At 43.6% G+C, this 50,111-nt stretch carries 46 protein-coding genes and 1 tRNA gene; 31 read left to right on the forward strand and 16 right to left on the reverse strand.

The annotated features are described in order from the left end of the window. Positions 1–190 precede the first annotated feature (190 nt). On the reverse strand, positions 191–652 hold the full coding sequence (locus tag HOO90_RS01440) for a DUF1924 domain-containing protein (protein WP_292838725.1): 462 nt from the start codon (positions 650–652) through the stop codon (positions 191–193). 311 nt (positions 653–963) lie between these two features. Here HOO90_RS01440 and mnmG point away from each other — a divergent pair, with 311 nt between their 5' ends. From mnmG to HOO90_RS01520, 16 genes are all read left to right on the forward strand, one after another. Then, a complete protein-coding gene (gene mnmG / locus HOO90_RS01445) occupies positions 964–2,877 on the forward strand; it encodes a tRNA uridine-5-carboxymethylaminomethyl(34) synthesis enzyme MnmG (RefSeq protein ID WP_292838727.1) in 1,914 nt (637 codons plus the stop codon). Then, a complete protein-coding gene (rsmG, locus tag HOO90_RS01450) occupies positions 2,874–3,530 on the forward strand; it encodes a 16S rRNA (guanine(527)-N(7))-methyltransferase RsmG (protein WP_292838729.1) in 657 nt (218 codons plus the stop codon). Before mnmG ends, rsmG begins: the two co-directional genes overlap by 4 nt. Before the next feature lie 26 nt (positions 3,531–3,556). Then, positions 3,557–4,342, forward strand: coding sequence for an AAA family ATPase (locus tag HOO90_RS01455; protein WP_292838731.1), 786 nt, complete (start codon positions 3,557–3,559; stop codon positions 4,340–4,342). After that, a complete protein-coding gene (locus HOO90_RS01460) occupies positions 4,335–5,210 on the forward strand; it encodes a ParB/RepB/Spo0J family partition protein (protein WP_292838733.1) in 876 nt (291 codons plus the stop codon). The genes HOO90_RS01455 and HOO90_RS01460 overlap by 8 nt, the downstream gene beginning before the upstream one ends. 178 nt (positions 5,211–5,388) lie before the next feature. Next, the gene (locus HOO90_RS01465) at positions 5,389–5,763 is read left to right on the forward strand and encodes an ATP synthase subunit I (RefSeq protein WP_292838735.1); all 375 of its coding nucleotides are present in this window, start codon (positions 5,389–5,391) and stop codon (positions 5,761–5,763) included. A 46-nt stretch (positions 5,764–5,809) separates the two neighbouring features. Continuing rightward, positions 5,810–6,643: a F0F1 ATP synthase subunit A gene (atpB, locus tag HOO90_RS01470; protein WP_292838737.1), complete on the forward strand. Its 834-nt coding sequence runs from the start codon at positions 5,810–5,812 to the stop codon at positions 6,641–6,643. Between the two features lie 78 nt (positions 6,644–6,721). Beyond that, positions 6,722–6,988, forward strand: a complete 267-nt coding sequence (gene atpE / locus HOO90_RS01475) for a F0F1 ATP synthase subunit C (RefSeq protein WP_292838740.1) — start codon at positions 6,722–6,724, stop codon at positions 6,986–6,988. 78 nt (positions 6,989–7,066) lie between these two features. Further along, entirely contained in the window at positions 7,067–7,537 is a 471-nt protein-coding gene (locus HOO90_RS01480; protein ID WP_292838742.1) for a F0F1 ATP synthase subunit B, read from the forward strand. Positions 7,538–7,559: 22 nt separating this feature from the next. Next, on the forward strand, positions 7,560–8,096 hold the full coding sequence (locus HOO90_RS01485; protein WP_292838744.1) for a F0F1 ATP synthase subunit delta: 537 nt from the start codon (positions 7,560–7,562) through the stop codon (positions 8,094–8,096). Between the two features lie 47 nt (positions 8,097–8,143). After that, positions 8,144–9,685, forward strand: coding sequence for a F0F1 ATP synthase subunit alpha (gene atpA, locus HOO90_RS01490; RefSeq protein ID WP_292838746.1), 1,542 nt, complete (start codon positions 8,144–8,146; stop codon positions 9,683–9,685). Between the two features lie 39 nt (positions 9,686–9,724). Further along, a complete protein-coding gene (gene atpG / locus HOO90_RS01495; protein WP_292838748.1) occupies positions 9,725–10,663 on the forward strand; it encodes a F0F1 ATP synthase subunit gamma in 939 nt (312 codons plus the stop codon). Between the two features lie 62 nt (positions 10,664–10,725). After that, entirely contained in the window at positions 10,726–12,153 is a 1,428-nt protein-coding gene (atpD, locus tag HOO90_RS01500; protein WP_292838750.1) for a F0F1 ATP synthase subunit beta, read from the forward strand. Between the two features lie 41 nt (positions 12,154–12,194). After that, the gene (locus HOO90_RS01505; RefSeq protein ID WP_292838752.1) at positions 12,195–12,620 is read left to right on the forward strand and encodes a F0F1 ATP synthase subunit epsilon; all 426 of its coding nucleotides are present in this window, start codon (positions 12,195–12,197) and stop codon (positions 12,618–12,620) included. A gap of 91 nt (positions 12,621–12,711) precedes the next feature. After that, positions 12,712–14,082 (forward strand): bifunctional UDP-N-acetylglucosamine diphosphorylase/glucosamine-1-phosphate N-acetyltransferase GlmU, encoded by a 1,371-nt coding sequence (gene glmU, locus HOO90_RS01510; protein WP_292838754.1) that lies wholly within the window; start codon positions 12,712–12,714, stop codon positions 14,080–14,082. Positions 14,083–14,102: 20 nt separating this feature from the next. Beyond that, positions 14,103–15,932 (forward strand): glutamine--fructose-6-phosphate transaminase (isomerizing), encoded by a 1,830-nt coding sequence (gene glmS / locus HOO90_RS01515; RefSeq protein ID WP_292838756.1) that lies wholly within the window; start codon positions 14,103–14,105, stop codon positions 15,930–15,932. Between the two features lie 58 nt (positions 15,933–15,990). Next, entirely contained in the window at positions 15,991–16,617 is a 627-nt protein-coding gene (locus HOO90_RS01520; protein ID WP_292838758.1) for an adenylate/guanylate cyclase domain-containing protein, read from the forward strand. Positions 16,618–16,636: 19 nt separating this feature from the next. Here the strand turns inward: HOO90_RS01520 and HOO90_RS01525 are convergent, their stop codons facing one another. After that, positions 16,637–17,182: a YaeQ family protein gene (locus HOO90_RS01525; RefSeq protein WP_292838759.1), complete on the reverse strand. Its 546-nt coding sequence runs from the start codon at positions 17,180–17,182 to the stop codon at positions 16,637–16,639. Between the two features lie 136 nt (positions 17,183–17,318). Here HOO90_RS01525 and ettA point away from each other — a divergent pair, with 136 nt between their 5' ends. After that, positions 17,319–18,983, forward strand: coding sequence for an energy-dependent translational throttle protein EttA (ettA, locus tag HOO90_RS01530; protein WP_292838760.1), 1,665 nt, complete (start codon positions 17,319–17,321; stop codon positions 18,981–18,983). 72 nt (positions 18,984–19,055) lie between these two features. Here ettA and HOO90_RS01535 read toward each other — a convergent pair whose 3' ends face one another. From HOO90_RS01535 to argS, 4 genes are all read right to left on the reverse strand, one after another. Further along, a complete protein-coding gene (locus HOO90_RS01535) occupies positions 19,056–19,847 on the reverse strand; it encodes an SDR family oxidoreductase (protein WP_292838762.1) in 792 nt (263 codons plus the stop codon). 182 nt (positions 19,848–20,029) lie between these two features. Beyond that, positions 20,030–20,674 (reverse strand): thiol:disulfide interchange protein DsbA/DsbL, encoded by a 645-nt coding sequence (locus HOO90_RS01540; RefSeq protein ID WP_292838764.1) that lies wholly within the window; start codon positions 20,672–20,674, stop codon positions 20,030–20,032. Between the two features lie 126 nt (positions 20,675–20,800). Next, positions 20,801–21,427 carry an SPOR domain-containing protein gene (locus tag HOO90_RS01545; RefSeq protein ID WP_292838766.1) on the reverse strand — a complete coding sequence of 209 codons (627 nt, stop codon included), beginning with the start codon at positions 21,425–21,427 and terminating at the stop codon, positions 20,801–20,803. Next, positions 21,424–23,097 (reverse strand): arginine--tRNA ligase, encoded by a 1,674-nt coding sequence (gene argS, locus HOO90_RS01550; RefSeq protein ID WP_292838768.1) that lies wholly within the window; start codon positions 23,095–23,097, stop codon positions 21,424–21,426. The genes HOO90_RS01545 and argS overlap by 4 nt, the downstream gene beginning before the upstream one ends. 187 nt (positions 23,098–23,284) lie before the next feature. Between argS and HOO90_RS01555 the strand changes: the two genes are divergently transcribed. The 9 genes from HOO90_RS01555 to hemE all read left to right on the forward strand — a co-directional run bounded on the left by HOO90_RS01555 (position 23,285) and on the right by hemE (position 37,151). Then, positions 23,285–25,483, forward strand: a complete 2,199-nt coding sequence (locus HOO90_RS01555; RefSeq protein ID WP_292838770.1) for a primosomal protein N' — start codon at positions 23,285–23,287, stop codon at positions 25,481–25,483. Between the two features lie 136 nt (positions 25,484–25,619). Next, positions 25,620–26,621, forward strand: coding sequence for a catalase family peroxidase (locus HOO90_RS01560; RefSeq protein WP_292838772.1), 1,002 nt, complete (start codon positions 25,620–25,622; stop codon positions 26,619–26,621). 125 nt (positions 26,622–26,746) lie between these two features. Next, positions 26,747–26,820, forward strand: a tRNA-Gly gene (locus HOO90_RS01565). A gap of 35 nt (positions 26,821–26,855) precedes the next feature. After that, positions 26,856–27,716, forward strand: a complete 861-nt coding sequence (gene thiD, locus HOO90_RS01570; protein ID WP_292838774.1) for a bifunctional hydroxymethylpyrimidine kinase/phosphomethylpyrimidine kinase — start codon at positions 26,856–26,858, stop codon at positions 27,714–27,716. Positions 27,717–27,788: 72 nt separating this feature from the next. Then, on the forward strand, positions 27,789–28,421 hold the full coding sequence (gene thiE, locus HOO90_RS01575; protein WP_292838776.1) for a thiamine phosphate synthase: 633 nt from the start codon (positions 27,789–27,791) through the stop codon (positions 28,419–28,421). Between the two features lie 9 nt (positions 28,422–28,430). After that, entirely contained in the window at positions 28,431–29,720 is a 1,290-nt protein-coding gene (gene hemL, locus HOO90_RS01580; RefSeq protein WP_292838778.1) for a glutamate-1-semialdehyde 2,1-aminomutase, read from the forward strand. A gap of 131 nt (positions 29,721–29,851) precedes the next feature. Next, positions 29,852–34,504, forward strand: a complete 4,653-nt coding sequence (locus HOO90_RS01585; protein ID WP_292838780.1) for a glutamate synthase-related protein — start codon at positions 29,852–29,854, stop codon at positions 34,502–34,504. Positions 34,505–34,537: 33 nt separating this feature from the next. Further along, positions 34,538–35,965 carry a glutamate synthase subunit beta gene (locus HOO90_RS01590; protein ID WP_292838782.1) on the forward strand — a complete coding sequence of 476 codons (1,428 nt, stop codon included), beginning with the start codon at positions 34,538–34,540 and terminating at the stop codon, positions 35,963–35,965. A gap of 121 nt (positions 35,966–36,086) precedes the next feature. Then, entirely contained in the window at positions 36,087–37,151 is a 1,065-nt protein-coding gene (hemE, locus tag HOO90_RS01595) for a uroporphyrinogen decarboxylase (RefSeq protein ID WP_292838784.1), read from the forward strand. Positions 37,152–37,195: 44 nt separating this feature from the next. Here the strand turns inward: hemE and HOO90_RS01600 are convergent, their stop codons facing one another. Continuing rightward, the gene (locus HOO90_RS01600; protein ID WP_292838786.1) at positions 37,196–37,795 is read right to left on the reverse strand and encodes a cytochrome b; all 600 of its coding nucleotides are present in this window, start codon (positions 37,793–37,795) and stop codon (positions 37,196–37,198) included. Positions 37,796–37,900: 105 nt separating this feature from the next. On the opposite strand from HOO90_RS01600, the gene HOO90_RS01605 reads away from it, so the two are divergent. Continuing rightward, positions 37,901–38,863, forward strand: coding sequence for a quinoprotein relay system zinc metallohydrolase 2 (locus tag HOO90_RS01605; RefSeq protein WP_292838788.1), 963 nt, complete (start codon positions 37,901–37,903; stop codon positions 38,861–38,863). A 64-nt stretch (positions 38,864–38,927) separates the two neighbouring features. Here HOO90_RS01605 and HOO90_RS01610 read toward each other — a convergent pair whose 3' ends face one another. Continuing rightward, positions 38,928–39,308, reverse strand: a complete 381-nt coding sequence (locus tag HOO90_RS01610) for a DoxX family membrane protein (RefSeq protein ID WP_292838790.1) — start codon at positions 39,306–39,308, stop codon at positions 38,928–38,930. A 128-nt stretch (positions 39,309–39,436) separates the two neighbouring features. Here HOO90_RS01610 and HOO90_RS01615 point away from each other — a divergent pair, with 128 nt between their 5' ends. The 3 genes from HOO90_RS01615 to HOO90_RS01625 all read left to right on the forward strand — a co-directional run bounded on the left by HOO90_RS01615 (position 39,437) and on the right by HOO90_RS01625 (position 40,848). Next, positions 39,437–39,874, forward strand: a complete 438-nt coding sequence (locus tag HOO90_RS01615; RefSeq protein ID WP_292838792.1) for a GNAT family N-acetyltransferase — start codon at positions 39,437–39,439, stop codon at positions 39,872–39,874. Between the two features lie 97 nt (positions 39,875–39,971). Then, on the forward strand, positions 39,972–40,523 hold the full coding sequence (gene fae, locus HOO90_RS01620) for a formaldehyde-activating enzyme (protein ID WP_292838794.1): 552 nt from the start codon (positions 39,972–39,974) through the stop codon (positions 40,521–40,523). 94 nt (positions 40,524–40,617) lie between these two features. Further along, positions 40,618–40,848 (forward strand): hypothetical protein, encoded by a 231-nt coding sequence (locus tag HOO90_RS01625; protein WP_292838796.1) that lies wholly within the window; start codon positions 40,618–40,620, stop codon positions 40,846–40,848. A gap of 68 nt (positions 40,849–40,916) precedes the next feature. Here HOO90_RS01625 and HOO90_RS01630 read toward each other — a convergent pair whose 3' ends face one another. From HOO90_RS01630 to HOO90_RS01665, 8 genes are all read right to left on the reverse strand, one after another. After that, a complete protein-coding gene (locus HOO90_RS01630; RefSeq protein ID WP_292838798.1) occupies positions 40,917–41,210 on the reverse strand; it encodes a YqjK-like family protein in 294 nt (97 codons plus the stop codon). After that, positions 41,200–41,697, reverse strand: a complete 498-nt coding sequence (locus HOO90_RS01635; RefSeq protein ID WP_292838800.1) for a phage holin family protein — start codon at positions 41,695–41,697, stop codon at positions 41,200–41,202. The genes HOO90_RS01630 and HOO90_RS01635 overlap by 11 nt, the downstream gene beginning before the upstream one ends. Continuing rightward, positions 41,621–41,956: a DUF883 family protein gene (locus HOO90_RS01640; RefSeq protein ID WP_292838802.1), complete on the reverse strand. Its 336-nt coding sequence runs from the start codon at positions 41,954–41,956 to the stop codon at positions 41,621–41,623. Before HOO90_RS01640 ends, HOO90_RS01635 begins: the two co-directional genes overlap by 77 nt. Positions 41,957–42,155: 199 nt before the next feature. Next, the gene (gene mutY / locus HOO90_RS01645; protein WP_292838804.1) at positions 42,156–43,226 is read right to left on the reverse strand and encodes an A/G-specific adenine glycosylase; all 1,071 of its coding nucleotides are present in this window, start codon (positions 43,224–43,226) and stop codon (positions 42,156–42,158) included. An 89-nt stretch (positions 43,227–43,315) separates the two neighbouring features. Beyond that, positions 43,316–46,291: an AsmA family protein gene (locus HOO90_RS01650; RefSeq protein ID WP_292838806.1), complete on the reverse strand. Its 2,976-nt coding sequence runs from the start codon at positions 46,289–46,291 to the stop codon at positions 43,316–43,318. A 115-nt stretch (positions 46,292–46,406) separates the two neighbouring features. Continuing rightward, entirely contained in the window at positions 46,407–47,234 is an 828-nt protein-coding gene (locus HOO90_RS01655; protein WP_292838808.1) for an undecaprenyl-diphosphate phosphatase, read from the reverse strand. A 113-nt stretch (positions 47,235–47,347) separates the two neighbouring features. Then, positions 47,348–47,737 (reverse strand): YidB family protein, encoded by a 390-nt coding sequence (locus HOO90_RS01660; protein WP_292838810.1) that lies wholly within the window; start codon positions 47,735–47,737, stop codon positions 47,348–47,350. A gap of 48 nt (positions 47,738–47,785) precedes the next feature. Next, positions 47,786–49,024, reverse strand: a complete 1,239-nt coding sequence (locus HOO90_RS01665; RefSeq protein WP_292838812.1) for a pseudouridine synthase — start codon at positions 49,022–49,024, stop codon at positions 47,786–47,788. A 177-nt stretch (positions 49,025–49,201) separates the two neighbouring features. Between HOO90_RS01665 and HOO90_RS01670 the strand changes: the two genes are divergently transcribed. Continuing rightward, positions 49,202–49,867, forward strand: a complete 666-nt coding sequence (locus tag HOO90_RS01670) for a hypothetical protein (protein WP_292838814.1) — start codon at positions 49,202–49,204, stop codon at positions 49,865–49,867. Positions 49,868–50,111: the final 244 nt, after the last annotated feature.

Consider the following 50,111-nt stretch of genomic DNA (forward strand, 5'->3'; position numbering starts at 1 on the left):
AGCACTTAGCGAGAATGGTGATGCCAAGAACTGGTACAGAGCAGGTGTTATTAAAAAAACAAAAAAAGCCTCGAATTGCATATGGGCTACCGAAATTCGTAACAGTTTTGGACGTAAAAAAAGCAGTGTTTCACGTGAAACACTGCTTTAAACGGCCAACCTAAGTCAGCCGCATGGCAAAGCCTTACAATTATTTTTTAGCTGTTGGTGTTTTTTCAGTTAATAAATAAGTGATGTAGTTTGCTTTTTCAAATGCAGCACAATCGCTACCTACAACTTCGTTACAGTGTTTAACAAAGGCGGCTTCAACTTTGTCAATGTCGCTAAAGCGTTTTTTGTTGGTCACTGGTGATAATGGTTTGATTGATTTTCCAGTAATAATGTGGCGGCCTTTGTCGGCTGGGTTCGCGGTGTGGCATGATGCACAGGCTACAGGTTTGCCTTCAGTTTTTGCATCACCTTTAAATTGTTTGATTTCGCGAGTGTAAAATTCTTTACCTGCCTCAGCAGAAACGCCAGCAAATGCTGGATCTACGTTTTTAGCAATAGTTGCGTATTTTTGCGCTAGTTTTTCTGCGTTAGCAACATCTGCTTGTGCAGAAAGCGTAGCAAAGCCAAGAATAGCTGCTAAAACGATACTAATTTTTTTCATTTGAATCTCCGTCTTTTGGTTTTAATAAAATTGTTTGCGTTGCAAATTGTATTAATTATATATGCTATCGCTTAACAATTGGGGCTACTTTGATTTTTATCAAGCGAAGAATATGCCAACATTGTTAAGAAATTATGTCTATATAGCAAGCACTAACGTTTTATCGCAAAAAGAGTTGACGTAATTGTCTGAAAAAACATGCTTTTACATGACTAATAGCCGCTAATAAAGTAAAATCTCACTCTTGCTTGATTCATTGTGAATTGATCGACAATGAATCGCTAAATTTTTGAAAAAGATATGCGTTAACTATGAATTTTCTTGAAATTTTTGATGTAATTGTCGTCGGTGGCGGCCACGCAGGCACCGAAGCGGCGCTTGCCAGCGCCAGAATGGGGCAAAAAACCCTGTTGCTGACGCACAACATTGAAACTTTGGGTCAAATGTCTTGCAATCCAAGCATTGGCGGTATTGGTAAAGGCCATTTAGTTAAAGAGATTGATGCGCTTGGTGGCGCAATGGCTGCCGCAACAGATGAAGGCGGTATTCAGTTTAGAATTTTAAATTCCAGCAAAGGCCCCGCAGTGCGCGCCACGCGTGCGCAAGCTGACCGTATTTTATATAAAGCGGCGATTCGCCACCGGTTAGAAAATCAGCCCAACTTATGGCTGTTTCAACAGGCTGTTGACGACATTATTTTAGATGGCGAGCGTGCCGCAGGTGTGGTGACGCAAATTGGTTTGCGTTTTAACTCAAAAGCGGTGGTGTTAACAGCTGGCACGTTTTTAGGTGGTTTGGTGCATGTAGGCATGCAAAATTACAGCGCAGGCCGTGCGGGTGACCCGCCTGCTATTTCATTGGCAGCGCGTTTGCGTGAAATTGGCTTGCCGGCAGGCAGATTAAAAACAGGCACGCCACCACGTATTGATGGCCGTACCATTGATTATTCTGTGATGACGATTCAGCCGGGCGACGACCCTGTGCCAGTGTTCTCGTTTTTAGGCAATGCGGCACAACACCCCGCTCAACTGCCATGCTGGATTACGCATACCAACGCGCAAACGCACGACATTATTCGTAGTGGTTTAGACCGCTCGCCCATGTACACTGGCGTGATTGAGGGCGTTGGCCCGCGTTATTGCCCAAGTGTGGAAGACAAAATCCATCGCTTTGCCGATAAAGAATCGCACCAGATATTTTTAGAGCCTGAAGGCTTAAACACTAATGAAATTTACCCAAACGGCATTTCAACCAGTTTGCCGTTTGATATTCAGCTGGCCCTGGTGCGCTCGGTAAAAGGCTTGGAAAATGCACACATTCTGCGCCCGGGTTATGCCATTGAGTACGATTATTACGACCCGCGTGGTTTGAAATCAAGCTTGGAAACCAAAGCGGTAAAAGGTTTGTTTTTTGCTGGCCAGATTAATGGCACCACGGGGTATGAAGAAGCCGGTGCACAAGGTTTGCTGGCGGGCGCGAATGCGGCACTTTATGCGCAAGAAAAAGACGCTTGGTGCCCAGCGCGCGACGAGGCGTATTTGGGCGTGTTGGTGGATGATTTAATCACCCGTGGTGTAACTGAGCCGTATCGGATGTTTACAAGTCGTGCTGAATACAGACTTCAGCTTAGGGAAGACAACGCCGATATGCGCCTTACCGAAATTGGCCGCAAATTAGGCTTGGTGGACGATGTGCGTTGGGAAGCATTCAGCCGCAAGAAAGAAGCGGTAGAGCGCGAGCAAGAGCGATTGAAAAAAACCTTTGTGCAACCTGCCAATTTAGCAACAGAAAAAATGGTGGAATTATTTGGCAAACCGCTCGAGCATGAGTACAGCTTGTTTGAATTATTACGCAGACCCGAAGTGAGTTATGAAGCGGTGCTGACCTTGGGCGAAATCGGCTTGGGCGAGGTGGAACCTGCCGTGCGCGAGCAAGTGGAGATTGCCGCGAAATACCAAGGCTATATTGATCGCCAAACCGACGAAGTGGAGCGCAGTCGTGGGCAAGAAAATACCAAATTACCAAGTGATTTAGATTACCGCGAGATTCATGGTTTGCCGATTGAAGCGCAACAAAAACTTAATGCGCAAAAGCCAGAAACAATCGGCCAAGCCAGCCGCATTTCAGGCATCACGCCTGCAGCGATTTCACTATTATTGGTTTATTTAAAGCGCAAATCGCGCAGCAAGCCCTTGGATAATAAATCAGCTGATTTAGCCGCATGAGCCTACAAAGCACCTTACAAACCAAGCTGCAAGCTGGCTTGCTAGAGATGGGGTTGCAGATTGATGCAGAAAAACAGGATAAATTGCTGGCGTATGTGCTGCTGATTGATAAATGGAACAAAGTGCATAACCTGACCGCGATTCGTGATCCGCTGGAGATGGTGACTTTGCATTTGCTCGATAGCTTAAGCGTATTGCCACATGTGCAGGCTTTGGCGCCGAGTAACATGTTAGATGTGGGCGCAGGCGCAGGCTTGCCGAGTATTCCCTTGGCAATATGTTTGCCAGAACTGCAAGTGACGGCAATTGATTCAGTTAGCAAAAAAACAAGTTTTATGCGGCAGGTTAAAGGTGAATTGGGTTTGTCAAACTTTCAAGTTGAAGCAGGCCGTGTGGAATCGCTTAAGCAAGTAGCTAGATTTGAGGTGATTATTTCACGCGCGTTTTCTGAAATTGGTTTATTTGTAAAACTGACAAAACATTTGCTTGATGACCATGGGCAATGGCTGGCAATGAAGGGTGTAGTGCCAGAGCATGAGTTTGATGGCCAAGATTTTAAATCTGCGAATGTGCAAATCAACAAAATTGAAGTGTTAAAAGTGGCGAGTTTAGAGGCTGAACGCCATCTTGTATTTTTAAGTGCGATTAAATAATTTTGATAATTAATTTAAGATAAATAATGAAAATATTAGCAATCACCAATCAAAAAGGCGGCGTAGGTAAAACTACGACTTGCGTTAATCTGGCGGCGAGTTTGGCTAATTTTGGCAAGCGCGTGTTGCTAATTGATCTTGATCCGCAAGGTAATGCCAGTACAGGTAGTGGTATTGATAAAACGCATCTTAAACATAGCATTTATCATGTGTTGATTGGTGAAAAGTCACTGAAAGAAGTTATTCAGCGTAGTGAAAAAGGTGGATTTGATATCGCCCCGTCGAACCGTGATTTAGCGGGTGCGGAAGTTGAACTGGTTAACGAGCTCGCACGTGAAAATCGCCTAAAAGTGGCAATTGCCAAGTTGGTGAATGCAGAAGGTGAAAAGCCGTATGACGTGATTCTGCTGGATTGTCCCCCTGCCCTCAATTTAGTCACGGTGAATGCGTTGACGGCTTCGAATGCGGTGATGATTCCGATGCAGTGCGAATATTATGCGTTGGAAGGTTTGTCAGATTTAGTGAACACCATTAAAAAAGTGCGTGCACGTTTGAACCCAACACTTGAGATTGAGGGCTTGCTGCGTACTTTGTTTGATAACCGTAATATGCTTGCGCAACAAGTGTCGGCACAGTTGATTAGCCACTTTGGCGATAAAGTGTATAAGACGATTATTCCGCGCAATGTGCGCTTGGCCGAGGCGCCAAGTTATGGCCTGCCAGTGTTAAGTTACGATAAAAGTTCAAAAGGCGCGGTTGCCTATTTAGAGTTGGCAAAAGAAGTAATGCGGAGCGGAAAAAAACATGGCTAAATTAAAAGGCTTGAATAGAGGCTTGGGACGTGGACTGGATTCACTGCTGGCAGGTGATATGGGCAGCGTAGGTGAAGCGGATTCGCTCTTGGTGCTTAAAGTGACGCAATTACAACCAGGTAAGTATCAACCACGTAGCTATATGGACGATGCGGCTTTGCAGACCTTGGCGGCTTCAATCAAATCACAGGGCGTTATGCAGCCGATTTTGGTGCGTCACATTGACGATGAGCAATATGAAATCATTGCAGGTGAGCGCCGCTGGCGTGCCAGCCAAATAGCGGGTTTGGAAGAAGTGCCAGTATTGGTGCGCGAAATTGCCGATGAAGCTGCGTTGGCGATGGCCTTAATTGAAAATATTCAACGCGAAAATCTAAATCCGCTTGAGGAAGCTCAAGGCATTAAGCGTTTAATCGATGAATTTGCGATGACGCATGAAAAAGCTGCAGCAGCGGTCGGGCGTTCACGCGTGGCGGTATCCAATCTGTTGCGCTTGCTTTCATTGTGCGCACCCGTGCAAGATATGTTAATGCGTGGCAAATTAGACATGGGGCATGCGCGTGCGCTGGTGGTTTTAAGTGGCGCACAACAAATTATGTTGGCAGAACAAATTGTACAAAATGATTTATCGGTGCGTGATGTAGAGAATGCAGTAAAAAAACTGCACGCTGAAACCGAAAAAACGCCACAGAAATTCAGCCAGAAAATCCATAGTAATCCTGATGTATTAAGGCTGGAAGAGACGTTAAGCGATAAATTGGGTGCGACTGTGAGGATCAAGTCAGGTGCGAATGGTGCGGGTTCATTGAAAATTAGTTATGCAAATCTGGATCAGTTGGATGAAATTATTGCAAAAATTTCACGCTAAGTGTTTCATTTTGCTTAAACAAACTCGCATTCCTTGCAACTTAAGCCTTGACTAAAAAGCGGTATTAATTCAAAATCGCGGTCTTTGCTAAATGCGGTATGTAAAAAAATCGTAAAAACAGCAATTTTTTAAGCAATAAAACTAACTGGTTTTAAACAAATTAACTAGGTTTAAGCGATTGTCAACAGCCAAAACTTCAGATGTATTTAGCACAATGCTTAAAATTCAGCTAATAGCTACGTTTTCAGTTGCATTGCTAGCGCTGTTGGTTTCAGGCTTTAATGCAGGAATTTCTGCCGTATTGGGCGGTATGAGCGTGGTATTAGGCGCTTGTGCAGCCGCCGCAGTCGCCAAGCGTGGCGAAAAGAATACAGATGCTTCAGGAATTTTAGTGAATTTACTAAAAGCGGAAGCGGTAAAAATATTAGTAATAATCGTCTTATTAGTGATTATATTTAACTTATATCAGCAACTGGTACCACCAGCGTTGATTTCCGGTTTAGCCGCCGCCGCTTTGTTTTCGGGCGCAGCGCTTAGCCGACTAAAGGTTTAAGTTATATAGTTTAAATTAAACGAATTTTTAAAGTAAATATTAGATTATGGCCACAGAACACGCAAATAACTCAGAACACGCACTGACCCCCGCTGGTTATATTGAGCATCATTTAAGCTTTAATGCGCACCCGGTCACGGAAGGTGCAGGTTTTTGGACATTGCACGTCGATACGTTTGTGATGTCTGTTGCGCTAGGTTTATTGGTAATGGGTTTGGTTTGGCTGGTTGCGCGTAAAGCAACTTCAGGTGTGCCAAGCAAAGGTCAAGCCTTTGTTGAGCTGATTTTTGGCTTTGTAGATGAGCAAGTTAAAAATATATTCCACGGCAATCGCCATAGTTTTATAGCCCCAACAGCATTAACCGTGTTCTTGTGGGTATTTGCCATGAACTCGATGGACTTTTTACCAGTAGATTGGGTGGCTGGTATTGTTTCATTCTTTGGTGGTGAACATGCTAAATGGCGCGCCGTGCCAACTTCAGACATTAACACGACGTTTGCTTTGGCTTTATCCGTGTGGATTTTAATGATTTTCTTTTCTATAAAAGTTAAAGGTTTGGTCGGCTGGCTACACGAGCTTTTCTTCTCACCATTCGGTACTAAAATTTGGGTGTTACCTTTAAACTTCTTGTTTAACTTGATCGAATACGTTTCAAAACCACTGTCACATTCATTGCGACTATTCGGCAATATGTATGCTGGCGAAGTTATTTTCCTATTACTTGGTTTGTGGGCGGCTACAGGCGTTTCTGGCACAATTTTCGGTGCGATTTTAGGCGCTGGTTGGTCAATCTTCCATATTTTAATTGTTGCCTTGCAAGCTTTTATTTTCATGATGTTAACGGTGGTTTATTTAGCCATGGCGCATGAAGGTCATTAATTAGTTCAAGTTTTTTAGTAGTTTTATTTTTAGTAGTTTTAGTTTAGTTGTAAGTTTAATTTTAGAGAGGGTAATAACATGGATGCATTAGCATTGATTCAAGCCTACACAGGCGTTGGTATTGGTTTAATTATTGGTTTGGGCGCTGCTGGTGCTTGTATCGGTATTGGTATTATGTGTGCTAGCTTTCTGGAAGGCGCTGCACGTCAACCAGAAATGATTCCACAATTGCAAGGTAAAGTATTCTTGCTATTAGGTCTTATCGATGCTTCATTCATTATTGGCGTTGGTCTAGCAATGATGTTTGCATTTGCTAACCCATTATTAAGTGTAGTAGCTAAGTAATTAGCTTATAAATAATTTGGTTGCCAGGCTATTAAAAAGGCTGGCACAAATTAAACGACTTAAATATTGGAGTAAGTAATGAACATTAACTTTACACTTATCGCACAAGCTATCGCATTTGCTGTGTTGATTTGGTTCACAGTGAAATTCGTTTGGCCGCCGTTATTAACGGCGATAGAAACACGTCAAAAGGAAATTGCAGATGGTTTGGCAGCGGCGCAAGAAGGTAAAAGTGCCTTGGAAGTTGCCGCTAAGAAATCAGAAGCAGCCATCGCTGAAGCTAAACAAAAAGCGAGCGAGATTATTGGTCAGGCTGAAAAACGCGGTTCACAAATCGTAGAAGAAGCTAAAGGCAATGCTAAAACTGAAGGTGATCGTATTTTAGCTAACGCTAAAGCGGAAATTGACCAAGAGGTTAACCGTGCAAAAGAAGGCCTGCGTTCACAAGTGTCTGCCTTGGCCATTGCTGGTGCTGAAAAAATCTTGCGTAAAGAAATTGACGCAAAAGCACACAGTGAGATGTTATCTAAATTAGCAGCTGAACTTTAAGCTAAGGAACAGAGGAAATCACATGGCTGAAATATCAACCATCGCAAGACCTTACGCAGTAGCAGCTTATAAATTAGGTCGCGAACAAAAATCTTTGGCTAAGTGGTCTGACATGCTAGGTTTTGCATCTGCGGTTGCGAGTAACGCGCAAATGCAAGCCTATATTCAAGATCCAAAAGTGATTAGTAGCGAATTGCAGGCGGCTTTTTTGAAGGTGAGTGGCGACAATCTGAATGAGCAGGGTCAAAACTTGATTAAAGTACTGGTTGAGTATGGCCGCTTGTCAATTTTGTCAGCTATTACAGCGGCGTTTGAAGAACTTAAAGTCCAGGACGAAGGCACGCTGGATGCGCAAATTATTGCCGCTGCAAAACCAAGCGCTGCTGAAATAAAAGATTTGGTTAAACGCTTAGAAGCGAAGTTTGGTAAAAAGATTGAAGCCAATGTTTCTGTCGATTCAGACCTCATCGGTGGCATTAAAATTATCGTTGGCGATACTGTGATAGACGCATCCGTCAAAGGTCAGTTACAAAATTTAGCTTACACGCTTTCAGCTTAAGCCTAGCAACAAAGTAATCTAGGCAAAGAATACTATTAGGAGTCAACATGCAGTTATCTACATCAGAAATCAGTGAACTGATTAAAAGCAGATTAGAAAATTTTTCTACCACAGCTGAAGCACGTACTCAAGGTACCGTTATTTCAGTAACAGATGGTATCGTACGTATACACGGTCTTTCAAACGTGATGTCAGGCGAGATGATTGAATTTCCAGGCAACACATTCGGTTTGGCGCTTAACTTAGAGCGTGATTCAGTGGGTGCGGTTGTGTTAGGTGATTATGAGCATATTACCGAAGGTGATATCTGTAAATGTACAGGTCGTATTTTGGAAGTGCCCGTTGGCCCAGAACTAGTTGGCCGCGTAGTAAATGCTCTCGGTCAGCCGATTGATGGTAAGGGCCCAGTAAATGCTAAGTTAACTGATAAGATTGAAAAAGTAGCGCCAGGCGTTATTGCACGTAAATCTGTTTCTCAACCCGTGCAAACCGGTTTGAAATCTGTAGACTCAATGGTTCCAGTGGGCCGTGGTCAACGTGAGTTAATTATTGGTGACCGTCAAACAGGTAAAACTGCAGTTGCTGTTGATGCGATCATTAACCAAAAAGGTCAAAACATGACCTGTATCTACGTTGCGATTGGCCAAAAGGCTTCTACAGTAGCCAACGTGGTGCGTAAGCTCGAAGAAAACGGCGCATTGGCCTACACCATTGTGGTTGCGGCGACTGCTTCTGACTCAGCGGCGTTGCAATTCTTAGCACCATATGCTGGTTGTACCATGGGTGAATACTTCCGTGACCGCGGTGAAGATGCATTGATCGTTTATGATGATTTGACCAAACAAGCGATTGCTTACCGTCAAATTTCATTGCTATTACGTCGTCCACCAGGCCGCGAAGCTTATCCAGGCGACGTTTTCTACATCCACTCACGTTTATTAGAGCGTGCAGCGCGTGTTAACGAGGAGTACGTAGAAAAATTCACTAACGGCGCTGTAAAAGGCAAAACAGGTTCATTAACGGCATTGCCAGTGATTGAAACTGCAGCGGGTGACGTTTCTGCATTCGTTCCAACCAACGTGATTTCGATTACCGATGGTCAAATTTTCTTGGAAACGGACTTGTTCAACGCGGGTATTCGTCCTGCGATTAATGCTGGTATTTCAGTATCGCGCGTGGGTGGTGCTGCTCAAACTAAAGTTATTAAGAAACTTGGTGGTGGTGTACGTTTAGCATTAGCGCAATATCGTGAATTAGCTGCGTTCGCGCAATTCGCATCTGATTTGGACGAAGCAACACGTAAACAATTGGACCGTGGTCGCATGTTTACTGAGTTGATGAAACAGGCACAATATGCACCATTAAGTGTTTCAAACATGGCTATTACCTTGTTTGCAGCGAACAAAGGTTATTTTGATGATGTTGCAACGAATAAAGTACTAGCATTTGAAACTAAGTTGCATGGCTTCATTGCATCAAAATACAAATCAATTGCTGACGCGATTGAAACAAGCAAAGATTTAAGTGGCGACAACGAAAAAGCACTTGATGCAGCTATTCAAGACTTTAAAGCGACAACTGCTTACTAATTCTCTAACTATTAGGAAAACTTACCTAGGGGTATTGGAATGGCTGGAAGTAAAGAGATTAGAACCAAGATCAAGAGCGTTGAAAATACGCGCAAGATCACCAAAGCAATGGAAATGGTTGCCGCTTCTAAAATGCGTAAAGCGCAAGATAGAATGCGTGCATCACGACCCTATGCTGACAAAATTCGTAACGTTGCAGCACACTTATCATTGGCGCATTCTGAATACAAACATCCTTTCCTTGTGAAGCGCGATGCAGTAAAGAATATCGGCATTATTGTGATTAGCTCTGATAAGGGTCTTTGCGGTGGCTTAAATACTAACGTATTGCGTATGACAGTTAACCAGATGAAAAGCTGGGAATCTGAAGGTAAGAAATTATCAGTAAGCGCGATTGGTAATAAAGGCTACGGCTTTATGAACCGAGTTGGTGCAAATGTGAAGTCACATATTATTGGTTTGGGTGATGTACCACATTTAGAGTCATTGATTGGTACGATTAAAGTGATGCTCGATGCGTATAAAACTGGTGAAATTGATCAGTTGCACATTTGCTATACGCGTTTTATTAATACCATGAAGCAAGAACCGGTGATTGAACAATTATTGCCTCTGACATGTGAACGCTTGGGTGTGCAAGAAGCGCATGAGAAAGCAGAATCGTTAACAACCAGTGGTGTTATCAAGAGTGCGATTCAAATTGGCGCCGCTAAAGGCCATTGGGATTATATCTATGAGCCAGAAGCCAAGCCAGTGATTGATCAGTTGTTAGTGCGTTATATCGAATCATTGGTTTACAACGCGGTTTCTGAAAACATGGCGTCTGAGCAATCATCCCGTATGGTGGCTATGAAGTCTGCCTCTGATAATGCAAAAAATGTGATTGGCGAGTTGAAGTTGGTTTACAACAAAGCTCGTCAAGCAGCAATTACCAAAGAGATTTCAGAGATTGTTGGTGGTGCGGCAGCAGTTGCATAAAGTCGTATTTAAGAATTTTATTAAGTAATATCTGACTAACATAAGTTTAGTAAGGAAAAAAGATGAGTACAGCAAATATTGGTAAAGTAGTGCAATGTATTGGCGCCGTAGTTGACGTTGAGTTTCCACGTGATCAAATGCCAAAAGTATTTGAAGCATTGCTTATTGACGATGCAACAAGCCAGGCGGAAGCTGGTTTGACATTAGAAGTACAACAACAATTAGGTGACGGCATTGTGCGTACGATTGCCATGGGTTCATCAGATGGACTTGCACGTGGTACTGCGTTCAAATCAACGGGCACTCAAATTCAAGTGCCAGTAGGTACTGGTACTTTAGGCCGTATTATGGATGTTTTGGGTCGCCCAATTGATGAGGCTGGTCCGATTGATTCAAATGAACGTCGTTCTATTCACCAAAAGGCACCAACGTTTGAAGAGCTTTCTCCAAGTGTTGACCTGTTGGAAACAGGTATCAAGGTGATTGACTTGGTTTGCCCGTTTGCTAAGGGTGGTAAAGTGGGTCTGTTCGGTGGTGCTGGTGTGGGTAAAACAGTGAACATGCTTGAACTAATCAACAACATTGCAAAACAACACTCAGGTTTATCCGTCTTTGCAGGTGTGGGTGAGCGTACACGTGAAGGTAACGATTTCTACCACGAAATGGCAGAAGCAGGCGTTATTAAATTAGACGACATGAAAGAATCAAAAGTAGCCATGGTGTTCGGTCAAATGAACGAGCCGCCAGGCAACCGTTTACGTGTGGCTTTGTCAGGTTTGACCATGGCTGAAAAATTCCGTGACGAAGGCCGTGATGTGTTATTCTTCGTTGATAACATCTACCGTTATACATTGGCTGGTACTGAAGTATCTGCGTTGTTAGGCCGTATGCCTTCAGCTGTGGGTTACCAACCTACTCTAGCGGATGAAATGGGCCGTTTACAAGAGCGTATTACATCCACTAAAACAGGTTCCATTACTTCTATCCAAGCGGTTTATGTACCTGCGGATGACTTGACTGACCCATCACCTGCGACAACTTTCCAACATTTGGACTCAACCGTTGTTCTTTCACGTGACATTGCATCTTTAGGTATCTACCCAGCGGTTGATCCACTCGATTCAACTTCACGTCAATTAGACCCATTGGTTGTTGGTGAAGAGCATTACAACGTTGCTCGTAGCGTTCAACAAACATTACAACGCTATAAAGAGCTTCGTGACATTATTGCGATTTTGGGTATGGATGAGCTATCACCAGAAGATAAATTAGCGGTCGGTCGTGCGCGTAAAATCCAACGTTTCTTATCACAACCATTCCACGTGGCTGAAGTGTTTACAGGTGCGCCAGGTAAATATGTGCCATTAAAAGAAACTATCAAAGGCTTTAAAGCGATTGTTGCTGGTGAATATGATCACTTGCCTGAGCAAGCGTTCTACATGGTAGGTGCGATTGAAGAAGCTGTTGAAAAGGCTAAAACTCTTAACTAATGACTATTATTAGTTTTTGGTTAAATGTTTAAGGAAAAATAATGGCAAATAAAGTTCATATTGATGTGGTTAGTGCAGAGGCAAGCATTTTCTCAGGCGATGCTGAGTTCGTGGTTGCACCTGCAAGTGCGGGTGAAGTAGGTATTTACCCGAATCATGCGCCATTGATTACTACAATCAAACCAGGCGCTTTGCGTATTAAGCAAGCGAATGATGCAGAAGAAACCTTGATTTTTATCTCGGGTGGTATTCTGGAAGTGCAACCTGGTGTAGTAACGATACTGGCAGATACTGCTGTGCGTGGCCATGACTTGGATGAAGCAAAGGCAATTGCAGCAAAAGAAGCGGCTGAAGAAGCGCTTAAAAACAGAACTTCTGATATTGACTACGCCAGTGCACAAGCTGAATTATCAGAAGCAATTGCTCAAATTCAAACTATTGAGCGTTTACGCAAAACAACGCATTAATAAATTGCATTAAGATAGAAAAAAGCAAAAAGGCAGCCTCGGTTGCCTTTTTTGTTATACTTTGCCTATCAATAAATTTCATTAAAAAGTCATGCCAAAACTGAACATTGTCATTCTTGCGGCGGGTAAAGGTACTCGCATGCATTCAAATATTCCAAAAGTGCTACATGTGGTGGGCGCAAAATCAATATTAGCCCACGTAATTGATTGTGCTAAATCACTCAATCCACAAAAAATTATTGTGGTTTATGGGTTTGGAGGCGAATTGGTAAAACAAGCATTTACACATGAAAAAATTATTTGGGTCAATCAAGCTGAGCAAAAAGGCACAGGACATGCGGTGCAGCAGGCAGTACCTTATTTAGAGGAGGACGCCAATACGCTAATCTTGTTAGGTGATGTCCCTTTAGTCGATGCAAATGCCTGTAAAAAACTGCTGGAGCAAGTCGAGGGCAACTTAGCAATACAGTCTTTTAATAAGGCTGATCCAACGGGATATGGCCGCATTGTGCGCGAAGATGATGGTAATGTAATTGCTATTATCGAGCATAAAGACGCAACGGAAACACAGCGTAAGATTATTGAAGTCAATACCGGCATTATGGCAATGCCGAATAAGAATTTAAAAAAATGGCTCTCACAGCTGAAAAATAATAACGCACAAGGTGAATATTATTTAACCGATATTGTTGAATCCGCAGTGCTTGATAAAGTAAATGTGGTGGCTGAGATTACGGCTGATGAATGGTCGGTAACAGGTATTAATGCCAAAGCAGATTTAGCCAAAATAGAGCGAATTTATCAAAGCCGAATCGCCAATCAATTATTACAGCAAGGTGTCACCTTGAAAGACCCAGCTCGAATCGAGGTACGTGGTGTACTGGAATGCGGACGAGATGTTGAAATTGATGTAAATTGTATTATTGAAGGCAATGTGACGCTAGGAGATAACGTTAAAATAGCCGCCAATTGTGTAATTAAAAATGCAGTCATCGCATCAGGCACGCACATCGCACCATTTACGCATATTGACGATACAAAAATTGGTGAAAATGCGCGCATTGGCCCCTATGCACGCTTGCGCCCAGGCACAACTTTAGCAGCAGATACACATATCGGAAATTTTGTGGAATTGAAAAATGCACAGGTAGATATTGGCAGTAAGATTAACCATTTAAGTTATGTTGGCGATACTACAATCGGTAAGAATGTGAACATTGGCGCCGGCACCATTACCTGCAACTACGATGGTGCAAATAAATTTAGAACAGTGATAGAAGACGATGCTTTTATTGGTTCCGATTCACAATTAGTGGCACCTGTGACCATAGGTCGCGGAGCGACTATTGCCGCTGGTTCAACTATCACTAAGAATGCCCCCGCTGACCAATTGACGCTATGTCGCGCAAAAGAGCAGAAATCCATAGCAGGCTGGAAGCGTCCCGTAAAAATTAAGCAATAATATTTAGAAAGAATCAAAATATGTGTGGCATCGTAGGTGCAGTAGCAAATAGAAACGTAGTTTCCACGCTAATAGAAGGCCTAAGCCGCCTTGAATATCGTGGTTATGATTCTGCTGGCGTGGCCGTGCTAAACGGCCAAGGCATCGAGCGTGTGCGTGCGGTAGGACGCGTTTCTAATATGACGGAAAAAGCCAATGCCGTGAATTTAAATGGACAAGTTGGCATTGGTCATACGCGCTGGGCAACACATGGGGGTGTAACAGAAAGCAATGCACATCCACATGTTTCTAAAGGTGAGTTAGCCGTGGTGCATAACGGCATTATCGAAAATCACGATGAGCAACGCACACGCCTAAAAGGCCTTGGTTACGAGTTCGTATCGCAAACCGATACAGAAGTGATTACGCATCTTATCCACTATTACCATCAAAATTTGCCATTATTAGCTGCAACACAAAAAGCCGTAGCAGAGTTGACAGGCGCATTTGCCATCAGCGTAATATCGATTAAAGAACCTGATCACATGATTACCGCACGCTTAGGTTGTCCATTGCTGATAGGTTTGGGCGAGGGAGAAAACTTCATTGCGTCCGATGTTTCAGCCGTGCTTTCAGTCACACGCAAAGTCATTTATCTTGAAGATGGCGATGTGGCCGATGTTCGTCGTGAAGGCGTGACAATCTTTGGCCATGACGGCAATATTGTGGAACGGAAAATACACCTGAGTGATGTGTCACTTGCCAGCATGGAGCTTGGCCCCTATGCGCATTTCATGCAAAAAGAAATTCACGAGCAGCCTCGTGCACTCGCCGATACGATTGAAGCGTTAATTGACGATAATCGCTTCTCCCCTGCTCTGTTTGGCGACAGTGCGGCAGAAGTTTTTAAACAAGTCGATAGCATTCTGATTCTAGCGGCGGGCACCAGTTATTACGCAGCACTTACCGCAAAATACTGGCTGGAAAGCATAGCCAAACTGCCCACCAATGTAGAAATTGCGAGTGAATATCGATATAGAGAGTCTGTACCAAATCCTCGCCAGCTGATTGTAACCATTTCACAATCAGGTGAAACGCTAGACACGATGGAGGCATTAAAACACGCTAAAAGATTAGGCCAAAATCTGACGTTAGCCATTTGCAATGTGCAAGAAAGTGCCATTCCACGGGCTTCTCAGCTTGTGTTTTACACGCGCGCTGGTGCTGAAATTGGTGTAGCTTCCACTAAAGCCTTCACCACCCAATTAGTGGCTCTATTTACTTTAGCCGCAACCTTGGCCAAACAACGAGGCAAATTAACCGCTGGTGAAGAGCAAGCACACTTAAGTGCCCTGCGCCAATTAGCAGGTAGCGTTCAGCATGCGCTCAACTTAGAGCCACAAATTCGTGAATGGGCTAAATCATTCGCCAATAAAGAACACGCTTTGTTTTTGGGACGTGGCATTCATTACCCAATCGCACTGGAAGGCGCACTCAAGCTTAAAGAGATCTCCTATATCCATGCAGAAGCTTATCCCGCAGGTGAGCTTAAACATGGCCCGCTAGCACTTGTCGATAGTGACATGCCGGTGGTGGTGATTGCGCCCAATGATGCGCTGCTGGAAAAAGTAAAATCGAACATGCAAGAAGTCAGTGCCCGTGGCGGTGAGTTATTTGTATTTGCCGATGCCGACAGCCACTTTACCGAATCAGAAGGTGTGCATGTGATACGTACACCGCGGCATGTGGGAATACTTTCGCCGATTCTACATACCATTCCAGTGCAATTGCTGGCCTATCACGCCGCCTTGCTGAAGGGAACGGATGTTGATAAGCCGAGGAACCTAGCCAAAAGTGTGACGGTAGAATAAAGGTAAGCTACCTTAGTTAGGCAAGAGTTTGCATGACGACATTTGAGCGAGAACAAAAATGGCCATTAGTTTAAGTACAGCAATGCGAAACTCTGAGGATAGGTTGTATGGGCTAATTGCACAACGATTAGCGCCTGATGCCAATAAGCAGGAAATTGACCAGCGTATTTGGGATTTATTTGGCGAAGAATGGTGCGTGATGATGACCGATTTGGCGGGATTTTCTCGCCGAGTGGCAGAGTATGGCATTATTCACTTCTTGCAGACAATTTATGAATCTGAACGTTTGTTATTGCCAGTGATTGAGCAGCATGAAGGGTTTTTGCTTAAAACTGATGGTGATTCCTTATTAATTATTTTTCGCAAACCACAAAAAGCGCTGCAATGTGCCATTGTGATGCAGCAAGTCTTAGTGCCTTACAATGAGGCTAAAGTCGAGCAGGAGAAAATACATTTATGTGTGGGTTTAGGTTTTGGAAAAATATTGCGTGTTGGAAATACAGAAGTGTTTGGTGCAGAGGTGAATGCCGCCTGTAAACTAGGTGAAGATAAGGCCATGCAGGGAGAAATCTTGGTCACAAAAGCGTTTCAGCAGGCTTGTAACGATTTTGCCGGAGTGCAGTATGAAAAGCTGGTGCACCCGCCAGCAGGAACAGATGCAGCGTACAAAGTGACCACGGCCTAACGCTAGCTTTTTGGAAGATTTAGTAAGTACTCGGTGCTTTTAAAATGTCGGGTGTAATGTCTAAAGTGCCACCGTCATGCCCTACCATGATTTGCCCATCTTGAATGGTGCAACTGATGTTAAGGCCACGCTCTGCAATATTGGAGAGTTCTTTTGTATCAGGTAAATTAATCACCGTCAGATTGTTCGTTTTAAGCAGGGCTTTGCTGTTTGCCGTCCACCACATCTCTGCAATGCGCCCGCCGTAAAGTATTACTACAACTTGCTTGGCGCGCCCGGCCGCTTTGCGAATATCACGCTCGGTGGGTAAGCCCACATCCATCCAAAGTTCAATGGCACCTGTTAGGTCTTTTTGCCATAAGTCAGGCTCTTCATCGTCACTCAAGCCTTTGCCGAATATCAACGCTTCATTGGCGTACATGGCAAAACCAATTAGTCTTACCATCACTCGTTCATCCGTTTCTGACGGGTGTTTTGCAATCGTTAAACTATGCTGTTGGTAGTAATTGCGATCCAAGTCTGAAACTTGCAGATCGACTTTATAAATTGTGGATTTGATTGCCATGGTAATTTTGAATTCTTTTAAGTGGATGCATTATACCTATAAATGGTTAGGCAATCTGGCTGGCATACTTGATGGCGAGCAAGGCGCCCCGCTTTCTGTTAAGCTTTCATTTTTTCTAATTCACAGATAATTAAAAATGGCTCAATACGTAATGTCTATGCTCCGCGTGAGCAAAATTGTTCCTCCAAAAAGAACTATTATTAAAGATATTTCCTTATCTTTTTTCCCTGGCGCAAAAATTGGTTTGTTAGGTTTAAACGGCTCGGGTAAATCTACCGTGTTGCGCATTATGGCGGGTGTAGATAAAGAGTTTGAAGGTGAAGTGCAATGGCAGCCGAATATGACCATAGGCTACTTGCCGCAAGAGCCGCAATTAGACCAAGAAAAAACGGTGCGTGAAGAAGTCGAATCGGGCATGGGTGAAGTGATGGAAGCACAAGCCAAGCTGGAGGCTGTGTATGCGGCCTATGCGGAGCCAGATGCAGATTTTGATAAATTGGCAGAAGAGCAAGCCAAGTGGGAAAACATTATCGCGGCTAGCGGTAGCGACTTAACTACTCAGCTAGAAATTGCCGCTGATGCGCTACGCTTACCACCTTGGGATGCGAAAATTGGCCCACTTTCTGGTGGTGAAAAACGCCGTGTGGCTTTGTGCAAACTATTGCTGTCTAAGCCAGATATGCTGCTGCTAGACGAGCCAACCAACCATTTGGATGCAGAGTCAGTGGAATGGCTGGAGCAGTTCTTGGTGCGCTTCCCAGGCACCGTGGTGGCGGTCACGCATGATCGATACTTCCTTGATAACGCGGCGGAATGGATTTTAGAGCTAGACCGGGGCCATGGCATTCCATGGAAAGGCAATTACTCAAGCTGGTTGGACCAAAAACAAGCGCGTTTGGCTTTGGAAGAATCACAAGAATCTTCACGTCGAAAAGCCTTAAATACTGAGCTGGAGTGGGTGCGCCAAAACCCGAAAGCACGCCAAGCGAAGAGTAAATCACGTATTGCACGCTATGAAGAGTTGGCCAGTGCTGAATATCAAAAACGTAATGAAACGCAGGAAATTTTCATTCCAGCAGGCGAGCGTTTAGGTGACCAAGTGATTGAATTCAACGGCGTCAGTAAAGCCTTTAAAGATAGACTTTTGATTGATAATCTAAGCTTTAGTGTGCCAGCTGGCGCAATTGTTGGCATTATCGGCCCTAACGGCGCGGGTAAATCAACCCTGTTTAAAATGATTACAGGCAAAGAAACACCAGACAGCGGCGAAGTAAAAATCGGCCAAACCGTAAAAATGGCTTATGTTGACCAAAGCCGCGATGCATTAAGCGATGCCAAAACGGTATTCGATGAAATCTCAGGTGGTTCAGATATTCTTACTGTGGGTCGTTACGAAACGCCATCACGTGCTTACATCGGTCGCTTCAATTTTAAAGGTGGCGATCAGCAAAAAATCGTTGGTCAGCTTTCAGGAGGTGAGCGTGGTCGCTTGCACTTAGCTAAAACGTTGATTTCAGGTGGCAATGTGTTATTACTCGATGAGCCTTCAAATGACTTAGATGTAGAAACATTACGGGCGCTAGAAGATGCATTGCTTGAGTTTGCAGGTTGCGTACTAGTAATTTCACATGATAGATGGTTCTTAGACCGTATCGCGACACACATATTGGCTGCAGAGGGCGAATCGCAATGGACGTTCTTCAACGGTAACTATCAGGAATATGAAGCGGATAAACGTAAACGCTTGGGTGAAGAAGGTGCTAAGCCGAAACGTATCAGGTATAAACCGATTACACGTTAAAGCCTTGAAACATATGCCCTGCGAGCCGCACTGCTATTGGCTTGCAGAACATCTATATTAAATTAAAATTTACTATAACCAATCCCAATCCAAGCGCTTCTTATGAGGCGCTTTTTTCATAGCAAAATCCCATAAGAATGGCGGTATCAAACGCATGAATCTTGCCACCCAACCCATCTGCCATGGAATCACAATAAAGCGGCGTTTGTTTTCTACGGCATTGGCAAACTTGTGGGCAAATACAGTAGCGTCCATTAAAAATGGCATTTTATATTGATTCACGTCGGTCATCGCTGTGCGAATATATCCTGGTGCAATAGTAGTGACGCAAATATTATTGCGTGCCATTTCGACGCGTAAACTTTCTAAATAGCTGATGGCAGCCGCTTTACTAGCACTGTAGGCGCCTGCTCCAGGCAAGCCGCGTATGCCAGCCACGCTTGCAACGCCAACTAGTTGCCCACGCTTAACCTGACGCATGGCGGCAATAAAGGGCTGAAAAGTGTGCACTAAGCCCAGCACGTTAATATCCATAATCGCCTGAAAAGCGACGATGTCTTCCACGTGCTCCGTGAGCGTTCCGCGACTGACACCCGCATTTGCTATAACTACGTCGGGCGTGCCATGCTTTTGCATGAAATCGTTAGCAGCCAATGCGAGTGCCGCACTATTTCGTACATCAAGCGGGTAAATCTCACATTTAACTTGATAGGATTTTTCGAGCAATTCTTGCAGCTTGTGTAAGTGTTCACTACGCCTAGCAACTAAGCCTATAGAGGTATCGTTATTGTTATAACGCTTGGCATATTCTAGTGCCAGCGCTTTGCCGATGCCACTGGATGCGCCAGTAATAAAGATTTTCATGGTGATGCCTTAAGAAAAAACAGAGTTATATGCATGTTGACAAATATTATAGACGTAAAAAACCCGTTTATACCGAGAGGTAAAACGGGTTCATTTCATTTATAGTTGTCAAAGTTTAAAGCAGATAATTTACCAGCTAAAAATCTTGTTGAAAAATGTTTTGAGCCAGTTCGATTCTGTTGTTACTTTTTTGCGGAAGAAGCCGCCTTTGCTTTTTCCGCACGCAGATTGGCAATAATGTAGTCGGCCGTTCTAAGTGTTGCTTCATTACCACCAGCAGTGCTCATAGTGGCAAATTGCCCATCAATGATTAAAGTTGGTACGCCAGTTGCACCAGAGGCGCGAAATACATTGGCGGCTTGATTAAGTCGGTTGTTCATTGAAAAAGATTTAAATGTAGCTTCAACTCTTGCCTTATCTAAACCACCCTTTTTAGCAATCCAATTAATGGCAGCGGCTTCATCCGTCGGGTTCAAGTCTTTTTCTTTATGAATTGCATCAAATAATGCAGTGTGCAGTTTCGCTGATAACTTTAAGTCTTCCAAGGCGTAGAAGGCTTTTGCCATGGGTGCCCAAGCTGGCTGTGGTAAGCCAGGAATGCGCTTAAACACTACATCAGAAGGTAATTTTTTAACCCAAGCTTCAAGTAGCGGATCCATGTGGTAACAATGGCCGCAGCCATACCAAAATAATTCAATGACTTCGATTTTATTGGGGGTATCTTTAGGAATTGCTTGCGCGGTTCTGTCGAAATCCGTACCCAGTTGTGGGTCTGCCATCACGTTAAATGAGGCTAATAACAACAATGCGCTCAACCATTTTTTCATTTTTAGATTCCTTTTAACTTTAACTCGTTTAAAAAATATTGCTATTACTCTCAATCAGCAAGCTAAACGTATGACTGGATTTTTGGCTGACAATTCAGCCGAATAATCCTAGTCCGAAATTTTTGCTTATTGATTTTCGTTATTCACTTTAATTAAATCGGCATTAAAGCCGTTGTTAACTAAATCAGTTTTGGTTTTATTGATTTGGTCTAGGTCGTTTAAAGGACCAACGCGAACACGGTGCCAAATGCCTTTTTCTGGAATACTGGCCGTTTGTACCACCGCTTCAAAACCTTGTAAGGCTAATTTCGCCTTTAAATTATCGGCTTCTTCTTCAGTTTGAAAAGCACCAACCTGTAAGAAATAGCTTTTTTGTACCACTGGTTGCGGTTCGTTTTCTTTGATTTTGATCTCCTCTTCTTTACTTACTTTGCTCTCACTGCCTGGCAAAATTGTGTAAAAATCAAAGCGTGTTTCATTTTCGCTACTTTCGGCATTTGTGGCCTCAACTTGTTCTGCTGCGGCTTTTTCTGCCTTTGCTTTTGCGTCCTCTTTAATCTTATCGGCGAGCGGCTTGCCAGATTCTTTGCCTGCTTGAAAACTAAATGGGCTGTTATCGCCTTTAATGTACATCACTACTGTAAGTGAGGCCGCGACACCTAATAAAACACCTACTAGTAAGCCAGTGAAGAACGGGCTACCTTTGCTGGGCGCTTTTGATCTTGTGGGGCTTGGTTTGTAATCTCTACTCATATTGCTTCAGTCCTTACCATTTTCTCTGGTGCGCTGACACCCAGTAAATCTAAACCATTTTTTAAGACTTGGCGTGTAGCGTAAATCAAGCTTAAGCGCGCTAGTTTAACGGTTTCATCGTCAATTAAAAACTTGTATTCATTGTAATAACTATGCAAATCACTCGCCAAATCTTTTAGATAATTAGCAATTACATGAGGCGCCAGCTCAGTTGCGGCATTTTCAACTATTTCTGGAAAAGCACTAAGACGCTGTAATAACTCAGTTTCATGTGGATTATTAAGTGGGCTTAAATCTACATCATTTAGTTCCGTTGCAACACCGCCCCATTGGGTTAATACGCTGCAAATACGGGCATGCGCATATTGAATATAAAATACAGGGTTATCGTTGGTTTGCGCTCTTGCTAAATCTATATCAAATACCAATTGTGAGTCGGAACGACGCGCCGCCAAGAAATAACGTGTGGCATCACAGCCGACTTCTTCAATCAGGTCACGAAGCGTAACGTAGCTACCGGCACGTTTTGAGAGTTTAACTTCTTCGCCGCCACGCATCACCGTGACCATTTGATGCAACACGTAATCTGGCCAGCCTTTTGGAATGCCTGCATCCAATGCTTGTAAGCCAGCACGCACACGAGTGATGGTACTGTGATGGTCTGCGCCCTGCTCGTTAATAACACGCACAAAGCCACGCCGCCATTTTTCTGCATGGTAAGCCACATCGGGTACAAAATAGGTATATCCACCTTCAGTTTTGCGCATCACGCGGTCTTTGTCATCACCAAAGTCAGTGGTTTTCAACCATAACGCATTATCTAGTTCATAGGTGTGACCGCTTTTAATCAACTCTTGTACGGCCTCTTCAACTTTGCCATCGGAGTACAACGCACTTTCTAATGAAAATACGTCAAACTTGATTTGAAAGGCTTTTAAATCTAAATCTTGCTCATGGCGCAAATAAGCCACGGCAAAGGTGCGTACGGCATCTTCGTCAGCAATATCGCCATTCGCAGTAACTTGCATGTCATCGGCAGTTACGGTTTCTTTGTTCAAAAACGCATTGGCGATGTCTAAAATATAATCGCCGCGGTAGCCATTTTCAGGAAAGCTGGCATCATCGGTAGAAATGCCCTTACAGCGCGCTAATACGGAAATAGTAAGATTATCGATTTGCGCGCCAGCATCGTTGTAATAAAACTCTCGAGTAACGTCCCAGCCGTTGGCTTCTAGCAAGCGTGCTAGGCAATCGCCCACTGCCGCACCGCGGCCGTGCCCCACATGCAATGGGCCTGTAGGGTTGGCAGAGACAAATTCAACTTGTACTTTCTGACCTTTACCTACATTGTTACGTCCATATTGCACGCCTGCATTAAGAATATTTTGCACCACAGCTTGTTGGGATTGCGCGTTTAAAAAGAAGTTAATAAATCCTGCGCCTGCGATTTCAGTTTTCGCGATATAGTCACTCGCTGGTAATGCTTCTAGAATTTGCGTAGCGATTGTGCGTGGATTTTGTTTAAGTGGCTTAGCCAAGACTAAGGCCAAATTCGTGGCAAAATCACCATGTTCGGCCGATTTCGGGCGTTCAAGTAAAATGGTCGCTTCAAATTCAGGCGCAATAGTTTTTGCGGCTGAAGTCAGTAATTGGGTAAGATGTGCTTTCAAAACAAATAGGTGCTCAAAAAATAGAAGTAAAATTATCGAAGGGTGTTATTTTAACCTACTCGCTAGTACTTTTTTGTAATTCTTTGTTTCTTTGCTTAGTATCTTTTTATGTATCATTTATCGATTTAAACTCAATTAGCTATTCTCAAATTAAATTATCCTTAAATAAAAATGTGCGCCTTTCAAATTGCCTAAACCAGTCCTGAAAATTGCCTTAGATGTGCCGCTAGACCGCTTATTTGACTATTTGAGTGGCGGTCAGTCTGTTGAAATTGGCCAGCGCGTGCTAGTTCCATTTGGCCGCAGCAGCCAAATTGGTATCATCATGGGTAAAGCCGATACGAGTGATTTTCCCATTGAAAAACTAAAGCCAATAGCGCAAATTTTTGCGGATGAAGCGCCTATAGATATCGAAACGCTGAATTTAATTAAATTCAGCGCAGATTATTATCAGTATCCATTTGGACAAGCCCTACTTTCTGCCTTGCCCGCAAGGTTGCGACAAATTGCCCCTGCCGTATCGCGCAAGCAATATGCTTATCAATTGACAGATTTTGGTCGTGCGCAAACCATTGAGCAAATACCCAAGCGTCAATTAGTCACGCGCCGAGTTTTTGAGGCTTTGCAAGCCGCTGAATTGATAACAGAAGCGGCGTTAGATGCAATTTCAAGCAGTGCACGTAAAGTAGCTAAACACTTGGTGGCGCAAGGCTGGGCAAGCAGTCAGCAAGTACAAGCGACCATCAAAACATTAGAAACGTCAGCGGCGATTGAGCCGCAACTTAACGAGGAGCAAGCGCTGGCAGTGCAGCGCATTACCCAAGAGGCGCAAATTTTTAAGCCTTGGCTAATACATGGCATTACTGGCAGCGGCAAAACCGAAGTTTACATGCGTTTAATGCAGCATATTTTGCAGCAAGAGAATGCTCAAATCTTAGTATTAGTACCAGAAATTAACCTAACCCCTCAGTTAGAATCGCGCTTCAGAAGCCGCTTTGCCAATATTTCGCTAGTGAGTTTACATAGCAACTTGAGCGAGAGTGAACGCTTACATCATTGGCAATTGGCACAATCTGGTTCGGCTAAAATAATTATTGGTACCCGCCTTTCTATCTTTACGCCCTTGCCAAATTTAAAGCTCATCATCATTGATGAAGAGCATGATGGTTCGTATAAGCAGCAAGATAGCATGCGCTACCACGCACGCGATATTGCACTGGTGAGAGCCAAGCGCTTGAATATTCCAGTCGTGCTGGGTTCTGCCACACCAGCACTAGAGAGCTGGCACAATGCCACGGCAAATAAATACAATTTACTTAGCCTGAATCAACGCGCGGTTACAGCGGCCCAACTACCTAATATTGAGTGTATTGATACGACTAAAGTGAATCTACAACAGGGGCTAACGCCGCAACTAATTGCTGCACTAAAGTTAAGGTTAGCGCGCAAAGAGCAAAGTTTGCTATTCATTAACCGTCGTGGTTATTCGCCCGTTTTGTTGTGCACGGCTTGTCATTGGATAGCGCCCTGCATGCGCTGTAGCAGTCGCTTGGTGGTGCATTTAGGGCAACGTAAACTGCGTTGCCACCATTGCGGACATGAGCAAAAAATTCCACAGCAATGCCCAAGTTGCGGCGATGCGGATTTGCACCCCACGGGACATGGTACACAAAGGCTTGAGCAAACCTTAGCGCAATTACTACCTAATGCGCGCATCGCTCGCGTCGACCGCGATAGCATCAGCCGCAAAAATGCTTTGGTGGAGATTTTAGATAAAGTACATAACCAAGAAATAGACATTTTGGTGGGCACGCAAATGCTCGCTAAAGGACATGATTTTCCGAATCTGACTTTAGTAGGCGTGATTGATACTGACAGCGCCTTGCATAGCCCCGATTTTCGGGCGAGTGAGCGCTTGTTTGCGCAACTCATGCAGGTCGCTGGGCGCGCTGGTCGGGCAGATAAAGCGGGGCAAGTCATTATTCAAACGCAGTTTCCAGAGCATGTGCTATTTAACGCCCTACGCAGCCAAGATTATGTGAGCTATGCCAACGCGATGTTGCAAGAGCGTGAGCAAGTGCAGTTTCCGCCTTATGTATTTATGGCATTGTTGCGTGCAGAAGCGAATGATTTTGCACTTGTGCAGCAATTTTTAAATCATGCCTTTAAATTAGCGCGAGGATTCAATGCAGATGTAACGGTGTATGACCCAATTCGCCCGCAAATGGAGCGCTTAAAAGGCATGGAGCGCGGCCATATCTTGATGCAAACTGCTAATAGAACTGCACTGCAAAAGTTGCTAAGAAATTTGGTGGCTGAATTAAGAGGCCAGACGATTGCTGCAAAAGTCAGATGGACAGTTGATGTCGATCCATTAGAGTTTTAAGGTTGAATTATCGCCTTAGGGTAAATTTCCCCAACACTTATAATTTTTTTGTATAAACTAATTCAAAGCAAGTCTTTGACAGCATTAACTAAATTCTTGAATATTGCACTAACAAAACAAATTTAGGGAACCTCTCATGTCAAAATTTATTACACCGCTAGTCATTGGATTGCTGGTTTTGGTAAGCGCCAGCAAGGCTCAAGCCGAAGATGTTCAAGCAAAAGAAGCTAAATCAGTGGTTGAGCAAATTGTAGACGTGCAAACCAAAATTGCCGGCGGCCCGCACAAAGGTTTTCGTGCAAACCACGCTAAAGGCATTGTAGCAACGGGTGTGTTTACGCCTGCAGCGAGTGCGGCAAGTTTAACGAATGCGGCACACTTGCAAAAAACGCCAAGTGAGGTCATTGTGCGATTTTCAAACGCCACGGGTATTCCAACCATTGCTGATGTCAGCCCTAAGGCCAATCCACGCGGCATTTCAATTCGTTTCAAGCTTCCAGACAATCAATTTACAGATATTGTAAGTTTGTCGGTAAATCGCTTTCCTGTAGCTACACCCGAAGCATTTTTAGCTTTTTTGCAAGCCAATGTAGCAACCAAAGCAGATTCACCGAAACCCACACCCATTGAACAGTTTTTAGAAGCAAACCCGAGTGCCAAAGCTTTTGTAAAATTGCCAAAGCCAGCGCCAGCCAGCTATGCCAATCAATCCTATTTTGGTCTCAATGCTTTTAAGTTTACCAATGCTAAGGCTGAAACACGTTATGGGCGCTACCAAATTACGCCGCTCGCAGGCAATATAGCCTTGGAAGAAAGTCAGGTGGTAGGTGCAGCGCCAAACTATCTTTCAGAAGAACTAGCTACAAGGTTGAAGCAAGGCGAAGCCAGTTTTCGTATTAGCGTGCAACTGGCTAATGAAGGCGATAATATCAACGACCCAACGGCTGTTTGGCCAGACGATAGAACACAAGTGGAGCTTGGTACGCTAACCTTAAAAGCTATTCCTGCGGATGGCAAAAATTTAGAACAAAAAATTGCATTTAACCCGTTAAATCTAGTCGACGGCATTGCACCTTCAGAAGACAAAATTTTGCTAGCCCGCCCCGCCGCTTATGCGGTGAGCGTTTCACGTCGATAATCTTCATAATCTTAAAACAATCTTGGCAGCCTAAAGAAATTTAGGCTGCTTTCAAACATAATTCCACTTGTGTCGTTACTGTGTCGTCACCTGTAAAATGATTCGAGGTATAATTTGTACCTTACGCGGGTGTAGTTCAGTGGTAGAACGCTAGCTTCCCAAGCTCGATATGCGGGTTCGATTCCCGTCACCCGCTCCAATTAAATTGATGTAATCATTTAGCGTATAAACACTATGGCAAATCAGGCACCACCTTCAGTATTAACCTTTGCAGGCACCGACCCTAGTGGTGGTGCTGGTTTGCAGGCTGATATTTTGACCTTTGCCAGTATTGGTTGCCATCCGCTCTCTGTGGTAACGGCGATTACCGTGCAAGACACGCGTGGTGTAGACAGCGTATTGGCGATGGATGCCGATTGGGTGAACGACCAAGCGCGCGCCATTTTAGAAGATGTGCAGGTTTCAGCATTTAAATTAGGTCTATTAGGTTCAGTAGAAAATATCGCGGTGATTGCCGAAATTATGGCGGATTACCCAGATGTGCCCTTATTGATAGACCCAATTTTAACCTCTGGCCGTGGCGATGATTTAACCAATGACGATATGATGGATGCGATGATTGAATTGTTATTTCCACAAGCGACGTTAATCACACCGAATAGTCTGGAGGCACGTCGATTGGCCTTTGCAGATGCTGATGACGAAGTGGCATTGACCTCTTTAGATGAAGCCGCCGCCCGGTTGCTCGAGATGGGTAGTGAGTACGTACTGATTACGGGCACACACGAGCGTACCCTAGAGGTGACCAATACTTTATATGGCGAAAGTCGCTTGATTAAAGCCTACAAGTGGGACCGTCTAGTCGGCAGTTATCATGGCTCAGGTTGCACACTTACCAGCGCTATTGCTGCGTGCATGGCGCACGGTTTGAGCATGGAAGAAGCTGTAATGGAAGCGCAAGAATACACCTGGCAAACCCTTAAAAATGGCTTTAGGCCTGGCATGGGGCAATTTATTCCAGACCGCATGTTCTGGGCGCGTGATGAAGAAGATGCCGTTGTAGATAGCGGTGATGGAAATACTAAAACGCACTAATGTTTTATAAAGCTCACAAATATTAAAATCCGTCATTCTTCGTTATGTTCAAACGACGCTGTAAGGTTCTAGATGCAGGCTCATAAAATCAGCGGTTTATACGCAATCACGCCAGACGAAGCAGACACAGCCTTACTTTTGACCAAAGTAGAAACCGCCCTTCAAGGCGGAGTAAGCATTCTGCAATATCGCAATAAGCCAGCCAACCATAAACTACAAACGCAACAAGCGCGCGCCATATTGCCGCTATGCAGGCAATATCATGTGCCATTTATTATTAATGATTCAGTAAAGCTTTGCCTGACATTAGACGCAGATGGCGTACATTTAGGCGCAGATGATGGCAATATCGTCGAGGTTCGCGCAAGACTTGGTGCAGATAAAATACTAGGTGCATCCTGCTACAACAGCTTTGATTTAGCGCTAAGCGCACAACAAGCGGGTGCAGATTATGTAGCCTTTGGCGCTTGTTTTGCTTCAAGCACCAAACCGCATGCACCTGTAGCAAGTTTAGATTTATTCAAACAAGCCAAAGCGCAATTGCATATTCCAGCAGTGGCTATTGGCGGCATTACCTTAAAAAATGCACCATCGTTAATAGAAGCTGGTGCCAATTCAATTGCAGTGATTAATGCAATTTTCAGTCAAGATGACGTAAAATCTACCACTCAACAATTTACACAATTATTTAGAGCTAAATCCTAAGGCAAAATCATGACTTCAACCAATCAAACCCTTTTCGACAAATCTCAAGAACTGATTCCTGGTGGTGTGAACTCGCCAGTGCGCGCTTTTCGTAGCGTGGGCGGTACGCCGATTTTCTTTAAAAAGGGCTTGGGTTCTAAGTTGTGGGATGTAGATGGTAAGGAATATATCGACTACATTAATTCTTGGGGTCCGATGATTGTCGGCCACGCGCACCCTACGGTGATTAATGCCGTGCAAGAAGCGGCAGCAAATAGCTTGAGTTTTGGTGCGCCTACAGGGTTGGAGCTTGAAATGGCGCAGCTGATTAATAAGCTTGTGCCGAGCATGGAGCAAGTGCGCTTGAATAGTAGCGGTACCGAAGCGACCATGAGCGCGATTCGCACGGCGCGTGGTTTTACGGGGCGCGATAAAATTGTGAAGTTCGAAGGCTGTTACCACGGCCATTCGGATGGCTTGTTGGTAAAGGCGGGTTCTGGACTATTAACTTTTGGAGAACCAGACTCAGGCGGTGTTCCAGCGAGTGTGGCAGCGCATACGCTCACTTTGGAATATAACAACACACAGCAATTAAAAGATTTGTTTGCCAAATCTGGCGATGAAATAGCTTGCGTGATTATTGAGCCGGTCGTCGGCAATATGAATTTAATCGTGCCGCATATGGAGTTCTTGCAAACGCTACGCGAACTTTGCACAAAACACGGCGCGGTGTTGATTTTTGATGAAGTGATGACGGGCTTCCGCGTAGCTTTGGGCGGTGCGCAAGCGCTGTATAACATCAAACCAGATATGACGACTTTGGGTAAAGTGATTGGCGGCGGTTTACCAGTAGGTGCATTTGGCGGGCGTAAGGATATTATGCAGTGCCTTGCACCTGTGGGTAAGGTGTATCAGGCGGGTACATTGTCAGGCAATCCTGTTGCGGTTACTGCTGGTTTAAAAACGTTGGAGTTGATTCAGGCACCAGATTTTCACGCTAAATTAACTGCGCAAACTAAAAAATTGGTCGATGGCCTAAAAGTGGCCGCCAAAGAAGCGGGTGTGATATTTAATGCACAAAGTGTTGGCGGCATGTTTGGCCTATATTTCTGTGAAAAATGCCCAACTTCTTACCATGAGATGATGCAATCCAACAAAGAGTACTTTAATCAATTCTTCCACAGCATGTTAGATAGCGGCATTTATTTAGGTCCCTCCGCCTTTGAGGCTGGCTTTGTTTCAGCCGCACATAGCGAAGAAGATATTGCGAATACAATTGCTGCCGCGAAAAAGGCTTTTCAAACGCTAGTTACTTCTTAGTTGAGAGGTGGTGGTGCCCAAACAGGCTTGATTGACAAAATAATCTCTATCTTTACGCTCTATCTTATTGAACAGATAGACTTTAAGCGGTAAAATTAAAGGTTCCGCTAAATGTTTTGTGATTAAATAATATGGCATCAGATTTAAGTAATTCTATCGTTCGTTCCAATCAGCCAGTAAGTCAAGGCCTATATCGCTCAACTCACGAGCGTGATGCTTGTGGTGTGGGTTTTGTTGCGCATATCAAAGGTAAGAAAAGCCATGATATTGTGCAAAAAGGTTTGGAGTTGCTCACCAACTTAACGCATCGCGGTGCAACAGGCTATGACCCTAAGTTGGGTGACGGTGCTGGTTTGCTTATGCAAATGCCAGATGCATTTATGCGTAAAGAAGCGGAAAAGCTTGGTATTAGCCTTCCTGAAGCAGGTCAATATGCCGTTGGTAATGTATTTTTGCCACAAAATGCTAAAAATCGTGAAACCTGCGAAGCGCTAATTAGCAAAATAATTTCGGAAGAAAATCAAACATTATTGGGCTGGCGTAACGTGCCAGTAGATAACAGTAACATCGCCCAAGCAGCGCGTGATGTTGAACCTACCATGCGCCAGTTGATTATTGGCGCTACTTCAGTGGACCAAACCAAAGAAAATCAAAATAAGTTCGAGCGTAAGCTGTTTGTGATTCGCAAACGCATTGAGCATGCGGTTCGTGCATTGAATCTGCAAGATAAAGCTACGTTCTATATACCCTCGTTGTCTTCGCGCACCATTGTTTACAAAGGGATGTTGCTTGCAAATGAAGTCGGGGTTTATTACAAAGATTTAAGCGATGAGACGCTGGTTTCAGCTCTGGCGTTAGTGCATCAACGTTTCTCAACCAATACCTTCCCGGCTTGGGACTTGGCACATCCATTCCGTATGATTGCGCATAACGGTGAAATTAATACCGTGCAAGGTAACGTTAACTGGATGGCTGCGCGTCACGAGACTATGAAGTCAAGTGTGATTGGCAAGGATTTAGAAAAGCTTTGGCCGCTGATTGTGGACGGTCAGTCAGATTCTGCATGCTTTGATAACTGTTTGGAACTGTTAGTGGCGGGTGGATATTCATTACCGCATGCTATGATGATGTTGATTCCAGAAGCATGGAATAATAATGCGATGATGGATGAAGAGCGTCGCGCGTTCTACGAATACCACGCAGCCCTAATGGAGCCATGGGATGGCCCTGCGGCGGTAGCATTTACTGATGGTCGTATGATTGGTGCAACTTTAGACCGCAACGGTTTGCGTCCAGCACGTTATCTGGTGACGGAAGATGACCTTGTGATGATGGCGTCTGAAATGGGCGTATTGACATTTCCTCAAGAAAAAATCGTTAAAAAATGGCGACTTGAACCTGGAAAAATGTTGTTAATAGATACCGAGCAAGGTCGCATTATTGGTGATGCCGAAGTGAAAAATGCACTTGCGACGGCTAAACCTTATAAACAATGGATTGAAAAAACACGCTATTTCTTGAGTGATATGCCTAAAGTTGAAGGCGAGTTAGAAATAGCGGCTAGCTTATTAGATACTCAGCAAGCTTTCGGTTACACACAAGAAGATATAAAATTCGTAATGCTGCCGATGTTGCTAAACGGCGAAGAAGGTGCTGGCTCAATGGGTAACGACGCCGCTTTGCCAGTGCTGTCAGCCAAACCGAAATCACTTTATAACTACTTCAAACAATTATTTGCGCAAGTGACTAATCCCCCAATTGACCCGATTCGTGAAGAATTAGTCATGTCATTGGTGACTTTTATTGGCCCTAAACCAAATTTACTGGCTGTGGATGAATCTACTCCACCAATCCGTTTAGAAGCTAGTCAGCCAGTGCTGACGCTAGATGAGTTAGAGCAATTGAAAGCCATTGCGACACTTACACAAAACCAATATAAGTCTTTGGTGTTAGATATTACTTATCCCGCAAGTCAAGGTAAAGCTGGCATGGTTGCAGCGGTTGCGAGCATTACCAGCGCGGCTCAAAGTGCCGTTCAAAGTGGATTTAATATTCTAATCCTTTCGGATAGAAATATAAGTGCCGATCGCCTAGCAATTCCAGCGCTACTGGCTTGTTCTGCAACACATGAGCATTTGGTGAGAGCAGGCTTGCGAACCAGTGCAGGCTTGGTGATTGATACAGGCTCAGCACGTGAAGTACATCACTTTGCCTTATTAGCAGGTTACGGCGCAGAGGCAGTTTGTCCGTGGTTAGCGTTTGAGACAATTAAACATCTGGATGTTAAAGATGACTATGTAGCTGCTAAAAACTTTGTAAAAGCCATCGGCAAGGGCTTGTACAAAGTTATGTCAAAAATGGGAATTTCGACTTATCAATCCTATTGCGGAGCTCAAAAATTTGAAGCGATTGGTTTAAGTACAGCTTTTGTCGAGCAATATTTTACAGGCACGACTACCAATATTGAAGGTATAGGACTCGAACAAGTGGCAGAAGAGGTAGAACGTTTGCATCTAGCGGCGTTTGGTGAAGACCCAGTGCTGGCGAACAGCTTGGATGCGGGCGGTGAGTACGCATTTCGGGTGCGTGGCGAAGAACACATGTGGACACCTGATTCGATTGCAAAACTACAATATGCAACACGTACTGGTCAATACGATACCTATAAAGAATACGCTAAGTTGATTAACGACCAAACACGCCGTCACATGACTTTACGTGGCTTGTTTGAGATTAAATCAGTAGGTAAAGCAATTCCGCTTGAGCAGGTTGAACCTGCAAAGGAAATCGTAAAACGTTTTGCTACCGGCGCGATGTCATTGGGTTCCATTTCAACAGAAGCGCATGCAACGTTAGCAATTGCCATGAATCGTATCGGTGGAAAATCAAATACGGGTGAAGGCGGCGAAGATGCTAAACGGTTTATTCCAGTGTCTATTGACACCACAATGGCAAAGGTCATTGGTGACAATGTAATTGTCAAGGACATCGCTTTAAAAGCAGGCGACTCGATGCGCTCGAGTATTAAGCAAGTAGCTTCTGGTCGTTTTGGGGTTACTGCGGAATATTTGGCGAATGCTGATCAGATTCAAATTAAAATGGCGCAAGGTGCAAAACCAGGTGAAGGTGGCCAATTGCCAGGCCATAAGGTGAGTGAGTACATTGCAAAACTGCGTTTTTCAGTACCTGGTGTGGGTTTGATTTCTCCTCCTCCACACCATGATATTTATTCTATTGAAGATTTAGCGCAGCTGATACATGACTTGAAAAATGCCAATCCTAAAGCCTCAATCTCTGTTAAGTTAGTGGCTGAAACCGGTGTGGGTACGGTAGCCGCAGGTGTTGCAAAAGCAAAATCAGACCACATCGTGATTGCAGGTCACGATGGCGGTACAGGCGCTTCACCAATTTCATCAGTTAAACATGCTGGCGGCCCATGGGAAATCGGTCTTGCTGAAACGCAGCAAACTTTAGTGTTAAACCAATTACGCGGCCGCGTAGTGGTGCAAGTGGATGGCCAAATTAAAACTGGTCGCGATGTTGTCATTGGCGCGCTATTAGGTGCTGATGAGTTCGGTTTTGCTACGGCACCACTAGTGGTTGAAGGCTGTATCATGATGCGTAAATGTCATCTGAATACATGTCCTGTTGGCGTGGCCACACAGGACCCAGAACTTCGTAAGCGCTTTACTGGTCAGCCAGAGCATGTGGTGAACTACTTCTTTTTTGTTGCTGAAGAGGTGCGTGAATTAATGGCTTCTATTGGTGTGGCTAAGTTTGACGATTTAATTGGTCGCGCAGACCTACTCGATATGCACGCGGGCATTGAACATTGGAAAATCAATGGTTTAGATTTCAGTAAAGTGTTCCATTTACCTGCAATGCCAGCCGAAGTTTCACGTAAAAACAATGATGTTCAAGACCATGGCCTAATAAATGCACTGGATAACAAATTGGTGGCATTAGCGAAACCAGCGCTTGAAACAGGTAAAAATGTGGTGCTGGATATTGCTATTTCAAATACAAATCGCACTGTTGGCACTATGTTGTCGAATCAAATTGCCACGCGATATGGAAATGCTGGCTTGCCAGATGACACGATACATGTCAATTTCACTGGGACTTCCGGCCAAAGTTTTGCCGCATTTTTGGCTAAAGGCATTACCTTTGAATTGACTGGCGAAGGCAATGATTACGTAGGTAAAGGCCTATGCGGAGGTCGAATTATTATTAAACCGCCTGCATTATTCCGTGGTGTATCGCATGAAAATATTATTGCTGGTAACACCGTGATGTACGGTGCAACAACTGGTGAAAGTTATCTCAGTGGCGTGGCAGGTGAGCGTTTCTGTGTGCGTAACTCAGGCGCTACGGCGGTAGTTGAAGGTGTAGGCAATCATGGTTGTGAATATATGACAGGTGGTACTGTGGTGGTGCTTGGTTTAACAGGCCAAAATTTCGCCGCAGGCATGAGCGGTGGCGTGGCCTATGTGTACGATGAAGACGGTTTATTTGCCAAACGCTGTAACATGAATATGGTTTCACTTGAAAAAGTTGAAGCCACAGAATCCAGTGTTGGAAAAGTACAGCATTTAGATCAACCAGATGAAGTGACACTAAAAACTCTGGTAGAAAACCATGCAAAATACACTGGGAGCTTGCGTGCAAAAGCCATACTGGCTGATTGGGTAAATTACAGGGCTAAGTTTGTCAAAGTGATGCCAAATGAATACAAGCGGGCATTGATTGAACTTGCTGAAGACAAAGCACTGGTAGCGGCTTAAGGCGCAACAGGATAAAGGGTAAAGGCTTAAAGTATGGGTAAGGCAACGGGATTTATGGAATACGCAAGACTGGCAGAAGCAAATCTGCCTGTTACTGATCGCGTTAAAAACTACAAAGAGTTTGTATTGCATCTAACGGATGATCAAGCAAAGCAGCAAGGTGCACGCTGTATGGATTGTGGCATTCCGTTCTGTACCACTGGATGTCCAATCAATAACATCATTCCAGATTGGAATGATTTGGTGTATCACCAAGACTGGAAATCCGCAATTGACGTTTTGCACTCAACTAATAACTTTCCCGAGTTTACGGGCCGTATCTGCCCCGCGCCGTGCGAGGCTGCTTGCACGCTTAACATCAATGCCGATGCTGTTGGTATTAAATCAATAGAACATGCGATTATTGATAAAGCTTGGGAAAACGACTGGGTAACTCCGCAAATCCCTAGCCAAAAAACAGGTAAAAAAGTGGCAATCGTTGGCTCTGGTCCTGCTGGTTTAGCTGCTGCGCAGCAATTGGCGCGTGTGGGCCATTCCGTCGTTGTACTTGAAAAGGAAACACGTGTAGGCGGCTTACTACGATACGGTATACCAGACTTTAAAATGGAAAAATCGCATATTGACCGTCGCATGGTGCAAATGCAGGCGGAAGGCGTGGAGTTCCGGGTTAATCAACATGTGGGCGAGAATGTGAAAGCGGATGATTTGCTGGCAGAGTTTGATGCAGTAATCTTAGCAGCCGGTGCGGAAAATCCGCGTGATTTGCCAGTGAAGGGTCGTGAATTAGACGGTGTTCACTTTGCGATGGATTTTTTGACACCACAGAATAAAGTGGTAGCGGGTGATAGCATTGCAGAACAAATTAAGGCCACTGGCAAGCACGTGGTGGTGATTGGTGGCGGTGATACGGGTTCTGACTGCGTAGGCACTTCAAATCGCCACGGTGCGGTAAGTATTACCCAGTTTGAATTAATGCCGCAACCACCAGAAAAAGAAAATAAAGAACTTGTTTGGCCAAATTGGCCGCTGAAAATGCGTACATCCAGCTCGCATGAAGAAGGCGCAAATCGTGATTGGTCTATTACCACCAAAGAATTAATTGGGGAAAACGGTAAACTTGTAGCATTAAAAGGCGCGAAAGTGGAATGGAAAGATGGCAAAATGGTTGAAGTCGCGGGATCTGAATTCATGATTAAAGCCGACTTAGTCTTATTAGCCATGGGCTTTGTCTCACCAGTGCAAAAACTACTAGAAGTATTTGGTGTAGAAAAAGATGCACGTGGCAATGCGAAAGCCGCTACCGAAGGCAATGACAGCTATAAAACCAGCAAGGCCAAAGTGTTTGCAGCGGGTGATGTGCGTCGCGGGCAATCATTGGTGGTATGGGCAATTCGCGAAGGCCGCCAGGCAGCGCGGGCTGTAGATGAGTTCTTAATGGGCGCTTCTACACTGCCACGCTAGATGAGATAAAAATTAAATTAGTAAAATAAAAACTGAAACTAATTAAAAATTAAAGGACGCGAAGTAAATCAGTTTGCGTCCTTTTTTATTAGATGAATGCCATTTTAAATAGGTAAACACAATGAGTGAATTAAAAAATGACACGTTCTTAAAAGCATTAATGCGTCAGCCGACCGACTACACCCCAGTGTGGATGATGCGTCAAGCAGGACGTTATTTACCTGAATATCGTGAAAGCCGCAAAACAGCAGGTAGCTTCTTGCAATTGTGCAAAAACGCACAATTTGCAACGGATGTCACGCTTCAGCCGTTAGATCGTTATCCTTTGCTAGATTCTGCCATTTTGTTCTCGGATATTCTTACTGTGCCCGATGCAATGGGTTTAGGTTTGTATTTTGAAGAAGGTGAAGGCCCAAAGTTTGAGCGTACTTTACAATTAGAAGTTGATATTCAAAAGCTAGAAGTGCCAGACATGGCTAAATTGCAATATGTATTTGATGCCGTAAGCAGCATACGCAAGGCTTTGAATGGGCGAGTACCATTGATTGGTTTTTCAGGTAGCCCTTGGACCCTCGCCACTTATATGGTGGAAGGTAAAGGCGGTACAGACTTTTTAACCACTAAGAAAATGGCTTATGCCCGCCCTGATTTATTGCATCATATTTTAGAAACAACAGCGCAAACTGTTATTCAGTATTTAAATGCGCAAATCGCCGCAGGCGCGCAAGCGGTAATGATTTTTGATTCATGGGGCGGCGCGCTTTCACACGATGCTTACATTGAATTTTCACTGAATTACATGCAAAAAATCGTGGCTGGATTAACCAAAACCAATGATGGTCGCAAAGTGCCAAGTGTTGTGTTTACCAAAGGCGGTGCCTTGTGGTTAGAAGCACAAGCCGAGATTGGAGCAGATGCGCTTGGTTTAGATTGGGCGGTGGATATTGGTCAAGCACGTCAACGAGTGGGCGATAAAGTAGCACTACAAGGCAACTTAGACCCTGCAATTTTGCTTTCAACACCAGAAGCGATTGAGGAGCAAGTAGAAAATGTATTACGCAGCTATGGCCATGGACATGGCCATGTGTTTAATCTAGGTCACGGTATCACGCAATGGACGCCGCCAGAGAACGCGGCAGCAATGTTAGATGCGGTTAGAAAGCATAGTCAGCAATATCATAAATAAAGAAAAAGCCCGAAATAGTCGGGCTTTTTTATTAAAGCTTTATCTTATTTCAAAGTCATACGTTTCATCGTGTCATCTTTATCAATGAACTTGTGCTTTAACGCCCCTGCAACATGCAGACTAATGACGAGTATAAATATTAACACAACGATTTCGTGCACTTCTTTAAATAATTCTCTGACGTCTTTATTGTCCAATCCTTTGATAAAGTCAGTGCCAAACCACATGAGGCCGTATTTACTGTTGATGGCCATGATGAGGCCGCTTAAAGGTACAGCAATCATTAACAGGTAGAGAACATGATGTGTGCCAGTCGCAAGTTTGCGTTCCCAAGCTTTGTATGAGGTTAGCAAGGCGGGTGGGCGGTGGGTAATGCGCCATACTAAGCGCAAGGCGATTAAAACCAACAACGTGACGCCTATAGATTTATGCAGGTTAAAGTAAAAAGTTCTGGGGCTCGCTTCTTCAGCTAGATTCCATGTATAGATGCCTAAGTTAAACAAATCGAAGCCCAATTGTTTTGATGCATCTTTAGGAAGTTCACTCATAAACCAGCCGAGCGCAAACATACCAAAAACAACAAGCGCGATAAGCCAGTGTAGAATAACAGCGACATTAGTATAACGTGTTGAAACTTGATTCATTGTAGTATCCTGAAGGTAAAAAACGCTTATGTGACAGTGGTCACTGCGAATGATTGCATAAAAGCGCACCATTCTAATCGGTAATATCTAATTAAGGAATAATTCATGCCAAATCTAATGATAATCATGAGTATGCTGGCTTTTATTGGCTGTGCGCATTCACAGACGGATCAAGCGCAACTAGTCAAACAGCATGATTTTGCGCTAGAAAGTTTAGGTGATGGCATCTATGTGCATCATGGCGTTCATACAGACATCGACGAGGGCTATCACGGAGACATTTGTAATGCGAGTTTTATCATCGGTAGCAAAGGTGTTGCAGTGATTGATACGGGAGGTAGCTTAAAGGTAGGGCAGCAGTTGCATGATGCAATAAGAAAAGTAACCTCTTTGCCCGTTTTATATGTCATTAACACACATGTGCACCCAGACCATATTTATGGCAACGCAGCTTTTTTAACTGGTGAACCAAATGAATTAAAACCCCAATTTATTGGGCATGACAAATTGGCCGATGCAATGGAGTTACGACGCGAGCAATATGCTAAATTGAATGCTCGCTTATTAGGTGAAGATGCAATAGGCAGTGAGCTTGTGAAGCCTAATGTTGCTGTAAAGCTTACAGCAGATTTAACTTTGGATTTAGGTGATAGAAAACTCATCGTTAAGGCACATCCGATTGCGCATACCAATACTGACGTTTCGGTGATAGAAAGCAAGGCCAGTACATTATTTGCCGGTGACTTGCTCTTTATCGAACGTACTCCTGTATTAGAGGGCGATATTAAAGGCCTGATTGCAGAAATTGAAAAATTAAAAAGCAGTCCTGCCAAACAGGTTGTACCGGGGCATGGCCCGGTTACAAAAAATTGGGTAGAAGCACTGAATAATGCACAACATTACTTAACAGTTTTGTTGGCAGACATACGCGCCAGTATTAAAAAAGGTGAAACCATGGAGTCGACCATGAATACAGCCGCCGCATCAGAAAAGGATAAATGGTTGTTGTTCGATATTGCGAATAGGCGCAACGTGAATACGATTTACCCTGCGTTAGAATGGGAATAATTTAAGTACAGGCTTCAATAAAAAGCGGCCAATGGGCCGCTTTTTGCTAAACATAACATTGAATTTATTTTTTTATGTTATCTAAGCTATAAGCCGTTTGCGGATGACTACTTAAAAGCAACATGCCACCAGCGATTCCTAAATATAAGAAGAATACGTCTGGGCTGATGCGCCCAAGTACAAATGCTAAAAATAGCGCGAGTGACATTAAAACCAGTGCCGCAATTTTGGTTTTATAACCCACTAATAATGCCAAACCACCTAAAAGTTGCACTAAAATAAGTAAAGGTGCAAATAGCAATGGCAGGCCAAATTGTCCCAGTGTCATTTGGTAGTGTAAGTAGCCGTCAGGCTGGCTGGTGATCGCTACTAGTTTGAGTAATACAACACCCAAAAAAACTGAAGCCAATAAAATTCGTGCAACAGTGGTTTGATATTTTTGCATAATTAAAAACCTTAAAAAATTTAACTAAAATTTGTAAACATGCATAATGCCTACGATGCCAAATCTTCGCAAGTGAAAATCTAGGATGTTGAATGCAATCGATGTAAACAAAATGGGTGAGGTAGGAATTGAATCATCAATATCAGGTAGAAGTCGTAAGTTGGCAGAGCCATCAGGCAGCGTTGAGTCAGGTACGTCAGCAGGTATTTATTGACGAGCAAAACGTACCAGTTGAACTTGAACTCGATGATTTAGATGCGGATGCAATCCATTTATTGGTAGAAAATCAAGAAAATCAGCCAATTGCCTGTGCACGGTTGCTGGCAAATGGCAGTATTGGTCGAATGGCGGTACTTATGGATTGGCGCATGCGTGGCATCGGTTTAGCCATGCTAGACAAGGCAATAAGCATACATCGGCAGTTAGGACGAAACACTATTTTGCTTTCAGCACAAACACATGCCATTGGATTTTATTTAAAAGCTGGTTTTGTGGTAGTGAGTACGCCGTATTTAGATGCAAATATTCAGCATGTCGACATGCAATTTATCGTTGGAAAAGCTTAGTTTTTCGTTTAGTAAATTGCCTAAACCATGCTGAATCTATAGAATCTCGCTATTATTAATTTATCAATTATCAATCACAGACACTTAAGGAATACTCATGTCAAAAATCATTTTTAAAGCGGGCGAAGCCACCGTTTATTCTGAAGGTAAAGATGTTACTGCAGCAATGCCAGAAATTCTAATTGGCGCTGTTGACGGCCCAGTAGGCCAAGCATTTGCAAACTTAATGGCGCAAAGTAAAGGCCACACTGCGATGTTTGCCGTGCGTGATATTAACCAATTAGTTCGCCCTGCCTGTATGATGGTGCCAAAAGTTACATTAAAAGGCAGCACCGATGTGGGTTTATTTGGTGGCGTGGTACAAGCGGGTGTGGCGGATGGTATTTTAGATGCGGTGATTGAAGGCATTATTCCAAAAGACCAAGTGAATGATTTATGTATCGTTGCTTTGTTATGGATTGATCCAGGTTGTATCGAGCTAGAAAAAGCGGGCACATTAGATAAGGCGGACTTGTACAAAAACAACTACGAAGCGATTAAACTAGCGCTTAAACGTGCATTGAACGATGAGCCAACGATTGATGAGTTAATTGCGAATCGTCACAAAATCAAACACTGTATGTGGGAAGATAGCTGGGATCAGAAGTAAGTCTTAAAATTAGTGGGAATTAATCCCACAAAACACTTGCCAAAATATGTAAAGGTTTTTAATATAAATCGGTAACACATTATTAGGGGGTGATATGGATGAGCGTAACGTATGTATGGAAGCTTTCGCACGACTATGTGAAGATGTGAATACAGATAAAAAATCGGCGATTGACCAGTCTGATTATTGGTTGTTTGAGTTAGGTTTTAGGTCGGCAATTGAAGAATTATTGTCGATTGCGGATGCTGGATCACAAAGTAGAAAATTTGTATCACCACGTTTTCAAATGTTGGCGGATAAGATTTTGAACTCACGTGTTCATTAATAACAACGAAATTGTAAACAATAAAAAAGCGGCCTAGGCCGCTTTTTTTATAGATTTAAAGTATACGACTAGCTTTTAATCAACCACTTCCGTACATTGCGCAGAATGAGCAGAGTACCCCACCCACGTTGAAACCAAGTACCTAAACGTGTGGGTTTTAAAATCCCAAACAGTGCAGTAGCCGCCATCGCCACCATCGGGCGTTGCTTCACATAATGCAGTATCGATAAACCACGATCAGCAAGCAATAATGTCGACTTTAATGGCGTGCTATGTTGTTTAAGCGCCAATCGTTGTTCAGCAGCATCTTCAATCAATCGCTTGCGTCTTTCTGCTATTCGCGCTAACTTTTTATTCATCATCTTGCGTCAGTTGCTGATGGTCTTTGGACAATTCATCCAAGCTGGCTTTAAATACGCGTGGCATGGTTTTGAGTGATCGTATAGCAAGCACACATAAAACAGTACCCGTTGCCAGAAAAAGCCCTGTTAGCAAACCAAGCACTAATAGACGGTGCGTATCCCAAAAAGCGACAACGACAAAAAGTGCAAGTAACAACACGCCAACAGAAAGGCAAAAAAGTGAGATAAACGCCATCGTTAAAAGCGAAATCAGCCGTTCTCTACCCTCCTCTAAATCTGTAGAAAGTAATTCTAGCCGTGTATGAGCAATGGCGACAAAAGTTGTAGCCATATTTTTAAGAGAGGCAAAAAGACCTTCATCAGCCATGTTAGGTTCAGTTTCCAAGTTGGGTTTATTGGCTAAATCTTGCCTAGCGCCTGCCAATGAGTAAACCAATAACCAAGCCAACGCCTGCAGCAACGCCAACCGATTTCCAAGGATTGTCATGCACATATTCATCTGTTGCTTTAGCGGCTACTTTAGATTTTTCGATGAGCGCTTCCTGAGCATCGGCTAATTTAACTTTCGCTACGGAAAGCGATTCTTCGGCTTTGGTACGCAAACTCGCAAGTGCTTCACCACCTTGATTAGCCGTCGCTTTTATTAGTGCTTCAGCATCAGCGACAACTACTTTAAAGTCAGAAATCAGTTGCTCTTTCGTTACGTCAGAATATTCAGTACCCGCGGGTAAATTCTTTAAGCTCATCTTAGTTTCTCCTTAAGTTATTGAGGTTATGTATTAATTTGACAAGAATTCTAAGTTTAAATTCTATTTTAATCCTAATAACCGAATATTAATTCATTTTGTTTGCTAACTAAGTTTATCTTATATACGTCCAGTCAAGAGGAAATTGATATACCGCAAACAAACCGATAAAGAGTGACTTACATTAGAAACGTTTCAATTATTTGCTGGGCGACGATGTGATTAACTTCGATTTGATGGAAAGTAAGATTTTTCGCACTGGTGTAGGAATGGCAGCGCCAATTGCATCGTTAATGTGTAGCCAAATTTTTCCTGGTGCTGCAACTGAGTGATTCATTTTATGAACGTTTAGGACCTGTGGACGAATGATTAGCTTAAAGTGGCTAAAGGTGTGGCTAAGGGTAGGAAAAACGGTGCTTGCGTGCACCACGATATCAAAACGACTATGTACCAGAGATTCATAGTCATTGTTATCAATCGTTTCAATTTCAGGAAAACTCCATAAGCCTCCCCAAATTCCAGTAGGTGGGCGTTTTTCCAACATTACTTCATCGCCTTGAAGCAGTATCAACATCGTGGTCGATTTCTCAGGAATCACCGTCCGAGGTTTAGGCGTTGGCAACTCAGGCACGCGATTTTGCTTATAGGCCTCACAGTCGCTATTAAGTGGGCAAATGCCGCATTTTGGTTTGCTTCGGGTGCACAGCGTCGCACCTAAGTCCATTAGGCCTTGCGTGTAGTTAACTATGGCTTGCTTGGGCAGTAAACCTTCTGCCAAGGCCCATAATTGCCTTTCAATTTTGGGTGAGTTGGGCCATCCTTCTATTACGAAATATCTAGCTAACACACGTTTTACATTGCCATCTAAAATGGTTTGAGTCTGATTATAGGCAAATGAGGCAATCGCCGCCGCTGTCGAGCGGCCGATGCCCGAAAGTGTTTGTATGGTATCAAAGTCTTGCGGAAACTCGCCGTGATGCTTATCCATGATAGTTGTGGCGGCATTATGCAAATTGCGTGCCCTTGAGTAATAACCAAGGCCACTCCAATATTGCAGCACTTCTTCTTGTGTGGCATTTGCCAGTGTTGCAATATTGGGGAAGCGTTGCATGAACTTGCCGTAGTAGCCAATCACCGCAGCTACTTGAGTTTGTTGCAGCATGATTTCTGAAACCCAAATAGCATAAGGGTCAACCGTGTTCTGCCAAGGCAAATCATGCCGGCCATGTACCTTTTGCCATACAATCAGGCGGTTTGCAAAATCAGACATGAATGCTATTACCTAAAATGGTAAGTGGATGGGAGTTAAATAATGGTCATTGTGGAAGCGCAACAACGACCATTATGGTGTGAGGCAAATTAAAACTTAAACACGTCTTTAAGTTTCTCGGCCGCTTTATCTTTGACTTGATCCTGTGCAGATTTAGGCTTTTCTGCAGGTGCGGCCGGTTGTGCACTACCACCGGCAGGCGCAGCCTCTGCGGGCTTTTTCTTACCTAATAAGCCACTAATCGCATCGACCTTATCACCACCACCAATTAACGCTTTTACGGCTGTACCTTTGTCACCACCGACTTTATCAAGCAAATTCGATTTAGCCAGCGCAGTACCGACTGCGGCAAAGTCCATGCCGTATTTTGGATTGGAAAATGTACCCGTAATTTTTACAGGTATTGCAATGCCAGCTAATGCATCTAAATCAGCGCCGCCTTGACCTTTAAGCGATTTAACAATCGTGGGTTTGGCTAGGTAATTGATAGATTCATTGCCAATATCAATGTCACCACGGCTATCGCCTTTTTCTAAGCGTAATATCGGTGCTTTCATAGCTAAATCTTCGTTATGCGCTACGCCATTTTTAATGGCGAAACTTGCAGTTAACTCGCTGAAATCAGTTTTCTTTCGACTGTCGGCACCCACGTTGTCTTTCGCACCGAGTAGATTAACTTTACTTTTTAGCTCCCGAATGCTACCAGCGATATCTACACCTTTTAAGGCGCCATCGGCCAAGCCGAGTGAAGCATTCCCCGCCAGTGCTTTTTTAAGAGCGCCAACACTGTTACCAGAGGTCGTCACATCAATATTCACGGTGCCTTTACCTTCTAACATATTGTTGTTAATGGCATCCACCATCAATGGTCCGATAGATACACTTTTCATATTCTGTTTGAAGGTAATGCTGGGTGTGGCGCGCGCATCAACTTTAAGTAATCCACTCATGCTACCTTGGTAAAGATTGGCGGCGAACGGCGAAACAGTTACGACACCCCTGTCGGCATTCAAGCCAATATTGACATTTTGCGTAGTAACATTCGCCAATTTCAACCAGCCAATTTTCGCGTCGCCTGACGCGTTAAGCTTTTTTAGCGCGCTCAAATCAATCGGTGTATCGCCAGTACTTTTCGCCGCGGGTGCATTGCTTTTGGTGATGTATTTGTCCGCATCTAATTTATCAATATTAACGTTAAAACTGTAAATCGGGTCGCTAAAACGCGCAATACCAACACTGGCGTTAATCTGGCTATCATCCACCTTCGCCGCGAGTGGGCTCAAATTTAACTTTTGACCGTCAGCCTTTAAATCAATGCGAATGTTCGAGGCATTGGTTTTGCCATATTTTAAATGGCCAATACGTAACGATCCATCGGCATTCAGGGCCTTTAGTGCGCTTAAGTCTAGTGGTTTATCGCTTGCTTTGTTATTGGCTGGCGCGTTGCTGGTACTGACATATTTATCTACATCCAACTGGTCAATATCAATATCAAAGGTGTAAAGCGGTTTTGCAAAGTGGCTAATGCCTATGCTGCCTTTAATTCGACTGTCATCTAATTTTACGTTTAGGCCTGTCAGCGCCAGTTTCTCGCCATCGGCTTTGATATTGACGTTTAATCCTGAGATTTGATACTTGTCGTAGAGAATGCTGTCTACATTTAACTTGCCGTCTAATAGCAGCGCTTTGAGCGCGCTTAAATCAGCAGGCTTGCTGTCACTGGTTTTAGCTGCTGGCTGTGATGATTTTACGATCAGTTTGTTCAGATTGAGCTTATCTGCATTTAAGTTGAACTTGATGCTCGGCTTCTTAAAGCTAGCAACGGCCATATCGCCATTCAGCTTGGTCTCATCAATATTTAAATTGAATTTGCTATTTACCAATTCATTTTTCACATCGGTATGCAGCGACAAATCAAAACGCCCTTGCATCGCGCCATTGGGTAAACTGGGGTCTTTAATGTCCAGATTGCCCGCTAGTTTTGGCACGTCAAAAATTAAACTCTCCAGATTGCCCGTAAATGGCGATGAGAATTTACCGTTAATGGTGCGCTTGCCTTGTACGCCAGCAATTTCACCTGTAATGCCACTGCTTTGTAATGCTTTTGGTGAACCTTTAATATCTGCTAATACTAGGTTGGCTTTAAATGTATCGCCCGCTTTATCTTGCGATAAACTGACAGTGACATTTTTACTGCTAACTTCATCTTTTTGGGCAATTAATTTTGGCGCATTTAAATCTAAGCTTAATTTAGCACCACTAAATTCGCCTGAAGCGACAAGTTTTAGCGTGTCTACTAAAAACTCGCGTGTATCGGGTTTTGCATCAATGTCGCCAGTGGCACTAATATTTACATCTTTACCGCCAAATAAAATACCTTTAATTTGCGCATCTAAGCCTTTTGCAACAAAGTGCTTGGTCGCAGGGTCAACTAAAAAATTACCTTTTAATTTAGCTTCCGCAGCAACTTCTGGCTGATTAGCATTAATGGTGAAGTCGGTTGCTAAATCCACAGGTTCTGCCAAGGCAATGTGACCTGAAGTCAGATTAAATTTAGATATCGCATAGTTTGCACCAGAGCTCTCGTCGGTATAACTCACCGCAGAATTAGTGACTTTAACGCCATCTACATCAAACTTAATGTCTTGAGATTCTTCGTCTTCTTTGCTTAGTAAGTCATCAAAGTTGGTGGTGCCGTCTTTGTATTTCACAATGTTAGCTTGTGCACCATCAATATAAACCGTGTCCACTATTAATTCTTTTTTGAGCAATGGTAGCAAGGAAAGCGACACTTTCACGCTGGTTACCGATGCGAATTCTTTACTGTTTTTATGTTCAGACAGTGAGATTTTGCCTAAATCTGCACCAATTTTTGGCCAAAATGCCAGTTTGATGTCACCCTCTAATTTGAGCGTTCGCTGTTTTTTTTCTTGCACCAAGTCAATGACTTTTTGCTTGTAATCATTCGGGTTGAAGGTCAGGGCAACAATCGTTACTAGTAGCAACACTAGGGCAATTAACCCACCTAAGCCGTATGCAGAATATTTAAGAATTTTTTTCATCATTATGCTCGCTACAAATTATACGAAATATTAACACTAGAATTACTTGCCTACTATTTCTACAATAAATGCTAAACGCCAAATTTGTATCAGGGCTCACTAAGCCGCCTAGTACACCTTAATGCAAAGTCCAATTGACCAAGCCTGTATAGGCCGTTAGCAAAACAATGACGCCAAAGGCAATGCGGTACCAGGCAAAAATTGTAAAGTCGTGGTGGCTAACGTAGCGAATCAGTGCGCGAACTGCAATCATGGCGCTAATAAAGGCAAATATAAATCCTACTATCCATGCGCCGATGTCATCTATGCTTATTAGGGCGCGGTCTTTATACATGGAATAGATTGAAGCAATACCAAGCGTTGGCACTGCAAGAAAGAATGAGAATTCCGCTGCCGCTTTACGCGATAAGCCAAAAAATAAGCCACCGATAATGGTGGAGCCAGAGCGCGACATGCCTGGAATCAAAGCAACTGCTTGTGCAAGCCCAAGCTTTAGAGCATCTAACGGCCGAATATCGTCCACAGTTTCAATCGTGACAGTATGCTGGCGTTTTTCTGCCCATAAAATAATGAACGCCCCCACTATAAAGGCCAAGGCTACAGGCACAGGTTTAAATAAATAGGTTTTGATTTTGTCGCCAAAGGCCAACCCTAAAATCGCCAGCGGTAAAAAGGCAATAGCTAGGTTAATAATTAAGCGGTTAGCAATGGGGTCGCGACCGAGCCCTGCAAAGGTGCTGACGAAGCGTGTTCGGTATTCCCAAACCACCGCTAAAATGGCACCTAATTGAATGGCAATATCAAACACACCGCGTTTTTCGTGATCCATAAAGTTGAGCAAATCACCCGCCAATATAAGGTGACCTGTGCTGGAAATGGGCAGAAACTCGGTTGCGCCTTCAACAATGCCAAGAATTGCAGCTTTAAATAATAATAGAATGTCCATGAGCACATTTTAACAGGTTTGGCATTTGCTGACGCTTGCATTTGTCTGGCGGAGTTTTGCCCATTAAAAAGGGCGATGAATCGCCCTTTTTAATGTTACTTGATATGCCAAATTTATTTAATCAAGCCTAATACAGTGTTGAGTAAATTGCTAGATTCGCCTGTGACTTTGCCTTCAGGCGTTAGTTTATCGACTACAGTAGGTAAATGCTCTGCGATTTGGCTAGTTAATGTTTCTGGGTTAATGCCAAATTTTGCAGCTAAGTCAGCAATTGCCCCGCTACCCAATACGCTGGAAATTTGGTCTGCAGAAATGGGTAAATTCTCACCTTTGCTTACCCATGATGCCGCTTGCTCGGCCAACCCACCCGCTTTAAATTTTTCTAAAATGCCATCTAATCCGCCATTTTGATTAAACAATTCAAGGGCAACTTGCGCCACTCCACCTTGATCGCCACCTAATTTTCCTAAAACTGCACCTGCAATGCTGTCAAATAAACCCATTCTGAATCCCCTAAAAAATGACAAAACTGTCTAATTAATTAGCATAACTTAAAAACGTTCACCATTGCGCAGGTAGCGCCATTGACCAACGGGTAATTTACCTAAATTAACACTTCCAATACGTACACGTTTTAAGCCAACTACGTGCAAACCCACCATTTCGCACATGCGACGAATTTGGCGTTTTTTACCTTCGCGCAATACAAAGCGTAATTGGTCTTCATTTTGCCAACTCACTTTTGCAGGCTTGAGTTTTTCGCCGTCTAAACTTAAGCCATGATTCAAGCGTTTTAAACCTTCATCATCCAAATTGCCCTCTACGCGCACCAAGTATTCTTTTTCAACGGTTGAATCTTCACCAATCAAATGGCGCGCTACGCGACCATCTTGAGTGAGTACTAACATGCCTGTAGAGTCAATATCTAAGCGGCCTGCAGGGGCAAGGCCATTTAAATATCGACGTTGAAACTCGCGTTGATGATGTTGATTTAACTCCGGGTCATCCAGCCATTCATTATCAGGATGCACCAACACAATCGCTGGTTGATAGCCATCTTCCGCTTGGCCGCTTACATAACCCACGGGTTTGTGCAGAATAATCGTTACCGTCTCGGCCTGCACTTCATATGCGTAACTACTAATCACAATTTCAGCATCTGGGTTAATGCGCGTTCCTAGCGTATCAATAATTACACCGTCTACCATTACCCAGCTATTCATAATCCATTCATCTGCCTCTCGACGCGAGCAAATACCACGTTCTGCCATCACCTTAGAAAGGCGAGGTAACTCAGTGCTAATGGCGGTAGATTTATAAGCCGCTTTTGCCGCAGCGCCGTATTGCGGCGTGTTGACAGAATCATAGCCATCACGCACCTTGCCACCACGACGAGGCGCTTGGCGATACTGCGGCTCGTTTTTATCTGGGCGCGGTGTAATCCGCGTATCCACACCTTGCGGCCTTGCTTGGCGAGGTTGTGATTCTCTATCATCTGACCCTGCTGAATACGCTGGACGTACGTTTTTCCTATCTTCATCTCGCGCATTTTCGCGTGGCTTACCATCAAAGCGATGGTTGCGCTGCCCTGCTCTAGCCGTTGCTGGGTTCGAAGCGTCTTGTCTTTCGATTTTTCTTTCTTCGGGCTGTTCATTTCTAACAGGTGCACTTACTTTTGGCGGCGCCACGCTACGGTCACGCACAGTATTGCTAGCGCGGCGCACAGGCGCTTTACTGGTCTTCACAACAGGCTGATCAGAAGATTTTTTATTGAGTTTAATTGTAGTCAAAATAGTCTATTCATTTAATTTGTAAGGCTATTTTACAAGATAACGCCTCGTTTTTTCGTTCATTGGACACACAATTACACATTTAGTATTAATTACCTAATAAATGGTGTTTCATGATTAATGTATTTCATTTATTTTGTCTGTTAATATAAATCTTTCAATTCCCTAGAAAAATATATGATTCACTCAATAAACAAAAGCGTATTTAAATTAATCAGTCTAGCGTTGGCAGTGATTATACAATGTAGTTTAACTACTCCTTCATTTGCTAGGTATGGTACATATCCTGGTGTAACTATTTCAACTGGAAGTGTGTATATTCCACTTGGATATTTTTTATTAATTCGTAAAGAAAATACGGCATGTGCAATTCGATTCACCAATTTATACAACCCAGATTCTGGACAAGAAATTGGTAGTTTTTATAGTCCAACTTCTGGACAAGGAATAAGTTATAGCGTGCTTTCTTACAAATTAAATGCTGATTATGATTATTTTTACCAGAATGACGGGAGTGGTAATTTCAAGAGTAATAATGTGGTTTCCGGACAAGCCCAGTTGTCTATAGGCATGAGAACTATTGAGAATAACGGTATGATTTCCAATGTGATGAATCAGGCGGAGAGGGTAGTAGTAAAGTGTGGCTCAATGGAGCTACCTTGGAAAGGATATGAAGGAGTTACTATGTATCAAGGTTCTGAGCCAAGAGATGAAGGCGTGGAGATTGCCCCAACGCGGTGGAGTAATATCAATGAAATCAATATAAATGATCCTACTATTAATTGGTATCGTTACGATAAAGCACGTAAAATAATCGAAATTCCTGTTGAAGATTTATACTGAAAGCAAAAACTCCAATTCGCAAAATATAAAAACCAGCAAATGCTAGTTTTTATATATAAAGTGCCATCTCAAATACTTAAAAAGGCCGGCTAAAATTTAAACCTTCTGATAAACCTTGCTACCTTTTTTCACAAACTCAATCGCTTTTTCTTGCATGCCTTTGGTAAGCGCTTCTTGTTCTGAAACACCTTGCTCGGCTGCGTAATCACGTACATCTTGCGATATTTTCATAGAACAGAAATGT

Origin of the sequence: Methylotenera sp., assembly GCF_013141425.1 — a bacterium.
In the GTDB taxonomy this organism is placed as follows: domain Bacteria; phylum Pseudomonadota; class Gammaproteobacteria; order Burkholderiales; family Methylophilaceae; genus Methylotenera.

Coding starts and splice junctions, on each gene's coding strand:
- HOO90_RS01605 (WP_292838788.1), top strand. CDS start 37,901: ATGCCAAATCTAATGATAATCATGAGTATGCTGGCTTTTATTGGCTGT.
- HOO90_RS01650 (WP_292838806.1), bottom strand. CDS start 46,291: ATGATGAAAAAAATTCTTAAATATTCTGCATACGGCTTAGGTGGGTTA.
- HOO90_RS01630 (WP_292838798.1), bottom strand. CDS start 41,210: ATGATGAATAAAAAGTTAGCGCGAATAGCAGAAAGACGCAAGCGATTG.
- glmU (WP_292838754.1), top strand. CDS start 12,712: ATGCCAAAACTGAACATTGTCATTCTTGCGGCGGGTAAAGGTACTCGC.
- thiD (WP_292838774.1), top strand. CDS start 26,856: ATGGCAAATCAGGCACCACCTTCAGTATTAACCTTTGCAGGCACCGAC.
- HOO90_RS01625 (WP_292838796.1), top strand. CDS start 40,618: ATGGATGAGCGTAACGTATGTATGGAAGCTTTCGCACGACTATGTGAA.
- mutY (WP_292838804.1), bottom strand. CDS start 43,226: ATGTCTGATTTTGCAAACCGCCTGATTGTATGGCAAAAGGTACATGGC.
- rsmG (WP_292838729.1), top strand. CDS start 2,874: ATGAGCCTACAAAGCACCTTACAAACCAAGCTGCAAGCTGGCTTGCTA.
- atpE (WP_292838740.1), top strand. CDS start 6,722: ATGGATGCATTAGCATTGATTCAAGCCTACACAGGCGTTGGTATTGGT.
- HOO90_RS01610 (WP_292838790.1), bottom strand. CDS start 39,308: ATGCAAAAATATCAAACCACTGTTGCACGAATTTTATTGGCTTCAGTT.
- glmS (WP_292838756.1), top strand. CDS start 14,103: ATGTGTGGCATCGTAGGTGCAGTAGCAAATAGAAACGTAGTTTCCACG.
- atpA (WP_292838746.1), top strand. CDS start 8,144: ATGCAGTTATCTACATCAGAAATCAGTGAACTGATTAAAAGCAGATTA.
- HOO90_RS01520 (WP_292838758.1), top strand. CDS start 15,991: ATGGCCATTAGTTTAAGTACAGCAATGCGAAACTCTGAGGATAGGTTG.
- HOO90_RS01540 (WP_292838764.1), bottom strand. CDS start 20,674: ATGAAAAAATGGTTGAGCGCATTGTTGTTATTAGCCTCATTTAACGTG.
- hemL (WP_292838778.1), top strand. CDS start 28,431: ATGACTTCAACCAATCAAACCCTTTTCGACAAATCTCAAGAACTGATT.
- atpG (WP_292838748.1), top strand. CDS start 9,725: ATGGCTGGAAGTAAAGAGATTAGAACCAAGATCAAGAGCGTTGAAAAT.
- HOO90_RS01505 (WP_292838752.1), top strand. CDS start 12,195: ATGGCAAATAAAGTTCATATTGATGTGGTTAGTGCAGAGGCAAGCATT.
- thiE (WP_292838776.1), top strand. CDS start 27,789: ATGCAGGCTCATAAAATCAGCGGTTTATACGCAATCACGCCAGACGAA.
- HOO90_RS01670 (WP_292838814.1), top strand. CDS start 49,202: ATGATTCACTCAATAAACAAAAGCGTATTTAAATTAATCAGTCTAGCG.
- HOO90_RS01440 (WP_292838725.1), bottom strand. CDS start 652: ATGAAAAAAATTAGTATCGTTTTAGCAGCTATTCTTGGCTTTGCTACG.
- HOO90_RS01640 (WP_292838802.1), bottom strand. CDS start 41,956: ATGAGCTTAAAGAATTTACCCGCGGGTACTGAATATTCTGACGTAACG.
- HOO90_RS01600 (WP_292838786.1), bottom strand. CDS start 37,795: ATGAATCAAGTTTCAACACGTTATACTAATGTCGCTGTTATTCTACAC.
- HOO90_RS01585 (WP_292838780.1), top strand. CDS start 29,852: ATGGCATCAGATTTAAGTAATTCTATCGTTCGTTCCAATCAGCCAGTA.
- HOO90_RS01455 (WP_292838731.1), top strand. CDS start 3,557: ATGAAAATATTAGCAATCACCAATCAAAAAGGCGGCGTAGGTAAAACT.
- HOO90_RS01545 (WP_292838766.1), bottom strand. CDS start 21,427: ATGAGTAGAGATTACAAACCAAGCCCCACAAGATCAAAAGCGCCCAGC.
- HOO90_RS01635 (WP_292838800.1), bottom strand. CDS start 41,697: ATGACAATCCTTGGAAATCGGTTGGCGTTGCTGCAGGCGTTGGCTTGG.
- fae (WP_292838794.1), top strand. CDS start 39,972: ATGTCAAAAATCATTTTTAAAGCGGGCGAAGCCACCGTTTATTCTGAA.
- HOO90_RS01480 (WP_292838742.1), top strand. CDS start 7,067: ATGAACATTAACTTTACACTTATCGCACAAGCTATCGCATTTGCTGTG.
- HOO90_RS01485 (WP_292838744.1), top strand. CDS start 7,560: ATGGCTGAAATATCAACCATCGCAAGACCTTACGCAGTAGCAGCTTAT.
- HOO90_RS01655 (WP_292838808.1), bottom strand. CDS start 47,234: ATGGACATTCTATTATTATTTAAAGCTGCAATTCTTGGCATTGTTGAA.
- HOO90_RS01590 (WP_292838782.1), top strand. CDS start 34,538: ATGGGTAAGGCAACGGGATTTATGGAATACGCAAGACTGGCAGAAGCA.
- hemE (WP_292838784.1), top strand. CDS start 36,087: ATGAGTGAATTAAAAAATGACACGTTCTTAAAAGCATTAATGCGTCAG.
- HOO90_RS01535 (WP_292838762.1), bottom strand. CDS start 19,847: ATGAAAATCTTTATTACTGGCGCATCCAGTGGCATCGGCAAAGCGCTG.
- HOO90_RS01460 (WP_292838733.1), top strand. CDS start 4,335: ATGGCTAAATTAAAAGGCTTGAATAGAGGCTTGGGACGTGGACTGGAT.
- HOO90_RS01660 (WP_292838810.1), bottom strand. CDS start 47,737: ATGGGTTTATTTGACAGCATTGCAGGTGCAGTTTTAGGAAAATTAGGT.
- atpB (WP_292838737.1), top strand. CDS start 5,810: ATGGCCACAGAACACGCAAATAACTCAGAACACGCACTGACCCCCGCT.
- mnmG (WP_292838727.1), top strand. CDS start 964: ATGAATTTTCTTGAAATTTTTGATGTAATTGTCGTCGGTGGCGGCCAC.
- HOO90_RS01525 (WP_292838759.1), bottom strand. CDS start 17,182: ATGGCAATCAAATCCACAATTTATAAAGTCGATCTGCAAGTTTCAGAC.
- HOO90_RS01560 (WP_292838772.1), top strand. CDS start 25,620: ATGTCAAAATTTATTACACCGCTAGTCATTGGATTGCTGGTTTTGGTA.
- ettA (WP_292838760.1), top strand. CDS start 17,319: ATGGCTCAATACGTAATGTCTATGCTCCGCGTGAGCAAAATTGTTCCT.
- atpD (WP_292838750.1), top strand. CDS start 10,726: ATGAGTACAGCAAATATTGGTAAAGTAGTGCAATGTATTGGCGCCGTA.